Below are 57,671 nucleotides of genomic sequence, written 5' to 3'. Positions count from 1 at the left end.
AGAGTAGCGATACCTGTAGAAATAATTACTGGTTTCCCTTTTGAAGCGATGTATTCTATGAGAGGTATGTCAGTAATTTCAAAAGAAGCGACCTTGTATGCAGGGACATTCATTTTTTCCAAAAAATCAACGGCAGTTTTGTCAAAAGGAGAGGAGAAACATAATAGTCCTAGATCTTCTGCTATCTTTTTCAGCTCTGGCTGCCATTCCCAGGGAGTATAAGCTTCCTGGTAAAGTTGGTAGAACGTTTTATTGTCCCAGATAGTGTTCTGCTTGATCTGGAAATATTCATTATCAACATCTATAGTAATTGTATCGGCTGTATATGTCTGTAACTTAACTGCATCAGCACCTGCTTCTTTCATAGCTTTTATTGTCTTTACCGCAAGTTCAAAGTTCTGAAGGTGGTTGGCAGAAAGTTCTGCAATTATGAAAACTTTTGTTTTTTCCTCAACAAACACGTTTTCAATTTTAAACTCCATTATGATTACCGTCCCCGTCTACAATTCCCATAATTATTACATCGTGCCAGTTTCCAGATTTAAAAACAAAATCTCTTAATTTCCCTTCCTCGATGAAACCCTGTTTCTCGTAGAATTGTATTGCTTTTTTATTGTTATCCAAGACTTCAAGTTTTAATGTGTGAAGTGTTCCAATTTTGAAAGCAATATATTTCAAAAAAATGATGAGTTGGCTTCCCGCACCTTTAATTTCAGTATCAGGATTGGTATATATTCCAAGATAAGCATTCTTATTTTTAAAATCCAACCTATTAATATAAATAACACCTAAGTATTTTTTTTCATCTTCTACGAGCCAGTAAAAGTTGTTATTATTATTCTCCAAAGATTCTATAAATGCCTCATGTTCCTCTTGAGATATTATTTCGTCAGAATACATCCACTTTCTAACCATTTCATTGTTTCGCCAGTTCCTTACAAGTTCTTTTTCCTCTTGAGAGAGAGATATAAAATTTTTGATGTAAACTCCATTTAATTGGAAGTTATTTTTTAGATTCATCATTTTAAGACTCTCACTGTTTTGAATGCTTCAGCGTAACCAAGTCCCGTTTTCATGCCCCAATTTTTCGCAGAGAGTTTTATTCCTTCTGACGACCTTGGGTGGGGGTACTCCCTAATTTCCGACTCATAAGCTTCCATTGCTTTGATCTTATTTTCCAGGGTACTGCTTATGTCTACAAAGGTATCAGGAGAAAACTCAAGAGGATAGTTCCATTCAGTTGAAGAAAGCACTTCAAAGGAATATATTTCCTTTACAGATTCTCCAGGTAACGGACGGGAAGCCGTAATTAGAGCAGTGTAAGTAATTCGGTGATCAAGATTCAAATCTTTTTCATAATGAGTAAATACTATTTCTGGTTGAACTTCCGATTTCACCTTTTCGATAACTTTGATAATATCAAGCAGAGGCAATGAATCAAATCTGTTGTCTGGAAAATCGTATATGAAGACGTCTTCAACCCCAACAAGTTTGTTTGCTTTATGAGCCTGCTTTTTTAAGAATTCCAGTTCTTTGCTTCTTTTTTCTTGGTTTCGAGTTTCATCCCTGGAAGTAGCGCCCTCCCCCAGAATCAATGTGTAGGCATTGTATCCATTTTCTTCAATCATTTTTTTAATTGTTCCACCACAACCCAGAATTTCATCATCAGGATGGGCAGCAACCACAAGAATATTTTTATTATTCATTTTCAATCTCAAACCTTCCTGAAAGTTTGTCTCCCTTTTTATGCACATCCGAAAAAGTGAGTTTAAATTTCCCCATTTTCAGGAAAGCTTTCGGATAACCTTCCCCATCCAGCATTCGGATAAAATCGTATGTATCATCCATATTGTTGAGTTCCGCAAGACTTATGTCACTTTCCTCGGGGTTTCGGCGTTTAAAGTATACAGCGTCTCCCTGTTGATTCTGTGGAACTAGTTTTTGCTCAACAATGTTTCCAATCATTTTGAATGTGACTTTCGAAGCTTCAATAAAGATTTCTTCTGCACTTCCCAGGCCGATATATAAATCTTTTTTCAGATATATTTTCCCGGCATCAAGTCCTTTTTCCACCCTGATTGCCGAAATCTTCGTGGTGTAAATCTTTCTCAAAATTAAATTTTGAAGAGGACTTCCACCCCTGCCATAGGGCAGGTCGGTCATATGAAACACCACGCATTCAAAATTTTCAAATATCTTTTCCGGAATTATCCAGGACCAGTGAGTAAAAAAAATGTAATCCGGACTGTATTTATTTATATATTCAAAATTGAGATCCTCTTTACGGGTAAGAATTTCTACTTCATATTTTCCCCTATGTTTTTCCTTGAAACTCAAAGCCTGAAATATATTCCAGGATTTTATAGTTGCTATGACAATCCTAACTTTATTCATAGATATAGACCTGCAATTTTCAATTCTCAGCCTTCTCAAGTTGGACAATAATTTCGAATATCTCAAACAGATGGTTCATAAAATATTCATATTGAGTCTTTGGTCTTTTCAACTAAAGTTACATCCACATAATCTCCTCTGCAAAAACTATGCCTCTTCAAAGTTCCAACTTCTTTATATCCTGCTTTTATGAAAGCTTTGTAAGAACCCTTATTCATGATATACATTCCAGCTATCAGTTTATTCAGATTAAGCTCATTGAAAGCGTAGTGTGTAGCCAAATTTATAGCTTCCGTAGCATATCCTTTTCCCCACATTTTTTTATTTCCTATAAGTATACCGAGATCTCCAAATCTATGTATCTGGTTTATTCCTCCGATCTTTATGTTACCTATGTGTTCTGCACTCTCATTTTGAAAAATACCGAATAAATAATTATTCTGTCCATCATTAGTTTCTCTTACATAGGCTTTAAGTTCATCCAAAGTATAGCTTTTCCACCTACTTTCCAAAAATTGAGTGATTTCGGAATCCTGCAACCAATCAACGTAAACCGATGTAACATCATCAACGTTTAATAATTTTAGAAAAACACTGTTTCCTTTTATTATCATTATTCTCCCTCTGCTTTCAGATCCTCCTTCTCAGGTTAACCTTTTGAACCCGGCAGTTACAATGGGCCCATTTAACAAATCGTGAACACTGTTCTCTTCTATTGCTTTTTTTATTTTTCCGAAGACTTCATCCACATTTTCCATATATCTCCCTACACAATCTTCATCGTGGCAGTATGAGACATACACAGCCTTTGAGGCCAGATATCCTCTCTCTAGCATTTCCTGGGTGAATAAAGTATGAAGGGCAGGAGATTCTTCACAATCAAAACCAAAATGTGTAAGTGGGAGAATACCTTCAATATTTATTGTCAAATTATGTTCTTTAGCAATTTTATTCCATCCCTCATTGATGAGATTTCCAATACGAGACAGATGAGCTGGAACATCATTATCCTCCATTTTATGGATTGTGACTAGAGAAGCAGCCGGTCCAACCCTGTCTGTCCAGTAAGTACTGCTAATGAATGTATCCTGGGCTACGTTCATTACCTCATGCCTTCCAACGATTGCGGCCATCGGAAAACCATTGCTCATCGCTTTTCCATATACGGCAATGTCAGGCTGGACATTGTAAACAGAATGGGCCCCTCCTACATTTAAACGCCATCCTGCGGTTATTTCATCAAATATGAGCACGGCACCTATTTCATCCGCAATCTTTCTGACCCTCCCTAAAAAATCGTCTTCTGGTTCATGGTTGCGGATAGGTTCCATTACGATAACACCTACATCATTTTTTTCAATGATATCTTCCAGCTCATTTATGTGGTTGTAATTAAAAGGCAGTGCAGTACCTTTCAGACCTCTGGGCACTCCCGCAGGCTGCAAACCGGGCAACAGGTGCCCGTCAAGATTTGCATCATCGGCAAGATTTGCTGCAAGGTACCAGTCCTGCCATCCGTGGTATCCGCAAAAAGCGATTTTTTCTTTTCCGGTGTATGCACGGGCAATTCTTACGGCAATGGCCATTGCTTCTCCCCCGGTCTTTGCATACCTTACCATCTCGGCCCAGGGGTTAAGTTTCAATAACAGTTCCGCAAGTTCGACTTCCTCGGCACAGTTTAAAGTTGACATAGATCCGAGATCAACGGCTTTTTTAACCGCTTCATTAACATCGTCATCCGCATAGCCAAGAATACAGGTTCCAATCCCCATGATAGACATATCAACAAATCTGTTCCCATCGAGGTCCCAGACTTCAACCCCTTTTGCTTTTTTGTAATATGAGGGCCATTGCTCCGGTAAAAATTGATCCGGACGCTTCGAGAGCAGTTGAGTGCCGCCAGGAATGATTTCTTTTGCTTTATGCCATAAATTTATTCCATTTTGAGTGTTCATAACTTTTTCACTTTGTCCTTATTAAGTGATTTTATGTACCCTGCATTTCTTTTGATATCGGAGTTGATGCTTACCAATTCAGGATATTCATCTAGCAGTTTAAGAATATCTGTCATATAAAACATTTCAGAATCTAATTCCTTAAAAGCTCCATATATTTGTTTAATAAGTTCGAAGTCTTCTACCTGATCCAGGGTCCATCTATGAGCGGATAGATCTTTTACATTTTCCACGTTTCCAACTTTGAACAGGTCTTTATGTTTCCTTATATAGGGGGTTACATGCTCCCTTTCAGAAACCAGTGAGGCATTACTCCAAGCTTTTTCAAGAGCCTCAAATGAAAAGATTTCCACGTCAATTCCATCCGGGTAGGTAGGAGGATCGATATTGCTGATGTAATCATAATTTCCCCTGCGGTATTTTTCTATAACCAGATCTATGACTGAAGGATCATGCAGAGGACAATCTGCGGTAATTCTAATGATATTTTCTATATTGAATTTTTTAGCACACAGATAATAGCGATCCAGAACATCATCTTCCGAACCTCTAAAAACTGAAATGCCATTTTCCTTGCAAAATTTTTCAATATCATTGTCTTCATGGTTTGTGGTTGTAGCTACAACAAACCCATCAATCAATTGTGATTTAGAAACTCGATTCGCTACATGCCACAGTATAGGTTTTCCTGAGATCTCCAGCATAACTTTCCCGGGCAACCTCGTAGACCCCATTCGGGCTTGGATAACGGCAACTGTATGCAAGGCTTTACCTCCAGTTCATGGGCAGGATTATCTTTTCATCATCTTCTCTAAAAGATAGGAGTTCAGGCATGATCGGCTTAATTTTATCAGTGTGTTCCGATGATGTAAGAAGCTCTTTCAAGTTTTCTATGCTATCAACCCCTACAACAACCCTGTCCACATTATCATTGAGAACCGCAAAATTAAGGAGAAGAGATGCAAGAGAGAAATCCGTTCCTTTTGAGATCTCATTAAGCCTCTTGATTTTATCCTTCACTTTGTCAAAATCCTCCCCTAATTCTGAGGGAGCTTTAAATATCAGTCCCTGCAGGAATACCGACCTGACATAAACCTCAATTTTTTTTTCGTTAAGTATCGAAAAATAGCTTCCGAACCTCTGGTCAAAAATACTGTATGGGATCTGGATGATATCAAATAGTATTTCGTTATCCAGAAGGTAATCGAGTTCAGAGGGATAATAAAGGGAAAAACCTATCTTGCTAATTTTTCCTTCAGATTTCATTCTGACCAGAACATTCCAAATTTCGGGATTATCCATGTAATTCTGGAAACTGTGAATGTAGTAGCCATAAAGTGAGTTCAAAGCAAGCCGATTTATGGAGGTGTCGAATATGTCTCCCACATCCTCCGGCTCACACACCGGCAGTTTGGAGATAATCTTCAGTTCACGACCGGTTGTATTTATAAATTCCCCTATTACTGATTCACTCTCTCCATAGGCATACGCGGTATCCAAAATATCTATTCCGGATTCAAAAGCTGTTTCTAGGATCTTGAATACCTCATTTCGGGGAATTTTACCTCTCTTATTATTGATACCGTAATCCATTCCGAACTGAGCAGTTCCCAGTACCATTTTATTCTTCTTCATACAAAGCCCTTGATCGTTTCAATTACATATTGTAGCTGGGTAAACTCCATTTTCGGAAATATAGGAAGTGTAATTATATTTTTGAACACTTCCTCAGTTATGGGGAACTCCGTACTGCATATGTCGAAATTATTGCGGTAATAAGAGAAATTATATATCGGGATATAGTGAACATTCACGCCAACCCCATTCCCTCTCATATATTTGAAAAACTTGTCGCGGTCAACACCTTTAAGGAGAACCGTATAGAGGTGCCATCCGGAAGTCACAACGCCTTTGATGGATGGAGTTTCAATGAATTCAATATTATCCAAAAGTTCATTATAGAGATTTGCGATCTCTGTCCTCTTCTCAATGAACCCATCTAATTTTTTCAGCTGAGAAATCCCCAGAGCTGCCTGGATATCCGTCATACGATAATTCCTTCCAAGCATTTTCATATCATAGGCCCAGCTCGCATCAGGCCCATATCTCTCAGTTGCACTTTTATCAATACCATGACTATGGAGGAGACGAGCCCTTTCTTCGAGTTCGGAATTATTTGTAACAACGGCGCCTCCTTCTCCAGTGGTAATCGGCTTAACCGGGTGAAAGCTGAAAATCGTGAGGTCGGCAAAACTACCTATCTTTTTCCCGTAATAACTGGCTCCGAGAGCATGGCAAGCGTCTTCAATGAGATAAAGGTTATATTCTTCTGCGATTTCCTTAATTTCCTTGATATCACAAGGGTGCCCTGCATAGTCAACGTAACTTATAGCCCTTGTTTTAGGGGTAATTTTGCGTCGGATATCCTCAGGGTCGATATTCCGGGTATCTTTTTGTATGTCTGCAAATATCGGCTTGAGACGGTTATAGAGAAGTGCGTTGCTGGTAGCTGCGAAGGTAAAAGGTGTGGTAATTACTTCAGATCCTTCTGGAAGATCCAGTGCTCCTACAGCGATATCTAGGGCGCTTGTTCCGCTGTTTACTGCCACAGAGTGCTTGCATCCCACGTATTTACAGAGGGCGTTCTCAAACTCCCCAACCTTCGGACCTGTAGTCAGCCAATCACTACCCAGCACTTTCATAACTTCTTCTTTATCTTCTTCATCAATCCATTGAAGTCCATAGGGAATCATATGGTAACCTCATAGGGAACTGTGTCTTCCTTATCTTCTGGGTTTTTACTGAAAACCATCAAACTTGCCTCATGTTCCCAGTTATTTTTTACTGCATGAGCTACAAAAGGTGGAATGTATATCATCTCGTATTCTTTGGTATGTGTATCCAGAATTAGTTTCTCTTTTTCACCTGAAATAACATTCTTAAGATGTAGCTCGATCTTTCCGGAAGCCGGTGCGATCCATTCTTCTTTATTCTTGTGGTAGTGGTTGGCCCTGACCTTTCCAGGATTCACAGATACCAGATAAGTGTGTATACAGTTGAAAGGCTCATCATCATAATTCATTGAGACCAGTTCAGAGAGCCAACCGTCTTCTCTTGTATGTTTAACTCGTGACAATTTCTTGAAGAGCATCTGATCAGCACATTCTTTTGAGTTCTTCTTTGGTAAGCCATTTATCATTGATATCACTTGAATATCTGTACCCCTGTGGAAGAGATTTACCGTCCATATGGTTTTCTTTATCCCAGAATGCAAACTCCGGCTCAATTATGAAATAATCCGAAAATTCTTTTGCATGCCTTGCTTCATCTTCGGTGATCATAATTTCATGAAGCTTTTCACCGGGCCTTATGCCAACAATTTCTTTCTTTGCTTCAGGAGCAATCGCCTCTGCAAGATCCATCATCCTCATACTGGGTATTTTGGGGACGAAAATTTCTCCGCCTTGCATTCTTTCTATTGAATTAAGGACGAAGTTAACTCCCTGATCTAGAGTTAACCAGAAACGTGTCATTCTCTCATCTGTGATAGTCAAAACACCTTTTTTCTTTTGCTCCTGGAAAAGAGGAATAACACTACCTCGGCTACCAATAACATTCCCATATCTTACGCAGCTGAATCTTGTATTTCTTTTGCCGGTGTACGTGTTCCCCTGAATAAACATCTTTTCAGCCACCATTTTAGTTGCTCCGTAAAGGTTCACGGGGTGTACGGCCTTATCTGTACTAATTGCTATTACTTTCTCTACCGAGTTATCGATAGCAGCGTCAATTATGTTTATGGCGCCGTCAATATTTGTTCTTACAGCTTCAATAGGGTTATACTCACAGGCAGGGACTTGCTTCAAGGCAGCGGCGTGAACTACAATATCTACCCCGTTCATTGCGCGGTAGAGTCTGTCACGATCCCTTACATCGCCTATCAAAAATCTAATATTTTTATCCTTGAACTTTTGATCCATCAGATATTGATTATATTCTCCTCTTGAATAGATTCGAATACTTTTTGGTTTATGTTTAAGGATCATTTCTGTAAATTTATTTCCAAATGATCCAGTTCCTCCAGTCAACAGAATTGTTTTATTTTCAAATAATGACCTTTTTTCATTTTCATCCATATTTTTCACAATCCTAAATAGTGTAATTAGCTAATTTGGATTTCATTCATCTAAATCTTCTCAAGCCAAGCTGTCTCAAAACTCGGTTTAGTTTTACAATTAAGATAAATTAAATTATAACTCGGAATTTACTTAAAAGTAAATTTTCAAATAATATTCATAAATAATATCAGATTGTCTACCTTTCCAACGCTTTCGTTAAATTTTCACACAAAGTACTCCAAATTATGAAATACTTAGGAATGATTCAAATATAACATAAAGGATTTTTGTTGCTAAGAATGATTATTTGGGGAAATGGAACTATAGAGCAATTCCCAAACTGAAAAATTGAAGTTATATTTTGATCATTCCTTAATACAATTCTTAACGTTTTTTAGCAATTACCCACATATGTGAAGATAAACCATTATTTGCTAGAAAATCCTGAAAACTTTCACCGACATTTCCCCATTTTTCGATAAGAATCTGTTTCAAGAATGGGTGGTTTGATACTTCAAAATCGCCACTAAGAATTTTATTCCTTACTAATTCTGCATCAAGCTTGCCTGGTGTTATGATTTCTAGGACTTCAAATCCCGTATTTTCAAGAAGACGAGTTATAGAATCTGGATGAAAATAGTTGACGTGGTTTGGCCCTCCAATGTTTTCAGACAGTTTGCTTAGTACCTGCAAATCAAATCCTCTAATGTTAGGTGTTGTGAATATGAAAAGTCCTTTTGGACGGAGGATTCTTCTGCACGTTAGAAGGAAATCTTTGGGCCAGAATAGATGTTCAATGAGTTCAAAATTTGTAACCACGTCTGCTTTTTCTAGTTCGTCATCTCTAATTTCTTCAATTGATTTTGCTATGACGTTTAAATCTTTTTGGAGACATGATTTAGCGAGATCTGTAGATGGCTCGATGACTATTACCTCATTGAACATATTTAATTTTTTAATCTCTTGGCCGAAAGTGCCGAATCCTGCGCCAACATCAATAAGAACTTTAGTTCTGATTTCATATTTCCTGCATAATTCTACAATTTTTTTTGCCCGCGGGGCGAAAATTTGATTTCTTCTATGTTCTTCAGATTGGGGAAATATATAATCATTCCAATGTTTTATACTGTTAGAGCATTTGTAAAAATTTACCAACATTTCTAAAGTGGGTCTTGGATTAATAAATACGGTACCACATTCTACACAAGAAACAAATGTAAATCCGTTTTTGTCAAAAATAAATTTATTTTTAGTACATTCGCACGCAGGGCATGGAATTTGTACAAAATCTTTTCTTTGGGTTAATAGTTCATGAACGTCTTTTATGTGTAATTCATGATTATCACGCATTAATACCTCTGGCCTAATGTTTTCTTCTTTCATATCACAAATCTCCCATTTTTCACACGGAGCATGTCCTAAAACTATTTCATTGGTCATCAGTTAAGGAATTTTCATGCCTTTATGTATCGATTTTGGAACCGAAATTAGTTCATAATTTTGGACTCCAAACCTAAAATCAATACCTTGTTCCACCCCTCTAAGAAGTCTAAATTATAGAGAACTGTTTAGAAGATGGGGGCAATTTATCATGATTCCTCACTTAGAGCCTATCCGAAAAGTGGTTACCTGCTATAACTTTTACAATATCAATATGCAAAACCGGAACGGATACTCTGATATTATAGACCTACTGTGACTTTTCAATATACAGTACTGACTTTTCGGATAGGCTCTTAACAGAAGACACATGCTCACCAATCTGTTTAATCTGCCATTGTAAAGGCATAACTAAGAGGCCATCGCACCGTGACTTAAAAGGACATAATGCAAAACTTCCTCCATTTGCCTCAACAATTTCAAAATAAATATTACGCTGTAAATCAAATGCTCTAACTCTAAGTGTCGACAATCCTATTACCAATTCAAAATAACAAATCTGGGTGAGTATAGTTCTCAGAAATTTCCTTTTCCATAGGTTTTAATTTGATACTGCCTTCATTTCCCAGCAACTCTTTGAAATAGTTAATTGTCTTTTTTAAACCTTCTTCTAATTTTTCATCTGGCCTCCAGTCAAGTTCTTTGATTGCCAGATCAATATTCGGTTTGCGTTTTAGTGGATCATCTTCCGGCAAAGGTTTATAGATAAGTTTACTATTTGAATCAGTTAGCTCAATTACTTTCTGTGCAAGTTCTAAAATTGTGAATTCCTCAGGGTTTCCAATATTTACCGGCCCCGTTAAACCTTCACGAGAGTTCATCATACGGATTATGCCTTCAATTAAGTCGTCAACATAGCAAAAACTTCGGGTCTGTGTACCTTCTCCGTAAATGGTTATGTTTTCGTCCTTAAGTGCCTGCACAATGAAATTACTCACCACTCTCCCATCGTTTGGGTGCATCCTGGGGCCATAGGTATTAAAAATTCGCACCACTTTTATATTCAAGTCATATTGGCGTCTGTAATCGAAAAAAAGTGTTTCAGCGCATCTTTTCCCTTCGTCATAGCATGCCCGTGGGCCAATGGAATTTACGTTACCTCGATATTCTTCTGACTGGGGATGGACCTGTGGGTCACCATAAACTTCTGAAGTTGAAGCCTGCAAAATCTTTGCATTCAATCTCTTTGCAAGATCCAGCATATTGATTGCGCCCATTACTGAGGTTTTTGTTGTTTGAACCGGATCAAACTGATAATGGACAGGACTAGCTGGACAGGCGAGATTATAAATTTCATCTACTTCCACGGAAAGTGGGAAATTAATGTCATGGCGAATAACCTCAAAATAAGGATTGTTCATGAGGTGAACAATATTTCTTTTTTTGCCAGTGAAGAAATTATCTACACATATAACTTCATGCCCTTCACTTAATAGGCGTTCACATAGATGTGAACCTAAAAATCCAGCTCCTCCTGTGACTAAAATTTGTTTCCTCATATAAAATTCCTTCTTATTGCTTTATAATTTCGACTGAATATACCACTCATAAGTTCGTTCAATCCCTTTCTTCAAAGAAATCCTGGCTTTCCACCCAAGGCCATTCAGTTTTGTAACGTCCATCAGTTTTCGAGGAGTGCCATCGGGTTTTGAAGTCTCATACTTAATCTTCCCTTCAAACCCTACAACCTCTTTTATCAGTTCCACGAGTTCATTGATTGTAACATCCTCTCCAACCCCGATATTCACAAACTCGCCTATTTCAGAAAAATCATAATTTTCCATCAAATACACACATGCATCCGCCATATCGTCCACATGCATGAACTCTCTAAGTGGCTTTCCTGTACCCCAAACAACCACTTCTGGTTTGTTATTCACCTTGGCTTCATGGAATTTCCTGATCAGAGCAGGCATCACATGTGAAGTTTCCAGATCAAAATTATCATTTGGTCCGTAGAGGTTGGTCGGCATTACCGAGATGAAGTTGGCACCATACTGCTGGTTGTAGTGTTTGCAGAGCCTGATTCCTGCTATCTTGGCTATTGCATAGGCTTCGTTGGTTTCTTCGAGGGTTCCGGTTAATAGATATTCTTCTTTGAGAGGCTGTGGAGCTAACTTTGGATAGATACAGGAAGAACCAAGGAAAAGTAGCTTTTTTACTCCGTACTTATAGGAGGCATGGATGATGTTTGATTCGATCATCAAATTCTCATAGATGAATTGAGCTGGGTAGGTGCTGTTGGCAAGGATTCCGCCCACTTTTGCTGCGGCTAAGAAGACGTATTCGGGTTTTTCCTGTTCGAAGAATTCGTTTACTGCCTGCTGGTTGGTGAGGTCGAGTTCTTTGTGGGTGCGGAAGAGCAGGTTGGTGTAACCTTTTGATTCAAGTTTTCTTTTCAGGGCTGAACCTACAAGGCCGCGGTGGCCGGCTACATATATTTTTGATCCTTTTTCCATCTGATCGCCTTTGGGGGTTAAAGGAGAAATTTTAGGAGAGGGGTTTGCTGTCTGTCCCAGCAACTTTTATAAGCTCTTCAAATTTAACGGGTTTTCAGCTATGTTTTCTTTAAGTTCCTGACAGGCTGATAGTTTTTCAGAGGGGTAATTTTTCAGGACTTCTTCCTCATCGGATTTTATCATTATTTTTACCAGTTCTCCCATTTTGACTTTTGATTGCCAGCCAAGTTTTTCTCTGGCTTTTGAGGGGTCTCCGATGAGGAGTTCTACTTCAGTTGGCCTGTAATATCCAGGATCTATTTCAACTATGATTTTGCCTGTACTGGCATCGATTCCTACTTCTTCTATCCCTTCTCCCTGCCAGATGACCTCTATTCCTAACTCTTTGAATGTAAGTTCCGTAAATTCCCTCACCGAGTGGGTTTCGCCTGTTGCTATAACGTAATCGTCGGGGGTTTCCTGCTGGAGCATGAGCCACATGGCTTCTACATAGTCTTTTGCAAAGCCCCAGTCCCTTTTTGCATCAAGGTTTCCAAGGTAAAGCCTTTCCTGCATGCCGTATTTTATCTTTGCAGCAGCCATCGTGATTTTTCTTGTGACGAAAGTTTCGCCGCGGACCGGGGATTCGTGGTTGAAGAGGATACCATTACATGCGAAAATTCCGTAGGCTTCCCGGTAGTTGATTGTGATCCAGTAGGCGTACAGCTTGGCTGCCGCATAGGGGCTTCTTGGGTAAAATGGAGTTGTTTCTTTCTGGGGGATTTCCTGGACTTTTCCGTAAAGTTCGCTGGTTGAAGCCTGGTAGAATTTTGTTTTATTTTCAAGGCCGAGGATGCGGATTGCTTCAAGGAGCCTGAGGGTTCCAAGGCCGTCGGAATTTGCGGTATATTCCGGGGTCTCAAAAGAAACCTGGACGTGGCTCTGGGCGGCAAGGTTATAGATCTCGTCAGGCTTGACTTCCTGAATAATACGGATAAGGTTGGTTGAATCGGTCAGGTCGCCGTAGTGCATGAAAAAATTCACATTTCTCTCATGAGGGTCTTTGTAAAGATGATCTATTCTTGCAGTGTTGAAAGAAGAGGATCTCCGCTTAATTCCATGCACAATATATCCTTTATTCAAAAGAAACTCAGCCAGGTATGCACCGTCCTGACCTGTAATCCCGGTGATTAAGGCGACTTTTTCCATATTATTACCCTGGTTTACTTAGTAACAATTAGTAGGGGGATCAAAGCTTTATAAATATTTTGCTAAACTACTGTCTGGATATCTGTCGGGACATTCATCTTCTCCCATATCCGTCAAACCTTCCATATCCCTTCTTCCATAAGCTCTCCGAACTGCACCTCTATAATCTTCATGGGACACATATCCCGGCTGAAAGGCCAGGTCCCTGCCCCTGAACCACCTGCAAGAATTATTGAATTGAAGCCTGTCATCTCCTGTATGTATATATTTAGAAACGTATTCAATAGAAGTGTATAAAGACTTCTGGAATAAAGGGTTTATATACATGTCAGAAAATATTTTTGTAGCAGGTCAATATATGTGGGAAGTTATTAAATAAGTTTTGCCTGAACTCCCGGACGAGTGTTAACTGAGTTGTTTTACCTGAGTTATTAAGATCGTGAAAAATGAGGGTTCTTGACTACGATAATTCAAATCATGCCAAAAAATTAATTCAGTTGGGGCATTTTATCTGGAATATACTTATCAAGTTGGTGACAAATTGGTGACAAGTTGAAGACAAGTTGATGACAAGTTGAAGCTTCGTAAAATCAATATTTTTTTTACTAAGATCTCGAAGAGTCATGCTTATTTTGACCATTTCATTCGGGGAAGCGTTTCCGGTTATTTTTGCCCCCTTTACTTATTCGAAAATATTGACATAATCTAATCCGCCTGGGCACATTATCTACGAAATGCACATAATACATTTGTATATATACGGCTCCATTTATGGGTGATACCCAAGCCGCATGGACGAGGTTCATCGCATAGAACTTGCCGGTGTCATTTTTACATAGGAAAAAAGCATAGCGGACAGCAGATTCTTCCGGGGGTGGATTGCTTCAAGGAATGAAGTAGCTTCTTCTTCTGACCGGACTGTGAAGAAAGTTCATCTAAAACCCAAAAAACTTTGGAATTGGGATAAATGGCATGTCTCCCCATAACATTTCAAGCTTATTTATATTCATTTAATATGTTTATATAATACTTGAACAATTACCTTTCATTTCTTTATGCGGCAACCAGGCAGTAAGGAACCATTAATGCGCCAGCGGGATGTGAGGTTGAACCGGACTGGAAAAAAGTAATCAGGGGAATGGAGCCGGAAGTCTTTAATGTTTTAACATCAGGTAGTTCGCTGCAGCATGAGATCTCTGTGCAAATATTAAAAATGACTAATATAAATAAGAAAGAATAATATAGGTACTGTTCCAAATTTAATTCTTATATTGAAAAATGTAGAAAATTGAAAGGAAATCCCATGAAAATTCTTGTGATACCTACTACTGATTGGATCAGGCACCCTTTTCCGAATCGACTTAACTTCATATTTGATATTCTTGCAGAAAAACATGAAGTGTATGTACTGCATTTCAACCTGGAGAATTTCAGAAATAACAGACCAAGAAAAACAGCTTGCAAACTTGTAGATACAAAATTTATAGATGTGGGAGATCCTTCTTTATATTACTTATTAAACTGGCCAGAGCATTTATTGGAAATGAGAAAAGTAATAAAAAAAGAAGGCATAGATGTTGTTCTCTCTGCAAACATCCTTCCATCATTTATAATTAATTTTTTAAATGTGCCTGTTGTTTTTGACTATCTGGACCACTTAGAGGAATCTGCTTCAATATATTACCCAGACTCATTTTTTGGAAAAATTGTTAAGAATGGGGTAAGGCAAATTACAAGGTATAATTTAAGACATGCAACTTCCGTTATAACCGTAACCCGGGAACTCAAAAATTTTCTGGAAGGTATAAGGGTCAAAAATATAGAAGTAATTCCTAATGGAGTAAATTGTAACCTTTTAAGACCTCTCCCAAAAGAGGAGGCAAAAAAGGAATTGGGCTTAAAAGGTGCTGTCATAGGATATGTAGGGTCACTTGAGCACTGGGTAGATCTTGAAATGGTTGTAGAATCACTCCCTGATCTGGAAGTAAGCCTTCTGGTTGTGGGTCCGGGGCTGTTTACAGATTACGGTGATAAGATCAAAGAGCTGGCAAACAAGCTGGGAGTTTCGGAAAAAATCACATTTACAGGAGCAGTGCCCTACGAGGATTTAGGCCCTTATATTTCAGCTATGGATATAGGGCTCAATACACTGAAAAAAATGGATAAAAACGAATACGCAGCTGGAGGAAAGGTGTTTAATTACCTGGCTTGCGGAAGACCCGTGTTATCCAGCAGGACAATTTCCCTTGTAAGAATGCTCGGAGATGACTTATATTACTACGATGATAAAGATGGATTCATCCGTGAGGTAAAAAGGATTCTGGAGACTCCGACTAATGAGGATAGATATAGAGAAATTGCAAAGACTTTTGACTGGGAAGTCCTTGCCAGAAAATATGAAGAGGTCTTGAGGAAATCCATATGAGAATTTTATTGCTTGCTAACCAGCCCGAACATACCATAAGGCTCAAGATGTTCCAGAGTACCCTTGAAGAACTGGGATATGACACGCTCATCCCCAAATTTAATACCAGAAACTGGATACAGATCTCAGGCCTTGCCAAACAATTCATAAAAAAAGAAAAACCAGATGTAATTCACATTTTTAATGTGCCGGATATAATATATCACGATTTGTCTAAATTAAAAGGAACTTACTACAAAAAGATGATCTATGACTACAGGTCTCCCTGGGGTATTGAACTTGAAATGAATTTAGGGGCTCCCAGCAGGGTGATGGCTGAATATTTTGAAAAAAAAATGGCAACAAGTGCGGACCTTATAACCACGGTAAACGGGCCTCTGGGAGAAAAAGTAAAAACATATACCGAAAACGAAAAACAAGAGGTATATGAGGTCCCGAATTACCCCAAAAATAGTTTTTTGACGGGAGAGGATCTGGCAGAAGATGGAGCCATAACATTTCTGGGGAGGGTTTGCGAGCAGGAAGGGATAGGAAATTTCCTGAATCTGGCAAAAAAGTATCCTGATGAAAAATTCAGGATCGTGGGAGACGGCCCCTTTTCAAAGTGGCATTTGGCAAAAAAATCCCCTAATGTAGAATTTCTGGGATGGCAACCTCATGAGAAGGTAGCAGGGATAGTCAAAAAAGCCAGAATATGTATGATACCCAGAAAAGAAAATAATTTGACCCCTTATTCGACGGATAAAAGCATCTGGAAACTAAACGAATACCTGAACCTTGGGAAACTGGTAATAGCCTCGGGGATCACGAAGGAAGAGGACAGAAAAAACCTGCTGATTGTAAAAAGTTCTGAACTCGAAAATGCTGTCCGAGAGTATCTTGACAAAAAACCAGAGAAATTGAACTCTGAAGATTATCGTTTCTGGGAGTCAAACACCAGGAAAATAAAAGAAGTTTATGAAAAAATCCAGTCAACTACCCACCAATAAATTGGCAGGCATGTAATAGTGCTTCGGTTGACCAGCTTAAGTATTAATTTACTACGTTGGATTTGTCATAACACCTACAGGTGCTTCCTCAGCTTGTAGCTCTGTTGTATAATATTAAAAGTTCTGTCGGGTAGGAACGGTGTATTATGCTTAACAAGCATTTCCAACATTAGCGAGAGGAGACACGAAAGTGCGTTACCGGAAGCAGGATTCATCTTACTTCTGAGATAGGAGAAATTCAATTATGATCTTTGTATTAAACAAAAACAAACAACCGTTAAGCCCCTGTCATTCAGCAGTTGCCAGAAAATTGCTGAAAACAGGAAAAGCGGTTATTCATAAAAAATATCCATTCACAATTCGACTAAAAGAGTTGAAAACCTCTATAAATAAAGTTGAATTCCGATTAAAAATAGACTATGGAAGCCGACATACAGGTTTAGCTATCTTAAATGGTTCTAAAGTAATTGGGCTTGCTCACATCCATCACAAAACCAGTATTAAAAGCAATATGGATAACCGCAGAGCAATGCGGAGAACTCGACGAAATAGAACAACCAGGTATAGAAAACCCAGATTCAACAACAGAAAACGAAAAGAACATTGGCTTCCCCCATCCCTGCAAAGCAGGGTAGACAACATCCAAAATTGGGTTAATAGACTGCAAAAACTGTGTCCTTTGACTCATATTTCATATGAAAATGTTAAGTTTGACACTCAGATAATGCAAAATCCTGAAATTTCAGGTATTGAATATCAGCAAGGAGAACTTCAGGGGTATGAAGTCCGAGAGTATCTCCTTGAAAAATGGAATAGAAAATGTGCATATTGCGGAGCAGAAAATGTTCCGCTTGAAATAGAGCATATCATACCAAAAGCGAGACATGGAACGAGCAGAGTTTCCAATTTGACATTAGCTTGCAGAACCTGCAATGAAGCAAAAGGGACTAAGACAGCAGAAGAATTTGGGTATCCTGAGATTCAAAAACAAGCAAGGAAAACACTAAAAGACGCTGCACTTGTCACAGCTACAAGATGGAAAGTATATAATGTTCTTTCCAAACCTGCACTCAATATCGAGTGTGGCACAGGTGCAAGGACGAAGATGAATAGAATACGGTTGAATCTACCCAAAGATCATCATTTTGATGCAATTTGTGTTGGTGCTTCAACACCAAATAAAATAATATTCAAAACAAACCAGGTTCTACACATAAAAGCAAAAGGTAGAGGATCACATTGCAGAACCAATCTTGATAAGTACGGATTTCCGAGAGGGTATCTGAGTAGACAAAAGAGTTTCTTTGGATTCCAGACAGGAGATATTGTTAAAGCAGTTGTGCCGAAAGGAAAATACAAAGGAATTCATTTTGGTGCTGTAGCTTGTAGAAAAACAGGTTATTTTGATATTAAAAATAAAGAAGGTGTTAGAATAGTGCAGGGAATCAATCATAAATATTGCAATATTTTGAGTAGAGCAGATGGATACGAATATGCCACAGAGCATTTGGAAGTTGACGGAATTCCTCCTATGACTAAAGTCATAGGCGTCCTTCCTTAATTTATCGTGAAGATTGGAAATTTAAATAAAAATTAGAGATTATATACTTCGCTGGCAATGGTAATTAAAGTCAACTACCCACTAAATCTAAAGATTTAATGGGTTTCCTGTTGAGGTTTTATGAAGATTGTATCAGTAGTCGGTGCCCGCCCTCAATTTATAAAATGTGCTCCTGTGTCCCGTACCATCCGAAAGCACCATGAAGAAATACTTGTCCACACAGGCCAGCATTATGACCCTGAAATGTCCGAGGTCTTTTTTGAAGAACTCGATATCCCAAAGCCGGACTACAACCTTGGTATAGGCTCGGGTACCCAGGGGGAACAAACCGGCAAGATGATTCTAGAAATAGAAAAAGTACTTTTGAAAGAGAAACCAGACATCATGCTTGTCTATGGAGATACAAATTCTACACTTGCAGGCGCACTTGCTGCTACCAAGCTGCACATCAGGGTGGCACATGTGGAAGCTGGACTGAGGTCTTTTGATCGGGCCATGCCTGAAGAGATTAACAGAGTCATAACCGATCACATATCGAATATACTATTCTGCCCGACTGATACTGCAGTGATGAACCTGAAAAATGAAGGCATTACTGAAGGTGTATACAATGTTGGGGATGTAATGGTGGATGCCCTTAAGTATAACCAGAAAATTGCAGAAGAAAAATCAACGATTTTACAGGATCTTAATCTCAATCCAAAAGAGTTCCTTTTAGCAACCGTACACCGTGCCTCCAATACGGACAATATAAAAAACCTCTCATCAATTGTCGAAGCCTTTTCTGATGTAGAAACGACAATAGTGTTTCCAATGCATCCAAGGACCAGAAAATACCTGAAAGAATACAATTTGTGGGAAAAAATCCTTAAGAACACAAAAGTAATCCCCCCTGTTGGCTATCTTGACATGTTAAAACTCGAGTCAAATGCCAGAAAAATACTCACCGATTCCGGAGGGGTACAGAAAGAAGCCTATATGCTGGGAGTGCCCTGCATAACCTTAAGGGATAATACGGAATGGGTAGAAACAGTTGAAGAAGGCTGGAATATACTTACAGGAGCAGATTACGAGAAAATCAAACATGCTATTGAAAATTTTGAGGGCACCAAGAGAAGAAATGAAGTATTTGGGGACGGGAACGCAAGTGGTAAAATCTCTCAAAAAATGAACTCTGGGAAAACATGAAGATACTGCACATAAGGAATATTGCAAATGTAGCATATAATCTGTCTCTTCAACAAAAAAAAATGGGCCATGAGGTACGTTTATTTGAGATAACTGAAAATTATACCAGCGAAAATACCGATATCTCTCTAAATCTCCCGTTAAAATATTCAAAAAAAGATATTCCTCGCCGTTTCCAGATCATATCGAAAAACCTTGTAGAAATCACATTGAAAGAGAAATTTGATATATTTCATCTTCACGATGCAGGAATATTTCCCCAGGATATAGACATACCGCTTTTTTTTAAACGTTTCGGCAAAGTTGTTGTCCACTGGCACGGCAGTAAATTAAGAAATAATGGCAGAACTTTTGGATCAAAATTCGCAGATGTTGAAATAGTTTCGACCCCGGATTTACTTGACTATTCACCGGATGCTATATGGATTCCAAACTGTATCCCCTGGCACGGGTTAAGTAAAGTCAATCGAAATGATGATAAAATCATAATCGGGCATGCTCCAACAAACAGATTCTACAAAGGTACAGAATATTTTCTGGAAGCCATGGCCCAGCTCAAAAAGGAATATCCAAATGTTGACTGCTTATTGATTGAAAATAAACCCCATAAGGAAGTAATGCAATTGCTTCAGACCTGTGATATAGTTGTTGATTCTGTTGGTTTTTATGATAAAAGACAGGTCGGATGGTATGGTGTTCTCACCAATGAAGCCCAACAGATGGGAATTCCATGCTGTACATGGATTAAGCCTGGATTAGAACCTTATCTGGAAGAGCCCAGTGGAATAGTAAATGTTACAAAAGACAATCTAAAGCAAAGATTGGAAGAATTAATACGTGATGAAAATTTAAGGGAAAATCTTGGAAGAAGCGGAAGAAAATACGTAGAGAAAGTTCATAATAACAAGGTGTTATATCAGAAATTTCTCACATTATATAAAGGAACAATCTTAAAATAAATGACTCTTTTGTGCCCTCTGCTGAATGCAGGACATATTAAAGAGAATTTAAAGAGAATTTAAAGAGAATTTAAAGAGAATTTGATGATAACAGTTAATAGGTTAAATCTTGACAAACCTGCAAAGCTCTTGATTCCCAGGTATGTAAAGGCAAGATTTCAATGATTTTGTTCCTTTTTTCTTCTAACTCTTTGCGATCATTTAGAAGTTTGTTCAGCAATATGAGAAGACTTTTTTCGTCATAGGGAATTGCCCATCCAATTCCATTTATTTCTACAAAATCTCCTGCTGCAGTTCCCTTTGTTACAATTAGAGGTTTACAATGAGAAATATATTCAAAAAGTTTTATTGGCATTGCAAAATCCCGATACTCCACATTTTCAAAAAACATGCTTGCTACATCAGCCTTTTCGTAGAGGGAAAACAAATCATCCCCACTTAGATGTACGATGTTAATGTTGGGTTTTAATAGATTTTCATAATCATTAAGACTATTCTGCCATTCATTTTCCCTGCAACAAATAGTTAAAGATATTATGGGAATTTCCCCAATAACCTTTACTAACTTACGGAGATCGTAAAGGTTGCCTATCCCCCCAACGTACAGAACATTAAAAATAAAAGTATTTTTATTATTATTTTTATTATTATTAGTATTATTATTAGTAGTAGTAACAGGTCTGCTCGAAGGATACATAAAGGCACCCGGCGGAAGAGGCTTAATCACAGGAAAGTGAAAAGCCAGGTATTTAGCCATTTTATCAGAAGGTAAATACAATACATCAAGATATTTTTGATAAACAACTAAATCGAGTCGATACATTATATTGAGAACCAATTTTTTTGCAAAGGGTCTATCTAAAAGTTCTGGAAATCTCCAATAGATATCCCTGTAAAACAGACCTATTGGGATATTGTTCTTTTTACAAAAAACAAAAAATCTGAAATCCAGAAATGGATATTTCACGGCGTCTTTTACACCATAAGCTAGCGATGTGGGATAGCTGGAACTTTCCGAATAAACAAAATCATATTTTTTACCTTTTTTAACATTTTGTTTAATCAGATTTATCTGTCTGAGTCGCTCAGCTCCGGACCCCATAATCACGTCAACTTTGCAACCTAGCGACTTAAATGCTTCCAACATCCTCAAGGGACGAATTTGACTTCCAGAAGGGGCTGAGGTAATTAATTTCCAGGGGATATGGAAAATAACATTTAAATTTTTGAGATTTATATCGCCTTTATTATCCATATGATTCCTTAATAATTCAGGTCCTAGCTTAAAACAATAAGGTTCTAGCTTAAAACAATAATACGCATATATGAAAAAAGTTGTGGTATATAAGAATTACAAAAATGAATACAGTTGACGGCTGTATCCCACTATTGATATAAAGGGGATCAACCTTCAACGCTCCAAATCAGTTATATATATTGAACCTGCAAGTAAACAGAAATCCTTCGACTATTAAAAAGAATGGTGTGGTTAAGTGTCCGAACTTAAAAAATTCATCTCTGATATAGGAGTGACATTTTTTGCTTCTGCCGTATCTATGCTTTTAGGATTTCCACTATCAATCCTTATTGGCAGGTATCTGGGGGCTGGAGATCTTGGACTTTATAGAATGGTAAACACCATTTTCGGGATATTAATCTTATTTGGTACGGTTGGACTGCCTGCAGCTGCAATCAAATACGTAGCTGAATTTTCTGGAAACCGCCGAAAACAAGAGGAATTCATCTCTTCGAGTATTATAAATAGTTTGGTTCTAGGTATTCTGGCTCTTAGCTTAATGTATTTGAGTGCTGGCTTTTTAGCAGACTTTTTCAATATGCCAGGATTGGATGATTTACTAAAAATCCTGGCCTTTTCGTTACCTTTTGCGATCCTGAACAGTGTACTTTTCGGACTCCTCACAGGCTTTAGGGAGATGAAAAAGCAAGCTGCAGTAACTATTGCAAACGGGATTTTTCTGCTACTTGGTACATTCCTACTCTTTTTTAGATATGAAGTGAAAGGCACAGTTGCTGCCATAGTAATTTCTTCCTTTATTACAACAATAACCCTGTTATATGTACATAAATGGGGTAAACTTAGTCCAGCTAACTATCTAGCTACAAGCCGAGAGCTGTTTTCATTTGGGTCCAAAACATTTATTTCAAATGCGATCAACATTGTAAATTATCAGGCTGACGTGCTCATGATAGGTTATTTCCTATCAGCAACAGATGTTGGGGTTTATAGTGTGGCTGTAATCCTGGGAAAGATCCTCTGGATGCTTCCCGATACTATCCAGAAAATTACCTATCCGATGATTTCGGAATACTACGCAAAAGGAAAAAAGAAAGAAATTGAAATGCTTGTAGACAAGTGCATGAAATACAGCTATCTTTTTTTGATATTCTCCAGTACATTCCTTGTATTTTTTGGGAAGGAAATTTTGACCTTAATCTATGGAAACGAATTTGGAAAAGCGTATTTCCCCCTGATTATATTACTGATTGGAATCTTATTTTACGGGACGACAAAATCCATAGGCTCCATTTTTGCAGGTATCGGTAAGGTTCAGTTAGTGTACAGAATCCCCCTTGTCTCAGCAATCATAAATATTATCTTAAACGCTCTCTTAATTCCAGTTTATGGCATTGCAGGCGCTGCTTTTGCCACAAGTTTTTCTCTGATCATTAGCATGGGACTGATGATTCACTATATGAAAATGCTACTGGGAATAAGCTTTGATACCCAATGGTACTTTGGAATCTTTGGAATCTCAAGCTTATTGAGTATAATATATCTGATGAGTTCCTCTAATCTTCTTTTGGGGCTTATTTCGATGATACTGCAAGCAGTAATATTTTTCAAATATTATATCCATTCGGAAGACAAACAAAAAATAGTTTTATTTTGCAAGCAAACATTATAAAAAAATCTCACATTATTTCATTCACTCGCCGCGCAAGGCTTGAGCCCACCGGCGTACAGTAGATAAAAACAAACTCTATGACCAGTGCTGGGAGCTCTAATACCAAAATATCAACCATGTAGCAGGGGACGACCAGAAAATGAGTTCACATAAATATTTTCACGGAATTTTAAAAAGAAGGTTATTGATGCGGTTTTGTCCTGACCGAATTGTCACTTATTTTTAAAACATGAGACACGATCTGTATACGTTTAGAATTTTGAAACTTAGATCATAGCTTTTTTAAATCCTGGACAAAAATTTCAAAATTTTTATTAGAATTATATTTATTTTCCCAGTTATCTCTACTATTTATCCTTTTAACCATGGCTTCAGCTTCATTTTCCATCATGCTGCATATCGCTTCAGCAATCTCTCTCGGGAACGGGTTTTCACTTAACAATACCCCAACCTCATTGGATACTATTTCAGGTGTACCCCCAACTGCCGTAGCAATAACTGGAATTCCACAACTTTGGGCTTCCATTATTGAAACGGGAATCCCTTCGGAAGCACTTACATTGACAAAAACATCCACACAATTATTTTGATAATATGCGATTACTTCTTTATTAGGCAAGTGGCCTATAAATTTAGGAATTACGTTTTTGGGCAAAAGAGAATCTGCAAGATTTTGTAAATCCTTTTGAAGAATTCCATATCCTATATGTGTCCATTCAAATGTTCGGGAACTTTTGATTTTACCAAGCTCTGCAAGAGCCTGAATCAACAGGTCTACTCTCTTTACAGGAACAAGGTAGGAGCAAGATACAATTCTAAAAATACCATCAGAGGATGCCTCTGTTAGGAAACCCAGGTCATTCACCCCTAACCTGTAGACTTTACAGATATCTTCAAACATTGGATATTTATCTAAAACATATTTTCTCCCGTGGTCCGAGATTAAATAAAGCCTGTTCAAATACTGAAATACCTCTGGGCGATGAGGAATGTAAGGTGGGACGTGTCTTTCACTATAAAGATCAAGACCATGAGCTCTTGAGACGATTTTGAGAGATGGAATCTTCTTTTTTACCATCGAAACTCCAGAAGTTGGCAGAGACAGCCAATAAGTATAAAAGACTGTAGTTGAAAAGTCGAAGTTATGGGTTTCAATGTACTTTTGAAGCCACCTTTTTATAATTACAGCGTTGCCGAAAAAAATAACAGAACTTTTGAACAAAGAGATCTGGAAAAGAATTTCTGGCTTGCTAAGAATTTCTCTGTAAAAGTCGGTTGAAATAAAAGCATTTAATGCCAGTGAAATTTTATTTCGCACGCCCTTCAGAGGCAATTGTTCATTTAATAATGAATCTTCAATTTCAATGTTCTCTGGAAGCTTCCTATTTACTCTTTCAAGTAAACTTGGAAGGGACTGTGGAATCAATATGACTTTATCGAATGATCTACTCAGAAAGAGGATTTCAGAATCTAAAAAAGATTCCGCCACATCTCCATATGGATAGGAGGAAGTAAATAATAACAAAAGATTATTCTCTTTTTGATCCTTCTCTTTTTGATCCTTCTCTTTTTGATTCACAGTTTAGCCACCATTATAAGATCTGCTAGCAGTGTGCCTGATTTCTTAAAAATTGTCTCTATACACATTCATCTTTTTTTGATTAAAGCTCTATCACTATTACCCTTTTCCTGTGATCCACTCTGATAACAGGACTGGGGGTGAGGTGTTACCGCATTTTAGTACCCATATCAAGCGTATGGCTCACACTAATCCCAATATAATAATGGGTGCTATTTTGTACGTTCTCCTGCTCTTAAAACTTGACCCCAATATCCGCAGTGAAGTTATAAAGATAGGGAAGCAGATGGAATTACAGTAACCCCGAAAAAATAAAAAATCCTGAACACATCCGCCATCCTCGGAGTAAAACTTCCAAAAAGAACAAAAATATCTCAAAAAATTATATCCTTGTTAAAAGTTTATTGGAAGGACGAATCACATGATTCCCGGATCTTGTGATGCCTTCACCTTTGAGGGGCCGTCTCCCCGACCCTGACATCTTAAACGTTGAACCAATAGCCTTTCCCTCACTTCCTCCCATAAACATCATCAAACCTGACAATGTCCCCTTCGTTCACAAGCTCTCCTAACTGTACCTCAATAATCTCAAGAGGGATTTTTCCGGGATTCGACAGCCTGTGCTTTTGTCCTGCTCTGATGAATGTGCTTTCCCCGGGTCTAAGGAAAAACTGCTTTCCATCCACTTCCACGCAGGCCATGCCTTTTACAACCACCCAGTGTTCACTCCTGTGGTAGTGCAGTTGCAGGCTTAACTTATGGTCAGAGAGCACAGTAATATTCTTGATCTTATGACCGGGGGAAGCGTCGAGCAGTGTGTATGAACCCCAGGGCCGGTAGACAGTTTGCCCGACAAATGCTCTTTCGTCTTTCCTGCCCTTGAGGTCGGAGACTATTTCCTTTACTTTCTGACTGCTGGATTTAGGACATATTAACAGGGCATCGCTCGTGTCAACAATAACCATGTCCTTAATATCGATAAGGGAAACGATTTTACCGCATTTCGAATACACCAGATTCCCATCGGAATTAAGAAGCATGGGATCGCATTCATGGATCACGTTTCCTACTGAATCCTTTTCCAGTTCATCATAAATTGCCTCAAAGTTTCCAAGGTCGCTCCATTTCTGGCCCAGCTTTACAACAGCGACTCTATCTGACTTTTCCATTATGCCATAATCAATGGAAACCTTATCCACACCCGCATAAATATCATTAATATTGCCCCCTTTCTCAAAGCAGGCAAAAACCGAAGGCGAGTGCTTTTTTACTTCTTCAAAGAAGAGCCGTGTCTCAAAGAGGAACATCCCGCTATTCCAGAGGCAGCCTTCATCAATGTATTTTTGTGCGGTTTCTAAATCAGGCTTTTCTCTGAATTCCGAAACCCTGTAACCAGGCTCGCAGGACTCTGAGGCTTTAATGTAGCCGTATCCTGTATGAGGGAATGTAGGAATAACTCCAAAAGTGACCAGATAATCCGAAGCCAGCTTTTCAGCTGAAGAAATCGTTGCCATTGCAGCTCTGTCAAGCACATGGTCGGAGGAAAATACCCCTACGATTGAATTCCCGAATTTTAATTCAATCTCCTTCATTCCAAGGAAAATTGCAGGAAGGGTATTCCTGCCCTCAGGCTCGATCAGGACATTCTCGGGAGGAATTGAGTATCCTATTTCTTTCATCTGTCCAATCACGAAAAATTTCTGGGCTTCGTTCGTTACAACAAAAATCTCAGAAATATCCGAAACCTCAAGACATCGAAGAACTGTCTCCTGAAAAAGTGAGGTGTCACCAAATTTTAAAAATTGTTTGGGATACATTTCCCGGCTGAGAGGCCAGAGCCGGGTCCCTGAGCCGCCTGCAAGAATTATTGACTTTATGCTTGTCATCTCCCTGGGAAATTGATTTGAAAAATATTCAATAAGAGAATAAAAACTGTCAAAACTGTCTTGACAGAAAGGAATTATAGATATACTGTGGAATAAGGTTATTTTTAGGACATAATTATTTTCAGAATATAAATATTTATAGAATAGATTACTTGCAGAATAGATTACTTTTGGAATAAATTACTTTTGGAATAAATTACTTTTGGAATAAATGAAATCTGAAATAGGATTTTTAGAATAGGATTATTTTTGAAGTTCGATTATTTTTTTAGCAGTATATGATAAGAAGTCAATATATAACCTTTGGCTTTGAGATCATCGAAACAAAATTAGGACTTACGCACTTGATAAATGAAATCAAGTGCATACGGCCTTATCAATATTATTGTGATTTATACCGTTAAGTGCTTTACGCTTTTATTTTTCAGTTCAACTGCGTAAGTCCTACAAAATAAGTAAATCAAACTATCAAACCGGAAGGGGGAGAATGAATTGTCCATTAATTATAAAAAATATAGATATGATAAAACTCAAATCAATTGATGAAAAGTCAAATGATGGGCTTCCTCGCGCTCATTCTACGTCATCATCTCTTGTAAGCTCGTCCCTACCCCAACCCATTACCCTTTTTACGATAAATATTGCAAGTGCAAATACAAGTAAAACAAATCCCAAAAGAGATAACGTAAGGGAACGACCACTGCTTTGAAAGGCCTGAGGGCGCCGGATAAGAGGCATGTAATCGATATTTCCTTCCCCCAGGTCATAGGAAGCATCGCAGAAGCCATTGTCATCCATATCTTCAATAACGCACAGTGCCGTACTTTCAGGGCCAGTCCAGTAATTTCCGCCGAGATATGAACCCCCTACAATATTAATCTCCCTCTTAAGAGTCATATTCCAGGCATTTTCTAAGTTGACCCCTTTATAACCAACATTTTCGGAGTTCTGAAAATAGTTATCGTAAATGAGGTTTTTACTGCTGTTTGAGAGCATAAGACCATACTCTGTGTTAAAATGCAAAAGATTTCCCTTTAAGCGGTTTTCATCAGAAGCTTCGAGAAAAATTCCTTCCAGACGGTTCATTTTTACCTTGTTATTGATAATCCAGTTGTCCTGTGAAGCATTGAGAAAAATACCCACCTCATTCTCAGAAACATCATTTAAATTCAACATATTAGTAGTAGAAGATTCGAGATAGATTCCCAGGCGATTACTGGAAAGATTATTATTGCTTATCAGAATTCCCTGCGCATTCTCCAGATAAATGCCAGCTTTTTGAGTATCATTAGCGCCATTTATGGAGAAACCACTTATAGTTACGTTATTTGCAATTACATGAAATACATGATCATGAGAATTTTTTGCCGTAACAATGTTTGTTTCAGGCCTTCCGGAGATTGAACGAACAGAAATTTCTTTGTCAAGATATATGTTCTCCATGTAAAGCCCATTATACACATAAACCGTATCTCCAGCCTCTGCTGCATTCACAGCCTCCTGAATTGAAGGAAAGTCCTTATTGTCATCACTCCCCACAGTGATCCTTCTGGCAGCCGCAGAGCCTGAGCTGAGCAACAAAAGTGCAAAACCTATTGCAAAACAGATTTTTACGGATCTTATGGTTTTCAGTAATATCACCTCAAAGAGACCGCCCCTATCACCCTGTTCCCCGTATTCAGAAGGGAGCTGCCTTCAGAAAATCAAGCCTGGAGTATGCAGATCATAAAAAATAATAATTGAATAGTAATGTGAAATACCCGTTAAATCTAAAGATTTAACGAAAGATTTAACGGGCTTTCTGAGTCATTCTTCCGGATAATTGCCAGAAATCATACAGGCTCATTCCCATGTTCCGTGGGTGTCAGCGTTTTGCTTGAGCTACTTTTCGGTTTTCCGATTTCTCAGGCACTACCTCAGACCCTCTAAATGCAGTATTAACTGGTGTAATTCCTTTAACCTTGTTCTCGCAGTAAGAAATTAATATATAATTGGTCGGAGAAGATATTAATGGTTGCAGATAACGAAAACGGAGGGAGTTGACGCTGATATTCCCTCTGCTAAACATATAGGGGTTTTACGCTTCGTTATATAAATTCTTCTCATACCCAGGCTTTTAATTTCAGGCTTTCAACTGGCAGACCTCCGTACTGCCTTTTACTTATATCCGAATCTTCAGCCAGGATTTTAACCGAAAACCCTGCATTTATTAAAAGCTTTAGATACTCCTCTTTTAATACAGCACCAGCGACACAGCCTGCAAGCAGTTCTTTGTCATTTTTAAGATCTTCGGGAAGCTCAGCCAGGAGGACCATATCCGAAACATACATCCTGCCTTCTGGCTTCAGCACCCGGAAGGCCTCCCTGAAAACCTTTTCTTTATCCGGTGCCAGGTTAATCACGCAATTGCTGATAATAACATCCACCGAACTATCATCAACCGGAAGAGCTTCAATATCCCCATGGCGGAACTCAACATTTAAATATCCATATTTTTGGGCATTAGCCTGTGCTTTTTCAATCATTTCAGGAGTCATATCGACTCCAATAACCTTTCCTGAGCTTCCGACTCTCTGTGCAGCAAGGAAACAATCAAATCCCGCACCTGAACCCAGATCAAGGACAATATCGCCGGGTTTCAGTTCCGCAAAAGCTGTAGGGTTGCCACAGCCAAGACCCAGGTTTGCATCCGGAACAACCTGAACATCAGCTTCCGAATAGCCAAAAGATTTAGAAAGGTCTGCTGAGCTCGAATCACCGCAGCACCCACCGCCAGAACAGCAAGAGCCCCCTAAAGTTACAATTTCCTGATACTTCTTTTTGATAACTTCTTTTTTTTCAGTGGCATCCATTCTTTTACCCCATTCCTTATTTTTCAGATATTCCTTTTTTATCTTGAGATTTATTTTCGATTGGTTTTTTATCTTGAGATTTATTTTCGATTGGTTTTTTATCTTGAGGTTTATTTTCGATTGGTTTTTTATCTTGAGATTTATTTTCAGTTGGTTTATCCGTAGTTTTGTTTTCAGCTAGATAATTAGTTCTCACGTTAATGATATTGGTGATTCGGTTTTCAGTTTTATCCGTAGAACAAAATCTGGAAACCTGCTGCCCATTACAACAGGGCTTTATATCCCTGATTCCAAGAGATTCAAGCAAACGCCCGATCTCCTCGTTTTTAATGCTGTAGATGATGTTTCGTCCCTTTCTTTCGTACTTTAAAATTCCAGCTTCGACAAGAACCTTCAGGTGCTTTGAAACCGTTGTCTGGTCCTTTTTTGTAAGGGAAGAAAAATCACAGGCACAGTAACTGTGCTCCAGCAAGTAAGAAAGAATAGTAAGCCGTGTCTCATCTCCGAGAGCTTTAAAGAACTTTACTTTGCTATCAAGCATGATTATATGAGTATATGCGCATATGACCATATATATTTAATGAAAAGATGGGTAGTAGGATTTAAAGATACATGAAAAACAGGTGCAGGATGAGACCAGTAGGACACACTGATGCTGAATGGGACCAGTATATCCCCTAATATTCACAAATACCCACTAATACCCACTAATAGTCCTTACTATTCCTTAATATTCCTTAATATCCATAACATCCTCTATTAACTTATTTCACCTCAAAAAATGAAAAGGTATTAAGGTTATTTGCAGGTATCAAGAAGCGACCTTTTCTTGCCGCCCCGCGCTTCGGTTGGATGAATAGGATCGACGTCTGCGACCTCTTCTCCTTCTCTCTTCTCCAGTTTTTCTCCCTTTTCCCCTTCTCTTCGTTCTTCCGGCATATACCCAACTCCTTTTATAATTTATTTATTCATTTATTTATTCATTTATATATTCATTTATTTATTCATTTATTTATGGAAAGATTCTTTTCAGCAATTTCGTAACTTCATGCTGTCTTTTTATTTTGCCTTCAAAAAAGAAAAAGATCCCATTCTGCCAGTACACCATCAGAATAGACTTTTCCTTTCTTCAGGATGTTAGAATCTACAGCTTCAGCTATGGCCATAGTTTGCAGTACCTTTTTGATTACCCCTCCTTTCTACCAATCCAACCCACGGATCAGCCGAGTTTGGGAATTTTCCCTTAATTTCATTACACCCGCCAGATTTATTAAATTTTTGTGAAAAGGATAAAAGAACCTGAAAAAGTGGTCGTTCTTTTTCAAAAAAGATGTCAAAAAGGCAGGCATTTATAATTTAACTAAAAAGATAGTGCAAAACAGGTAGAATTATTAAAATTATTTGGGAGAATATATGACTCAGTACCAAAATCCAGTGATGAATGTAAAATTGAAAATCACTGGATTTTATGATTGGTTACAATTCTCGTGAGAAGAATTTTGGATTGAAGTCTTTAGATCTCGAATATTGATTTTGATTAAAGACCTGATTCTTCTTGCGAATTTAGAATTTAAATCCAGAAATATAAAAATCACTAGATTTTGGAACAGAGTCGAATATATATCCCATTAATCATTATAAGGAGAACGTCCAAGCGGGAAGCCACATAGCTGAAAAACCTTTGTGAAGCTCCGTTATAGTTAAATTTATCGATTCATTTGTTCAGAAAATATGCTTTTACTCAGGAAAATGTGATCTCATGGCATATAGAATACTGGAAAAGGAAGAAATCGCCCCGTCGGTGCACAGAATGGTTATTGATGCCCCTGACGTGGCAAAAGCTGCAAAAGCCGGACAGTTCATAATCCTCAGGATTGATGAAAGGGGGGAAAGAGTTCCTCTTACAATTGCGGATTTTGAGAGCGAAACAGGCACAGTTACTGTAATTTATCAGGAAATGGGCAAGACAACAAAACAGCTTGCAAAGCTTTCTGCAGGCGATTCCCTTGAGGATTTTGTCGGCCCCCTCGGAACCCCTGCCGACGTAAGAAAACTTGGCACTGTAATTCTTGTAGGAGGAGGAGTAGGAGTTGCCCCTATCTACCCCCAGGCAAAGGCTTATACAAATGCAGGCAACAAGGTAATTTCAATTATCGGAGCCCGGAACAAGGACCTCCTGATCCTTGAAGACGAACTGGAGAAAGCCAGTTCCGAACTGTACATAGCAACCGATGACGGGTCAAAAGGGCACCACGGGTTTGTGACCGATATCATGAAAAGGATCCTGGACAGCGGCGAAAAGGTTGCAAGGGTTGTAATTATAGGCCCGCCAATCATGATGAAAGTGGGAGCAGGGGTTGCTTTCCCCTATGATGTGGAAGTCCTTGTCAGCCTTAATGCCATAATGGTAGACGGGACAGGAATGTGCGGAGGATGCAGGGTTACGGTCGACGGAGAAACGAAGTTTACGTGCGTTGACGGACCTGAATTTGATGCCCGGAAGGTCGATTTTGTCCAGCTCATGAACAGGCTTGCAATGTACCGCGGCGAAGAGGCAAAAGCTGTGGAAAACTACGAAGAGAAATGCAAGTGCGGACTGCACTGAGAAGGAGGGGAGGAAAAATGCAAGAACTACACGGAGAAAAAACAGGAAACGCAAAGAAAGAAAGAACCCCAATGCCAGAGCAGCCTGCAGAAGAGCGCAGAAAGAACTTTAATGAAGTAACTCTTGGCTACACGAAAGAAGATGCCCTTGCCGAAGCTTCTCGCTGCCTCACCTGCAAGGACCCAAAATGTGTTGAGGGGTGCCCTGTGAATGTGGACATTCCTGGCTTTATTAAAATGGTCTGTGAGGAAAACTTCGAAGGGGCAATCGAGAGAATCAAAGCCACAAACGCTCTCCCTGCAATCTGCGGCCGCGTCTGTCCCCAGGAAACTCAGTGCGAAGCCCGCTGCGTACTCGGAAAGAAGGGGCAGCCTGTTGCAATCGGAAGGCTGGAGCGCTTCTGCGCGGACTATGAGCACGAAAAAGGCGTGAAGGCTCCTGAAGCTATGCCTCCAACCGGCAAGAAGGTAGCAGTTGTGGGTTCCGGCCCTGCCGGCCTTACTGCCGCGGCAGACCTTGCAAAGCTCGGCCACAAAGTAACAATCTTTGAATCCCTGCACAAAGCCGGAGGAGTCCTGAGTTACGGCATCCCCGAGTTCAGGCTGCCAAAAGAAATTGTACGGCAGGAAGTAGAGTACATCGAAAAACTCGGTGTAGAGGTTAAGCCCAATTATATCATAGGCAGGATCAAGACCTTAGATGAACTCTGTGACGATTTCGATGCCGTATTTCTGGGTACGGGCGCCGGGCTCCCTAACTTCATGGGAATAGAAGGCGAAAACTTCAACGGCGTATATTCCGCAAACGAATTCCTGACCCGCGTAAACCTCATGAAAGCCTATGACCCCGAATATGACACAATGGTCAGGCTTGGGAAAAATGTGGTTGTAGTCGGAGGCGGAAACGTGGCAATGGACGCAGCCCGCTCTGCTCTCCGCCTGGGTGCAGAAGAGGTAAGCATAGTCTACCGCCGCGGAGAAGACGAGATGCCCGCCCGCCGGGAAGAAGTCGAGCACGCTAAAGAAGAAGGCATAACCTTCAGGCTCCTGACAAACCCTGTCCGCATCCTCGGCGACGAGAAGTTCAATGTTACAGGCGTCGAATGCATCAAAATGGAACTTGGCGAACCTGACAAGTCAGGTAGAAGAAGCCCTGTCCCTGTTGACGGCTCGGAGTTCCTTGTGCCTGCGGATGTTGTAGTTATTGCCATAGGCACCTCCCCCAACCCGATCATTTTCAAAGGCTCGGAAGGCCTTGAACAGAACAGGCGGGGAACTGTCGTTGCTGACGAGGAAACCGGTGCAACCTCCAAATGCGGAGTCTTTGCCGGCGGAGATATAGTAACAGGCGCAGCAACCGTAATCAGTGCAATGGGTGCGGGGAAGAAAGCTGCAAAGGCAATTGATGAGTTTTTGAAAAGAAATTAAGGTCAAAAAAGGAAAAAACAGAGAGCTGAAAAATATATTCAGTATCTCTTTCTTCCCATATTTTTTTCAACATAAAAAGTAGCTTACATCAGAACATTCCTTTTTTACCAAATTTGTAAATTCACCGTTAAAAACTCTAGATTGGCTTGAAATCAAAGGCTTTCCACAACTATCTTCAAAAGGACAATCAAAGCTACAATTAAAAAGAGCGTCCACACAAGTGGAAGCAGAGCTTTGAGCAGGAAATACAGTATTATTGCTATGAAGAGTAACTGAATTAAGGACAGTTTCCTTCTCCCCACACGCAGAAAACGACGATTAAATCCATGAGCCATGCTGTAAACCTTCCAGAGTTCTCTTTTTGTTATATGTATACTTCAATTCTTGTATTATATTTTTTGCCCGTAGATGATAATATATCCTGAAAAGCTTCCAGAATATTAACCCTAAATGAAATCAAAATTATTAAGTCGAGAACACAAAAAGTAAGATAGGAATTAAAACCCGGATGTTTTTCAAAAAAATTCCAGTCTAAATGTTTGGAAGTTCAGCAAGAAAATTAATTAACAGGTCTGCTGGGAATCGAACCCAGGTACGAAGCTCCGGAGGCTCCAATGATATCCGCTACACCACAGACCTTCATTGTGAAAAAGTTATGCTCGGTTAACTGACATATAAAGCGATGATCAGTTAACTGGCTATAGTGCCAAATAGCTTATAAATTTAATCCTCAATCAAATTATAAATATTTTTTTAAAGAAAGTTTATCAGAATAAACTTCCGGCAGGTTAACTTAAAACTCCCGAATTCGGTATTGAATTCAGGATCTTTGAATTCAGGATCTTATTCTGCCCATTTTTGCCCGTACTTTTCTTCAAACACGATTTCAGAAAGGGCCTTGCGTGTTGAAGTCCTCTCTTTTGAGACCGGTTCCCCGATAGCCAGCACGGCCATGAGTTCGAGTTTAGAGGGACACTCGATAATTGAATTGACCTTCTCGCTCTGGTTTAAGATCTCCCCGAGCCAGACCGCGCCCAGGCCAAGTTCACAGCAGGCAAGGAGCATGTTCTGGATAGAAGCCCCTATTGCCTGGATATCTTTAGTCCTGTTGTACGAATGTTCGGTATCCAGGAAAGCGGCAATAAGCAGGGGAGCTCCTGCAATAATACTGGAATAATGAGTGCATTCCGAGAGCTTATGGATGGTTTCAGGGTTCCTGACAACTATAAAGCGCCAGGGCTGGTTATTCAATCCGGAAGGAGCCCAACGACCTGCATTCAGGATTGTGTTGATTTCTTCCTTGCTGATGGGCCTGTCTGTAAACTCCCGGACACTCCGTCTGTTGAGGATCGTGTCAATGACTTTGCTTTCTCCTGTTACTGGCATATTTACTCTCCGGATTGAAGTTTCAATTTCAAATTTATGAACTTTCTGTTAAAAGATTAAAATCAAGTTATTAAACGTTACCGGCAAACAGTAAGGAATCACCCTCATGAAACCGAAAAAAGATAGAAAAAACACTAATCTGAAAAACAAATCCAGAAAAAAGAAGTCGGCCAGACCACCTAAATGGCCGGGCCTAAAAATGAAAAACGAAACTTAAGGCTCAGTCGTCATCAATTTTCTTGTTGAGCCAGGGGATATTTGCCCTGATTTCCTTGCCGACAACCTCAAGCGGGTGTTCCTTTTCCTGGTTTTCCATGGCTTTGAGCACAGGGTGGTTGACCATGCCTTCGAGGATGAATTCTTTTGCAAATTCCCCGTTCTGGATCCTTTCAAGGGCTACGTACATGGCTTCGCGGGATTCTTCGTTGATGACCCTCGGGCCAACGGTCATGCCGCCGTATTCTGCGGTGTTGGAGACAGAGTGCCACATTCTCTCAAGCCCGCCTTCGTAGATAAGGTCCACAATGAGTTTGACTTCATGGCAGGTTTCGAAATATGCCATTTCAGGCTGGTACCCGGCTTCCACAAGCACCTCAAAAGCTGTCTTGATAAGCGAGGAAATCCCTCCGCAGAGGTCAACCTGTTCTCCGAAAAGGTCGGTTTCGGTTTCTTCACGGAAGGTAGTCTCGTAAACTCCTGCCCTGGTTGCACCGATACCCTTGGCGTAGGAGATAGCAAGTTCCCTTGCCTTTCCGGTTGCGTCCTGGTAGACTGCAATCAGGCCCGGCACTCCGATGCCTTCTGTGTAAGTTCTCCTGACAATGTGCCCGGGACCTTTGGGGGCGACCATGAAGACGTCCACATCTTTTGGAGGCACTATCTGGTTGTAGTGGATATTGAAGCCGTGAGCAAAAACAAGGGCGTTGCCGGCTTTCAGGTTGGGCTCAATCTGAGAATAGTAAACAGAGGACTGCTTTTCGTCCGGAAGGAGGATCATGATAACGTCTGCAGCTTTTGCAGCGTCTTCAACAGTCATAACCTTCAGGCCATCAGACTCAGCTTTTGCCCAGCTGGAACTGCCTTTCCTGAGCCCCACAACGACATTGAGCCCCGATTCATGGAGGTTCCTTGCGTGTGCGTGGCCCTGGCTTCCGTAGCCCATTATTGCGATTGTTTTATCTTTAAGTGCATCAAAGGTAGTTTCATTATCATAAATTATCGTTGCCATTACTAAATTCTCCTGATTGATTTTACGGATTAATTTTTCTGATTGATTTTACGGATTAATTTTTCTGATTGATTTTACAGATTAATTTTTCTGATTGATTTTTCTGATTGATTTTTCTGATTGATTTTTCTGATTGATTTTTCTGATTGATTTTTCTGATTGATTCTTTAATTATGTAATGAGAATTCCCTGCATTATTCGGGGAAGTGTTCAAATTTCGAACACACATACTTCCCTGAAATTAAACAAACTGATTTTCGAAAAGTTATTGTCTCTGGGTCTGAGCAGCCTTCTGAGATGTAGAGAGAGGCCGGAAACCCGGAAAGTTTCTAAGAAGACCTTTTGAATTTGAAAAGGCTTCCGGCTGCCCCAATCTGTAGAAAATAATTGAGCAGTTACCTCTCTTTACCTGCCCTTAATATTTAAACCTTCTTTGACCCGCGCACCAGTGCAATCTTGCCTGTCCTGACCAGTTCCTTGATCCCGAACTGGCGGAGAAGTTTTTCAATTGCCTGGATCTTGCCTTCGTCCCCTGTTATCTCAACAGTCATGGACTTCGGGGCAACATCCACGATCCTGGCTCTGAAGATATTTGCAATCTGAATAATCTCTGCTCTTGTGTTCACATCGGCTGCGACCTTAATAAGGACAAGTTCCCGCTCAACCGCATCGTCACCTCCGATATCCGTGACCTTGATAACGTCTATGAGCTTGTTGAGCTGTTTTGTTACCTGTTCGACCACATGGTCATCCCCCTGAACCACAATAGTTATTCTCGAAATATCAGGGTCTTCAGTAACTCCCACAGCCAGGCTGTCGATATTATATCCACGCCTTGAGAACAGCGAAGCCACTCTGGAGAGCACACCGGACTTATTTTCCACAAGAACTGCAAGTGTGTGTTTCATCAGTGTTCCTCCATGTCAATGATCTCGTTAATTGCAGCTCCTGCCGGCACCATGGGGTAGACATTTGCTTCGCATTCAACAATCACGTCGACAACAGCAGGTCTGCCGGACCTTATAGCCTCTTCGATTGCAGGCCTGACTTCGGACGGCTTTTCTGCGCGCAGCCCGAGAGCTCCGTAGGCTTCAGCAAGCTTTACGAAATCAACACTGCCCTTGATAAAGGTGTAGGAATACCTCTTATCGTAGAAGAGTTCCTGCCACTGCCTGACCATGCCAAGATAGCCGTTGTTCAGGATCACGGTAACAACCGGGATATCGTTCTGGACCACAGTTGCGAGCTCCTGAGAGTTCATCTGGAAAGAACCGTCACCTGAAATATTGATAACGGTTTTATCCGGCCTGCCGACCTTGGCGCCCATGGCTGCAGGGAACCCGTATCCCATTGTGCCAAGCCCGCCTGAAGTAAGGAAGGTACGAGGCGTGCTGTATTTGAAGAACTGAGCTGCCCACATCTGGTGCTGTCCAACTTCCGTAACTATGATTGCATCCTTGCAGGCTTCGGATATCTGCTCGATAACAAACTGAGGCATTATTACATCCGTAGACACCTGACTGTAGCCGAGAGGATATTCCTTTTTCCAATGATTTATCTTTTCAATCCACTCCGCGGAGTTGCAGCGCTGGATATATTTAATCAGGGATTTAAGTACCTGTTTTGCGTCCCCGACAATAGGGACATGCACCTTTACATTCTTGGAAATCTCGGCAGGATCAACATCAATATGGATAATCCTGGCGTTGGGGGCAAAAGACTCGAGTTTACCGGTCACGCGGTCGTCAAACCTTGCTCCCACGGCAATGATAAGATCGGACTCCTGAATTGCATAGTTTGCATATTTGCACCCGTGCATCCCCAGCATTCCGACATAGAGAGGATGTTCAGTCGGGATAGAGCTTATACCCATGAGAGTGGTAGTAACCGGAGCCATGATAGTCTCGGCAAGCTCAATGAGTTCTGCACTCGCGTTCGAACTTATTACGCCCCCTCCTGCGTAGATTATAGGCCTGCAGGAGTTTGCAATTTCTTCGGCGGCTCGTTTTATCTGCTGAGTATTACCCTTGTAAGTGGGCTTATAGCCTCTAAGCTCTACCTTGTCAGGATATTGTAAGTCAATCTCTATATTCTGTACATCCTTTGGAAGGTCAATTAATACCGGGCCAGGCCTTCCGGTGGATGCTATGTGGAAGGCTTCTTTCACAATCCTCGGGATTTCCTGTGGATCCTGTACGAGATAATTGTGCTTGGTAATTGGCTGAGTAATGCCCGTAATATCTGCTTCCTGGAAAGCATCATTTCCGATAAGGGATCTTGGTACCTGGCCGGTTAAGGCTACAATTGGCACTGAGTCCATATATGCAGTAGCAATACCTGTTACCAGGTTGGTTGCTCCAGGGCCTGAAGTAGAAACACAGACCCCGGTCTTTCCAGTAGCACGAGCATACCCGTCCGCAGCATGAGCCGCTGCCTGTTCGTGGCGTACGAGTATGTGGCGCAGATCTGAATCATAGAGTTCGTTGTAGAAAGGAATGATCTGCCCTCCGGGGTATCCGAAGAGAGTGTCAACTCCTTCCTTTTCGAGGCACTTTATAAGAGCCTTTGCGCCGTTGACTTTTTCTGTTGACCCGGTTGTCATTATTTATCTCCGTATTTATTTCTTGAGATTTGGTCTAACTGGACACTCACATTTCAGGTGAGCACCTTTCCAGTTAGGGTGTGTTTATAAGAAATACTTTTTTATCTACCTTATCTCTCACACTCACACTTTTTTTATTGCGAATTCTGCAAATACATCATAATCAATCATGTTATATATGGTTGAGGGTTTCTCCGGGCATCAAGAGTGTCAGAGATCCCCAATTTCAAAAATTTCTTCAAACAGGAAAAAGAAGAGAGGACAGAAAAGTCCTCCTGAGAACCCTTTGAAGTTCCGCATCCTTTTATGATTTACTCTACCCGGATAAGGCGATTCATCCCGTTCATTACGGCTTCTACAGAGGCCATGATAATGTCCGTTCTTGCTCCGCTTGCGGTAATTACCTTTCCGTTTTTGGAAAGTTTTACCCTTACCTCTACAAGGGCGTCAGTTCCGCCGGTAATTGAGTCTACATGGTACTCTTCAAGGATAATGTCTTCAGCACAGGAACTTACAGCTACTCGGATAGCATTGATCACAGCATCCACAGGTCCGTTTCCGATTCCAGCCTGTACGATAATTTTGTCTTTTACATTGAGCTTTATGGAAGCGGTTGGAGTTACCCGGTTTCCGGATACAATGGTGAACTCTTCTAATTTTACCAGAGGTTCCTTGTAAATATCAAGCACGGTTTCTGCGATGGTCTGCAGGTCAGCATCGGTTATATGTTTACCCTGATCACCCATCTGCTTGACTCTGTTGAAGATTTCTTCAGTCTGAGCCTCATCAGCCTCAAGCCCCGTTTCCTTTAAGGCAAGAGTAATAGAGCTCCGTCCGGCATGTTTACCAAGTACGATCTGGCGCTGCCGTCCGATATATTCGGGACTCATCGGCTCATAGGTTGCTTTGTCAGCCAGAAGCCCGTGCACATGAATTCCTGCTTCATGAGTGAACGCATTTCCCCCCACAAGGGCTTTGTTAGGGGACACGGGAATTCCGGTCAGCCGGCTTACAAGCCTCGAAGTCCGGTATATCTGCTCATGCTTGATACCGGTGTCATATTTATAGAGCCACTCCAGGTTCATTACAACTTCTTCAAGAGCAGCATTTCCGGCTCTTTCCCCTAAACCATTAATTGTCACATGTGCCTGCTTTGCTCCTGCAGCCAACGCAGCAATTGTATTTGCAGTTGCTAAACCGAAGTCGTTGTGGCAGTGAATGCTTATAGGAGCTTTCAGGGAGGAAGACAGGTCCCGGAAAATCTCGGTGGTCTTTTCAGGCACCAGAAGCCCTACAGTATCACAGAAGCATAACCTGTCAGCTCCGGCGTCGATTCCGTCAGCATAAATGGCTTTTAAGAACTCAGGGTCTGCCCGCGAGGCATCTTCTCCACTCAGCTCCACAATCAGGCCGTGGTCTTTAGCATACTCAGTGACCTCGGCTGCGATCTGCCTTACTGCATCCCGGTCCTTTTTGATTTTCGTCCTGATATGCAGGTCCGAAACCGGAGCTACAAGGTGGATTGAATCGACGTCGCATTCAAGAGCATGGTCAACATCCATTTTTACAATCCGGCAGTAGCTGCAGATTTCGGCATTGAGCCCTGCGTTCGCTACAGCCTTGATGGATTCCCTTTCACCTTCGGAAGTAATTGCAGAGCCTGCCTCGATTACAGAGACTTTCATCTCATCAAGGGCCCGGGCAATTAAGAGTTTCTTCTCTTTGGTCAGGGCTACGCCAGGTGTTTGTTCACCATCTCTCAAAGTAGTATCAAGAAAGCGAATATTTTCGAATAATACAATCCCTCAGTTTTGGTGTTTATTGCAATAGATTAGTTCTGCACGACAGAATATAATATAACCATTTAATATAACCACAATTATATAATATTTTATAATATGTTATATTATTTTTATATTATTTTATCCCATATTGCAAAACCCATTTTATTATATTACAGATATTTTAGCTCAGAATCCCCGTTCTATCCGGGAATCTCCCCGAATTTATTCCCGGGCTCTCTGAAACTTCTCTTCAATAGGTAGACCATAGTATTTTTAGTTTCCAGTTAACAATACCCCTTACTTATAAAAAAAGTAAAGGCCAGCACAGGTCAGAAGCTTTGCAGTCCGAAAACTGAAAAGAGAGATAAATGGGATCCTGAGGGTTTCTCGCAAATCTGCAGGAACAGCCAATAGCAGTTGCTCCTGCGGAAACACCTTTGAAGATTACCCTTAAGAAAACTGTCCGTACAAGTTGCACTGCAGGAAAATGGTCCTGCTGTGCTCCTGGCAATTATCCTTAAAAAATTGAGAATGAGGATTTAGAAATATTTTTGGACATTTTCGATTGCCTTCACAATGAGGGAAACGCAAGCTTCTATATCTGCCGTATCCAGAACTTCCACTGGAGAGTGAATATAGCGTGTGGCTATACTAACCGTACCTGTAGGAATGCCTTCCTTTGTGAGGTGTATTGACGTAGCATCGGTGGTGCCGCCAGAACCTACGCCCAGCTGATAGGGTATCTCATTTGTATCAGCGGTTTCCCGGAGCCATCTGAGAATCTGGGGATGAGCTATAAGACCCCTTCCCGAAGCGTCTGCTACAGTTATTACGGGTCCTTTTCCCAATTCAAGAGCTGAATCGGTCTTGCTGATACCCGGATGATCTCCCGGAATAGTTGTATCAAGGGCAAGGGCAACATTCGGACAGAGCCCGAAAGCACAGGTTTTTGCTCCTTTGAGCCCTACTTCTTCCTGAACCGTGCCCACGGCATAAACATTTGCTTCAATTTTACGTTTGTGGAGCTGTTTCATGACCTCAAGGAGAATTACAACTCCTGCGCGATTATCAAAAGCCTTGGAGGTAACCTTCCCGTTTGCCAGGGGTACGAATGCCCTGTCAATTGAAGCTGCGGTGCCTATCTCGATTCCCAGATTGCCGGCATCCTCTCTGTCTTTTGCCCCTATGTCGATAAACATATCCTCAAGTTTCACGGGTTTTTTCCGGTCCTCATCTTTCATTACATGAGGAGGTTTGGAACCTATAACTCCAGGGATGGCACCCTTTTTGCCATGAACCACTACTCTCTGGTTCAGAAGAGTCTGGTCAAACCATCCCCCTATCCCGACAAAGCGCAGGAATCCGTTATCATCGATATATCTGACCATTAACCCTATTTCGTCCATATGGGCAGCCAGCATTACAGAAGGCCCTTTTCCCTCTTTAACGGCAATGAGGTTCCCCATGACATCTTCCCGCATACTTTCAACATAGGGTTCGAGCTCTTTTTTAAACAGTTTCCGGACGTCACCTTCAAAACCGGAAATTCCGTGGGCGTTTGTGAACATTTCGAGAAGAGATTTTATTTCGTCAAGGTTTCCGCCTTTTTCCATATTTGCTTCCATATAAGAAAATCTCCTGAATATTGGTTTAATCTGGAGTGTTAGTCTGAGTGCGCACATCTTAATTCTGGTGGATGCTTATTCAGTTTGAAGTGCACTCAATTGATTTGCTAAATAATCTGTTTAATATAACATATTATAAATGCCCATTTATGATTATCCTTTGCTGAAAGACTTTTGAGGCTTTTTAGTCCCCGTAGGTTTAACACATGTTTCGTGGCCGCGACCATGTTCGGCCCATAACTTTTCCACAGGATCTTTTCTATATTAATTTAATTGTTCGGATGTCTTTATTTAAGTTTAACTTGTTGTTGAAGTTTTTGGCAGGAGCTTTTAAGCTACTTTCTGAGGGGGGATTATTTTCGGAAGCTGTAAGGACAGAAACATTAAAATCATTTCAGGTTTATTGAGGACTCAGGTGAAAATTATATGACTTCAGAATTACCTCCTCAAATCCAGAACCAGATAGCACAGCTTCAGCAGGTCCAGCAGCAAGTTCAGGCTCTGACCATGCAGAAATCTCAGATTGAAGCTATGCAGAAAGAGTCCAAAATGGCTCTTGACGAATTAGAACGACTGGCTGACGATGCGGTTATCTACCGTAATGTCGGAGAACTGGTAATAAAAACAAGCAAAGAGGAGTCCGTTTCAAAACTTAAAGACAGGGAAGAAACCCTCTCACTCAGGCTTCAATCTATTTCCAGACAGGAAGAAAGGCTCACTACCCGCTTCAAACAGCTTCAGGAGCAGATCCAGCAGGCTCTTGGACCCAGAGCACAATAACCTTTTATTTTTCTTTTGCGTAAATAGAATGCAGGACATAACTATAGCCATAATGGCTATAGTTATAAGGTCTATAGCTCTAACGGCTATAGATAGAAATGGAGATTGTGCCGAAATCCCGGAACTCCGGGAATTTTGATACCTATAAAAAACGGTAGCCAGAGTGGACAATGCAAGTTGATGAAGCGGAGTTTTACAACCGGCTCCTTGACTATCGAAACATTTTATATTTGTGTCATCGGAATGCAGATCCTGATGCTGTTAGCAGTGCTTTTGCCCTTTCTGAGGCACTGGGAGGTACAGTAGGGCTCGTAGACGGTTGCAACCGTGTAGCTACCGTACTGATAGACAGGCTCGGAATAGAGGTAGTGGATAAGCCAGACCCTGCAAATTATGGTTTTGTTGTCGTGGTTGACACTTCGACAAAAGCGCAGCTAAACGATATCGAGCTGACCAGTTACTGCGTAATTGACCACCATACAACCACCGCCCTTACCGAGAATGCAGAATTTTACCTGCACCGGAACACGACCTCGACTGTAGAGATAGTATATGATATTTTGAAAGCAATGGGAGCCCCGATTAACCGAAGGGTAGGAATCGGTATGCTCACAGGAATCGTAACAGACACCGGGCATTTCAAGCACGCATCTGTTGATACTTTCCGAACAGTGGCGAAAATCATTGAGGCTAGCGGAGTTGAATACGGGGAAGTGCTTGACCTGATGGCTGCCACCCCACAGGATATCTCGATGCGCATAGCTATCCTGAAAGCAGCAAGCAGGGTTGAACTCGAGAGGGTAGGAAATATGCTTATAGCTACTTCTCACGTGAGTTCTTTCGGAGGCTCGGCATCTTCCATGCTTATTAACATCGGAGCTGATGTGGCTTTTGTTGGCACTACCAAAGGAGAAAGTGTCAGGGTAAGTGCAAGGGCAAAACGCGATGCTGTAAATGTCGGGGTTAACCTTGGCCAGCTGATGGAAGATATCAGTAATGAATATAATGGCACAGGAGGCGGACATTCAGGAGCTGCTGGAATAGATATAATCGCTAATATGGAAGAAGTGCTGCACAAATGCAGGGAAATGACAAAGAAAATCCTTGAAAATTCCCTTGGAACAACCTCAACAGAGATTTCTGAGGATGAAGTTGAAGTCAATGAAGATGAATAGATAAAAAAAGTGGTTAGAATAACTATAATTGTTCCCAATGCCTGAAAAATATTATTTTTCGGCATATGTTTCCAATTAAGTATATTTTCCCAATTAAGTATATGTATCCAATTAAGTATATTTTCCCAATTCAGTATATTTTCCCAATTCAGTATATTTTCCCAATTCAGTATATTTTTCCAATTCAGTATATTTTTCCAATTCAGCACATTTTTCCAATTCAGCATATTTTTCCAAGTATCTTTTTTAATTTAATCTGAAAAATATATTTTTTTAGATTTGATAACAACAACTATTATTAATATGAGAATCCAACTTAATCTTCACATTATCATATCTACCGGAAGGTCGTATCCGCCCGGAAGTACCTCGATTTTCCGGAATGAAAAACCAGCGTCAACTACCCGCTAAATCTAAAGATTTAACGGGTTTCCTGCTGTGGGTTTATGAAATGAGAGATATCGTCGTTAAAGCATGACCTTAAAGGGGCATGAAATGAAAAATATACGCACGAGAAGGTCGAAAGAGACGCGACCTGAAAATGAAAGGTCTCAATATAAAGAACACAGAGCGTGAAAAAAATGCCAGAATACTGGGATCCTGAAATCGAGACGATGCCTGTAGATGATTTGAAAAAGTTGCAGGAAGAAAAACTGAAAAAACTCGTACATTATGTGTATGAGAACTCTCCATTTTACAGAAAAAGATTTGACGAACACGGCGTTCGCCCGGAAGACATCCGGACTCTCGAAGATATTAGAAAGTTACCTTTTACTTTTAAGCAGGATCTCAGAGATACATACCCTACCGGAATGTTTTGCGTCCCGAACTCAAAGCTCACCCGCTTCCACGCTTCCTCGGGCACAACAGGCAAACCGACGGTAGTCGGGTACACCCGCAAGGATATTGAGGACTGGGCAGAGTCCCTGGCCAGGGCGTTCACATCCGTCGGAGTGGGGAAAGACGACATCCTCCAGGTAAGTTACGGGTACGGACTTTTTACAGGCGGACTCGGTGCCCACTATGGAAGTGAAAAAGTTGGAGCAACCGTCCTCCCTGCAAGTTCGGGAAACACCGAACGCCAGCTTGAACTCATAAAAGACCTTGGTACGACAGCTATAGCCTGCACTCCTTCTTACTTTTTATACATGATTGAAACTGCAAGGAAAGAAGGCATCAGTATCAGGAACGATACAAAATTAAAGAAGGGATTTTTCGGGGCTGAACCCTGGTCTGAGGAACTCAAGAAACGAATCGAAGATGAATCAGGGATTAAAGCCTACGACATCTATGGAACTTCAGAACTCAGCGGCCCCCTCTTTACAGAATGTAAGGAACAGTGCGGCATCCATATCTGGGCAGACCTGTTCCTGGTAGAGATACTGAATCCCGAAACAGGAGAACCTGTTCCTGATGGAGAAACAGGGGAACTCGTAATCACCACCCTTGCAAAAGAAGCAAATCCCCTTATTCGCTACAAGATAAGGGACCTTACCAGAAAACTTTCGGAGCCCTGCAAATGTGGCAGGACCCACCCAAGGATCACACGTATCAGCGGGCGCTCAGACGATATGATTATCGTGCGCGGCATTAATGTATTCCCCGGACAGGTCGAGTCGGTTTTGATGAATATCCCTGAAGTAGGGAACCATTTCATGATTATCGTAGACAGGATAGGACCCCTCGACTCAATGAAGGTCCAGATCGAAATGCATGAGTCTGCCTTCAGCGACCGGATGTCGGACATGATGGCACTCAAAAAGAAAATCGCAGGCGCTTTAAAGAGCGTGCTGAACCTTGCAGTAGAGGTAGAGCTTGTGGAACATGGTTCTCTGCCGCGTTCGGAAGGGAAATCAAAGAAAGTCATCGATAAACGAAAGATCTGAAGTTTGAAATCTGAAAATTAAAAGGTCAAGAAATTTAAAATTCCAGAAAAAGGAATGCCCGGGAAAAACTATAGAGTAATGCTTCCCTCCGGGGATTCCTAATTTCGGTTCCTTTTTTAAGCCCCTCTTTTAAATCCGGAGCGGGTCTTTATACTGTTAAAACAATACATATGTAAACTTAAAATATACACAGAAACTTATATTATATTCAGAGGAAAATATTGAGAAAAGAAGTACGAGATTAAAAGAAGGAACTGAAAAAGAAGGAACTGAAAAAGAAGGAACTGAAAAAGAAGGGACGGAGAATAAAATTAAAGAATCTTAATTAATTCGATAGAAAAAAGAATAAAAGATGTAACAGAATACGGGATAAAAGGTATGGGTGCTGGAATGGAAGACAAAATTATAAAACAAATTTCCCTTTTTGCGGAAAACAAACCTGGCAGACTTGCAAGTGTGGCAAATAAATTGAAAAGCGCCGGCATAAATATAAGGGCATTTACCATTGCCGAGTCCGGAGACTTCGGGATCATTCGCATGGTTGTGGACAGGTCAGACTATGCTCACAGTATACTCCATGATGCCGGGTTCACAGTTTCAGAAACCAGCGTTCTTGGAATCGAAATGGAAGACGTCCCCGGCAGCATGTCCCGGATTGCTGAAGTTTTCGGAGAAGCCAATATCAACCTTGATTATGCCTATGCTTTTGTCACCAGGGAACAGAAAGCCCTTCTTATAGTCCGGGTAAACGAGATTGAAAAGGCGGTAAAAACGCTGGAAGAGAACAATATAAAACTAATCGGCAAGAAGGAACTTGAAAAGATCTGATTTTGATCGTGCACCGGATTTTCCGGGAAGACAACTTTAAAGAAAAAACCAGGAAATAATCCAGAGCCCGACACATTATATTGATGTGCCGGAGCAATCTGGAAGTTCTCTTTTTACAGATTCTTGCCTGAATGGCAATTGATATATAGAAGATTTTGTAGCCAGGAGAGACTTGTATCCGTAAGTATTTATAAGAGATTTTCTGAGCCTCTCCTGTGTAAATAAATATACATACAATAGATATACATCCAATACTCGGAATAGATATACGTCCAATATTCGACAGGTCGATATAAAAAGTAAAACATTTTTCCGGATACTGTTTTTGAAACTATAAGATCTACTTTAAAACTTTTGAGAATGTTTACATATATTCGAGATCTCGGTTCAGAGATCAGTAAGATATCGTGTATGGAATAACAGATATTGGAGATTGGTTCAAAAATATGGCAAAAAACGGCATCGGAAAAATATTCCAAAAATATAAAACACCTGCTGAATGCAGGATACCATTATAAATATAAAAAGAGCAAACAGAAAAAGACTTTTTTGAGAATAAAAAAGGCAATCCATACAACAGTAAACAGGGATTTGACCGACAAAAAAGTAAAGTCAGCCGGTTTGACTAAAATGACAGAGAATAAAAATAGCTTACAGGAAAATACTCAAAACCTTTCAAAGAATAAACTTGGCGGATCTCATACTACAATTATTGGAGGGAGAGCTGGAAAAAAACTCATAAAGCTTGTAAGCCAGCACCCCGAAATAAAAAAAGTAATTCCGTCAGTAATTTCCGTAAAAGGTGTTGCAGGAGGAAAACTGGCTGGAAAAGTCCTGCGTACTGACGCCAGAGGGAACCTGAGGCTATTGCTATCAGAAGGGAGAAGTTTCCAGGAAGTCAGGCTGGTGACAACAGTTGGTACCGCTGATGAAGGGGACAGAATCATGAACGAATTAAATGAGATATTAAAAAATGCCCTCTGAGGCGTTGAGGGAGAGGTTATTGCTTGGCATTCATAGGGGTTGACCACGGAACAACAGCGATGCGTTTTGCACTTATTGAGGATGAAAAGGTTCTGACCTTTGAACTCGGAAGGGCTGAAGCGGCTGCAATGTCAGAAAACGAAATTCTGGAATCCATTGAAAAAGAGTTTGGAATCAAGATTGGAGACATCGACCTGATCGCTCTGACCTATTCTATGGGAGACGGCTTTTCTGCAATCAAGGACGTAAGGAAACTTGAAGGGAGAGGGCTTCAGAGTACCGAAGGTGCAGGAAAAAAGACCGGAGGAGGCACACGAGTATTTGATGCCGTCAGAAACTCCGGAATTCCGGCAATAGCAATTCCTGGCCTTCACGTGGGAAGTAAAGTAGATCCGAGAATGAAGGTCTTTTCCCATCTCACAAGCCCGGAAAAGCTTGGGATTGCATATCATATCCGGTGTCTTGGCTATGAAGACTTTGTAGTTTCCGATATAAGTTCTAACACTGTGACCCTTGCAGTTGCTTCAGGAAAAGTAATTGGTGCAATTGACGCCTGTATTTTTGCTCCGGGAGTTCACCACGGACCTCTGGACCTGCAGGCGATCAGGAACGTTGACGACGGGCGCCAGACAGCAAACCAGGCTTTTATAGAAGCAGGGACCCTGAAGATGACTCCATATAAAGACAGGGAAGAACTGCTCAATGCAGCCGAAAAAGGAGAAAAACCTGCCCTGCTTGCCCTTGATACGATAGCCCTTTTTGCAGCCATGGAAATCGCTTCGATGCAGCTTCTCATGAAAGACTATGGGGTTACCGGAGCAGTCTTTCTGGCAGGCTCGGTCGGGGAAGTAGAGTACGTACAGAAAAAGATCTGCACACACCTGGACCAGGAGTGCCGGAGCCTCGGGAAGTGGCACGCTGCAATCGGCTGTGCCGAGATAGCAAGGGACGTTTCTGCCGGAAAAAAACAGATCCTCGGGGTAGATGTCGATTATCCTTAAAGAGTGGAGAAAGGCTATCCTTAAAGAGAAGAATCAGGTCTTTTCCACAGATTCTTCATACTCGTCTTCATTATATTCTTCGAACTCCGAGGCTTCAAGTTTTCCCTCTTTGACTTCATCATCATAACCACTCATGCGATTTTTGCCCATGAGAATGACATAATCCGCAGAGTTCTTGAGCGCGGTGGAAAATCCGGGCTCAACCCCAAAGATAATGGTCTCTTTCCCATGCTCGTTTGCTTTGTTCAGGAGCGGTTTGAAATCCGCATCTCGGGTCACGATTGCAAGGGTATCGATATTGGGGTTGTAGACCAGTTCCATGCCCTCCACTGCGAGGCGCACATCCACATCACTGGAACAGATGATGGGCTCAAGGCCATGGTTTTCAATAGCCTCGACAAGCTTGTCAGAGGCGTACTGGTTCAGGAAAACACGTCCGATCTTAATATTCCCGTAATCTTTCAGAACGTCCCTTATTTCCTCAAGATTTACATCAAACTCTTTTCTGAGGATATTCGGCCCATCCACCAGAAGTCCTATTTTCCTCCTGCCGACTTCTTTCTTAGTACGGAGGTATCTAGAAATGGAATCAAGTCCGCTTTTTACAGGCTTCATTATTAATGTCCTCTGTGATCCTTACAGTTTTACTCGACCTGCATCTTTTTACTTTTAATGCTCCCGATCATCGGGGAGAATTGATCTGAGGGCAGTAGAGTTTCCAGCAGCCCTCTCATGTCAATCGGTACTGAGATTTTGCTTTAACCTTCGAAAGACCGCAGTTTTAGTGTTCATAGCCATGAGTTTACAACTATGGTTTATCAGGTTTAAAGCTTGATACCCGGCAGTTCGGGTAATAATCTGTTATATCTAAATATTTGCTTTTCTGTAGTAAAACATTTGCATACTTTGACAATTAAAGGTCTTAATTTTGCCTGATCTGAGAGATTGGACTAAAAACCTGATCTGCCCTGGAAAAGGTAAGGTATGAGATATAATTGTATGAGATATAATTAAACCTCTCAAAATTAAACGATCTAACTATAAAACACGATATATATTTTATATAATTATAATTTATCGGAAAAGGGGCCTTTTTTAACTTCCCGAAGGATGTAAGGTGACTCCAGAAGTTCAAAGAGATTTTCAGTTTTTCTTCCCTTCTTCTGCCTGCTATACCGGATTTCTCCTGACTGCCGGAGGAAAACTTCATAGATCCTCATAAACTGCTCGAACTCCGACTCCGTAAGCTCTATTAACCCTTCTCTCCCCGCTAACCAGTCATAGACCTGCAGAAGGACAATTTCTCTTACTCTTTTTAGACCTTCTTCTTCAGGCTCTTCAGGTGCTTTTTCAAAGTAGAGAGTGTTTTTCAGCTTCGGAGACCAGGCTGCAAAAACCCGCCTGAAATTTAAAACCTGTATTGGAACTTTTTCCCCGAGGTCGGGCCTAGTATAATAATACCTGTCCTGAGAAAAAATCTCTCCTTCCAGACTCACCACCTGCCGGTATACCTCGATTTCAGATATTTTTCATGGATTTTCTTCATACGAAAACCCATGTAAAGCCCTACGAAGAGTCCGCTCAGGTGAGCTGTGTGGGCTATCATGTCCGACGAATTGACCATTAGAAAATCAAAAGCAGCAAACAGCAATAAGGCATGCTTTAAACGCATAGGGATAAAATACACATATACCCTTATATTTGGCTCAAGTACGGTAAGGGCTGCAAAAACCCCATAAATCGCTCCGCTAGCCCCAATCATAGGACCAGGGTAAATGTTGAAAATAGGCTGGCTTAAGAAAGTGTACCCTATTGCAGATAGAATTCCTGCAGTGAAAAAGATCCCCAGGAGTTGTTTATTCCCTACCCTTCTCTCGAGTGCAGTCCCGAAGAAATACAGGACGAGCATATTAAAAAAAAGATGCCATAATCCGTTGTGCAGGAAAATGTATGTGACAAGCGTCCATGGCCTTGCCAGTATAGAACCGGGATCAAACTGAAAAGCACTTATATAGAGAGACCCCATGCCCGGAACCATTTCCAGAAAAAAAGAAATTACGCACAGGGCAATAATTGCCATCGATGGGCTTGTAGAAACAGAACTTTTGATTCTGTCGGTTGTTCCGCCTCGAGACTCGTATGGTGTATCACGGTTAAACATGTTCCAGTTACTCTCTATTTTAATCCAGTATAAAAGTATTGAATAAAATCACCTGAATAATAAGGCAAGTTTTAAAAGGCAACTTAGAATGTCTCAAAGTGGATCAGGAAATGTTATTCAGATACAAGATGTTGTCCAAACACAAGAATATTATCCAAACATAAGCTCAGGAACAAATAACAGGTACGTAAATTGATCCATAGCAAGGTTCATAGCCTGAAAAAGCTGCCGTAAGAGAATCTCATACTTTAAGCCGATCCCAAAAATTTATGTTATAAATTTCGAAGTTCTTACATTTGGAATCCTGTACTTTAAATCTCAAATATTGAAAACCCCGATAAGCAAAGTGATTAACTGCAAATTTCAGATAATCAAATTGATTGGTTTTGACCCCCAACTTTGGAAACAAGCAATCTCGAATCTCGAACTTTTTTAATGTAATAATGTAATGGTATGATTCCATGATATTAATAGTATCAGGCTTCCAGAAGCAAGTCCAGAACTATTTTTAAATAAGAATGAGTATTATTTAAATCAAAGAATTTATTGATAAATATTCAAATGTGAGAATCATATTTATTCCTTTCCTGAAAAAAATCATGAAAACGGTTTACAGCGTTTACTGTGTAAATTGGTTTAGGGAACGTACCGATATAAATAAGTTTTGATATTTTCATAAGAAAAAAAAGTATAATAAATATAATTATTATTATGAATATTAGATTAAAGATGGTATGGAATAATTTGAATTTTATTTTTGCGAAATTAGATATTCAAGTAAGAAGAATCTTTAAAATTATTTGTTGCTAGTATGAAAAAAAGAAATAAATAATAACAAATATTAAAATCAATGGAAAAAAATATTGAAGCTCAAGAATATTAAATAAAAAAACCAATATCAGAAGGCATTGAATACTTTTTTTACATTACAGATCTTCTGGCGTTTTATTTGAAAGTGTGCGTCTCTTCATTCCATTTTACCCTACTCGAAATAGGGTGTTACAAATTAGAAAATGTTATATAGATTTGGTACATTTAGACTTTTAATTAGTGTTCATTATCCATCGGTAGCGACCTCTGCTCAAGATTTAGGTCTAAATCGTTGGTAAAAACGGTTTTTTTGAGATATAGGGCGTAAAAAGGGATTTGGAAGAGAGATTAGGCCCTAAAAACGACTTTTACAAGAAAATATTCCCTATAAAAACGTTTTTATTTGAAAAAACGTTGGTAAAGCAATAAATGCTCGAATATAGAGCTAAGAACGTTTTACCAGAGAACGTCATTTAAATGGTTGTAACTTTAAAGCATACGGCAAGATATATAATGTATAATCATTAAGAATGTGCCGTATAATGAATTACAATCGTCTTGGCGAAGTCGACTTTAAACAAATTTAGGAGGTAAAGCTCAGATGAGCAAACTAACTACCGGGAGTTTTTCTATAGAAGATCTGGAATCCGTTCAGATCACTATTAACAACATTGTAGGGGCAGCAAAGGAGGCTGCTGAAGAAGCAAAAGAACTCGGTCCGATGGGTCCGACTCCGTTTCCTGGGATCGCAACTTTAAGGGACTGGAGTTTTACGCTATTCGACCGTTACGAACCAGTGTACACCCCTATGTGTGACCAGTGCTGCTACTGTACCTTTGGACCGTGCAACCTGGAAGGAAACAAGAGAGGTGCCTGTGGTATCGACATGAAAGGACAGGCTGCAAGGGAATTCTTCCTCCGCTGCATCACCGGGTGTGCCTGTCACAGCGCCCACGGCCGTCACCTACTCAACCACATCATCGAGCTCTTTGGGGAAGAAATGCCCATCAACATGGGTGCATCAAACGTCATTGCCCCCAACATCCAGCTTGTTACAGGAAGGCAGCCCAAGACCCTTGGAGACCTCAAACCCATAATGGAATATGTTGAAGAAGAACTGGGCCAGCTGCTTGCAACCATCCACGCAGGCCAGGAAGGAGCAGCAATCGACTACGACAACAAGTCAATGCTTGCAGGTGTTCTGGACCACGTGGGAATGGAAGTTTCCGATATCGCTCAGGTCACAGCCCTTGGTTTCCCGAAGTCCGACCCTGATGCCCCCCTCGTGCAGGTAGGTATGGGAACAATTGACCCCAAGAAGCCCGTTATCATTGCAATCGGGCACAATGTTGCCGGGGTTACCTACATCATGGACTACATGGAAGACAACGACCTGACCGACAAGATGGAAATCGGAGGTCTCTGCTGTACCGCATTCGACATGACCAGGTACAAGAGAGAAGACCGCCAGGCCCCCTATGCAAAGATTGTCGGTTCCCTTGCAAAGGAACTCAAAATCGTCCGTTCCGGAATTCCTGATGTAATCGTCCTTGACGAACAGTGTGTAAGAGCTGACCTCGTCCAGGAAGGCCAGAAACTTAAGATCCCCGTCATTGCATCCAACGACAAGATCATGTACGGCCTACCTGACAGGACTAACGATGATGTTGATGCGATCATCGAGGACATCAAGTCAGGAGCAATCCCGGGTTGTGTGATGCTGGACTATGAGAAGCTCGGAGAGCTCGTACCCAGGATTGCCATGGAAATGGCCCCGATCCGCGATGCCGAAGGCTTAACCGCTATCCCCTCCGACGAAGAAATGAAAGCACTTGTCGGCAAGTGTGTGGAGTGTGGCGAATGTAAGATCGCATGTCCTGAGGAACTGGACATTCCGGAAGCAATGGCAGCAGCCAAGGAAGGGGACCTCAATGCACTTGAAGCCCTGCACGACATCTGTGTTGGATGCCGCAGGTGTGAACAGGTCTGCAATAAGGACATCCCGATACTTGATGTGATCGAGAAAGCCGCCATGAAGGCCATCTCTGAAGAGAAAGGTCTGGTAAGAGCCGGAAGAGGTCAGGTAAGTGACGCAGAAATCAGGGCAGAAGGCCTGAACCTGGTTATGGGTACCACCCCTGGTGTCATCGCAATCATCGGCTGTGCCAACTATCCGGCAGGTTCCAAAGACGTCTACAACATCGCAGAAGAATTCCTCAAGAGGAACTACCTCCTTGTAGTGTCCGGATGTTCAGCAATGGATATTGGTATGTACAAGGATGAGGACGGAAAGACTCTCTATGAGAGGTACCCCGGCAGGTTCGAAAAAGGAAACATCCTTAACACCGGATCCTGTGTTTCGAACTCTCACATCTCAGGTACAGTCCACAAGGTCGCTGCAATATTCGCAGGCAGGAACCTTTCAGGCAACCTGGCAGAAATTGCTGACTACTCCCTGACCCGTGTAGGTGCAGTCGGGCTTGCATGGGGTGCATACTCCCAGAAAGCAGCCGCTATCGGCACCGGGTGCAACATGTATGGTATCCCGGCAGTGCTCGGCCCGCACAGCTCCAAGTACAGGAGAGCCCTGATTGCCAAGAACTACGACGAGTCCAAGTGGAAAGTCTACGACGGTAGGAACGGACAGGAAATGGCAATCCCGCCAGCACCCGAATTCCTTATAACCACCGCAGAGACCTGGCAGGAAACCTGCGTAATACTGGCAAAGAACTGCATCCGCCCGTCCGACAACAACATGGGCAGGTCCATCAAGTTGACCCACTGGATGGAACTCAGCGAGAAGTACCTCGGTGTCATGCCCGAAGACTGGTGGAAGTATGTCAGGCACGAAGCCGACCTCCCGCTCTCCAAGCGTGAAGAGCTCCTCAAGAAGCTCGAAGCCGAGCACGGATGGGAGATCGACTGGAAGAAGAAGAAAATCATTTCCGGCCCGGCAATCAAGTTCGATGTCTCCGCACAGCCAACTAACCTCAAGAGACTTTGCAAGGAGGCCTGAAAATGGTAGACACTACAAAGAACACAAAGCTGTTTACCACCTACGGTGTAAAGACCTCAAAAGCCATCACCACTGAAATTGCAGCCAAGTTGATTTCAAAGGCAAAGAGGCCACTATTCGTAATCGGGACCGCAGGCCTCACCCCCGAAGTCCTGGATCGCGCAGTTAAGATCGCAAAGGCAGCCAACCTGCCCATAGCCGCAACCGGCAGCTCAATGCTTGGATTTGTGGGCAAGGACGTGGATGCCAAGTACATCAACGTGCACCAGCTTGGTTTCTACTTAACGGACCCCAACTGGCCCGGACTCGACGGCAAAGGGAACTATGACACAATCATTACTCTGGGCCACTACAAGTACTACATCAACCAGGTACTGACTGCAACCAAGAATTTTACCAACGTAAAATCAATTTCAATCGACAAAAACTACATCCAGAACGCAACAATGTCCTTTGGGAACCTGAGCAGGGAAGACCACATTGCCGCACTGGACGAGGTAATTGACCTTTTATAAATTTGAATTAGGAGGCAACATATAATGGCAGAAGAATTCCCATTTGAGATCTCCCCAATGTTCGAAGGAGAAAGAGTAAGAAAAGAAGGCATGTTTGTTGAACTCGGAGGCCCGAAGTCCGTCGGTCTGGAACTTGTCCGAGCAGCGCCCATGGATGAAATTGAGGACGACAAAGTAACAATTATCGGTCCCGACCTCAAGCAGCTGGAAGAAGGCAAGACCTATCCCTGGGCAATGATCTTTAACATTGGCGGAGAACTTGTCGAGCCTGACCTCGAATCTGTCGTAGAAAGGCGTGTCCACGACTTCATCAACTACTGCCAGGGCATTATGCACCTGAACCAGAGATATGATGTCTGGATGAGAGTTTCCAAGGACACAGCCGGGAAGATGGACTCCTTTGAGCCCTTCGGAAAAGCTGTAATGATGCTCTTCAAGAGCGAACTGCCCTTTATTGAGAAGATGCAGGTGACCTTCTACACCGACCAGGCCGAAGTCGAGAAGAAACTCGTAGAAGCAAAGGATATCTTCAAGGCAAGAGACGCAAGGACAAAAGACCTGCACGATGAAGATGTGGATGTCTTCTACGGATGCACCCTCTGTCAGTCCTTTGCTCCGACCAACGTCTGTGTGGTTTCCCCGGACAGAGTTTCCCTCTGCGGTGCAATCAACTGGTTCGATGGCCGTGCAGCAGCAAAGGTAGACCCCGAAGGCCCACAGTTCTCAATTGACAAGGGCGAGGTCCTTGATGCCAAGACAGGAGAATACTCCGGAGTTAACGACATTGCCAAGAAGCTTTCCAGCGGCGAATTCGACAAAATCAAACTCCACTCCTTCTTTGACTCCCCGCACACATCCTGTGGCTGCTTCGAAGTAGTTGGGTTCTATATCCCTGAAGTCGATGGTATTGGCTGGGTAGACAGAGAATACCAGGGAATGGCCCCTAACGGTATCGGATTCTCCACAATGGCCGGTCAGACTGGCGGCGGAAAGCAGATCGTTGGTTTCCTCGGTGTAGGTATCAATTACTTCTACTCCCCCAAGTTCATCCAGGCCGATGGCGGATGGAACAGAGTAGTGTGGCTACCTGCCAAATTCAAAGACAAAATCACCGATTCAATCCCTGCTGACATAAAGGACAAGATCGCAACAGAGAACGATGCAACTGACATTCAGTCTCTGAAAGCCTTCCTGCAGGATAAGAGTCACCCGGTTGTTGCCACCTGGGTAGCAGCTGAAGAAGAGGAAGAAGAAGAGGAAGAAGAAGAGGAAGTAGCAGTCGCAGCCGCTCCAATGATGATGCCTGCAGCTGGCTTCCAGATGCCTGCAATGCCAATGATGTCCGGCGGTTCAGGTAGCGGAATAAAGCTGACCTTCAAGAACGCAAAGATCACCATTGACAGGATGATCATCAGCGAGAAGAAGGAAAAGAAATAACTGAGTGACGACAGGCTATTGCCTAAAACAGAAAAACAATCCAAAAGGGGTATGCTGTGACTAAAGTAATTGCAATAACGGGAAAAGGCGGAACTGGTAAAACAGCGGTAGCGGCTCTTCTGATCCGCTACCTTTCCAAAAACGGGAAGTTTACACTGGCAGTTGATGCAGACGCAGATACTAACCTGCCTGAGACCCTTGGCTGTGAAAACGTAAAAACAATCGGGGATGCAAAGGAATTCCTGCAGGCTGAAATCACAAAACCGAGGCCTGATAACCCCGATATGAACAAGGAATCGGTACTCAAAAGTAAAGTATATGAGATCATTGAAGAAATGCCGGGATACGACCTGCTGGTAATGGGCAGGCCCGAAGGTTCAGGCTGCTACTGCTATGTAAACAACCTCCTCCGTGGCATCATGGACAAACTGATCGTGAATTATGATGTAGTTGTCATTGATGCGGAAGCCGGGCTTGAGCATTTCAGCCGGAAAATAATCC

Annotated in this window: 52 protein-coding genes, 1 tRNA gene and 1 pseudogene (1 of these 54 running past the window's edge); 18 read left to right on the top strand and 36 right to left on the bottom strand. The window is 41.2% G+C overall.

Annotation, left to right across the window (positions count from 1 at the left end; genetic code table 11):
* The 16 genes from pseI to EO92_RS18020 all read right to left on the bottom strand — a co-directional run.
* On the bottom strand, positions 1-482 hold the start of the coding sequence (pseI, locus tag EO92_RS16335) for a pseudaminic acid synthase (RefSeq protein WP_048173282.1). 565 nt of this gene lie to the left of the window's left edge; only the first 482 of its 1,047 coding nucleotides appear in the window; its start codon is at positions 480-482; the stop codon falls past the left edge of the window.
* On the bottom strand, positions 472-1,023 hold the full coding sequence (pseH, locus tag EO92_RS16330) for a UDP-4-amino-4,6-dideoxy-N-acetyl-beta-L-altrosamine N-acetyltransferase (protein ID WP_048173279.1): 552 nt from the start codon (positions 1,021-1,023) through the stop codon (positions 472-474). Before pseH ends, pseI begins: the two co-directional genes overlap by 11 nt.
* Complete coding sequence (locus tag EO92_RS16325; RefSeq protein WP_048173356.1) at positions 1,020-1,706, bottom strand: PIG-L deacetylase family protein; 687 nt, start codon at positions 1,704-1,706, stop codon at positions 1,020-1,022. The genes pseH and EO92_RS16325 overlap by 4 nt, the downstream gene beginning before the upstream one ends.
* Positions 1,699-2,394, bottom strand: a complete 696-nt coding sequence (locus EO92_RS16320) for a methionyl-tRNA formyltransferase (protein WP_048173277.1) — start codon at positions 2,392-2,394, stop codon at positions 1,699-1,701. The genes EO92_RS16325 and EO92_RS16320 overlap by 8 nt, the downstream gene beginning before the upstream one ends.
* 86 nt (positions 2,395-2,480) lie before the next feature.
* Positions 2,481-3,008, bottom strand: coding sequence for a GNAT family N-acetyltransferase (locus EO92_RS16315; protein WP_048173275.1), 528 nt, complete (start codon positions 3,006-3,008; stop codon positions 2,481-2,483).
* 30 nt (positions 3,009-3,038) lie between these two features.
* Positions 3,039-4,349, bottom strand: coding sequence for an aminotransferase class III-fold pyridoxal phosphate-dependent enzyme (locus EO92_RS18345; RefSeq protein ID WP_048173273.1), 1,311 nt, complete (start codon positions 4,347-4,349; stop codon positions 3,039-3,041).
* A complete protein-coding gene (locus EO92_RS18340) occupies positions 4,346-5,113 on the bottom strand; it encodes a cytidylyltransferase domain-containing protein (RefSeq protein ID WP_200896793.1) in 768 nt (255 codons plus the stop codon). The genes EO92_RS18345 and EO92_RS18340 overlap by 4 nt, the downstream gene beginning before the upstream one ends.
* Positions 5,114-5,117: 4 nt before the next feature.
* Positions 5,118-5,984, bottom strand: coding sequence for an aldo/keto reductase (locus EO92_RS16300; protein WP_048173271.1), 867 nt, complete (start codon positions 5,982-5,984; stop codon positions 5,118-5,120).
* Positions 5,981-7,102, bottom strand: a complete 1,122-nt coding sequence (gene pseC, locus EO92_RS16295; protein WP_048173268.1) for a UDP-4-amino-4,6-dideoxy-N-acetyl-beta-L-altrosamine transaminase — start codon at positions 7,100-7,102, stop codon at positions 5,981-5,983. Before pseC ends, EO92_RS16300 begins: the two co-directional genes overlap by 4 nt.
* Positions 7,099-7,548, bottom strand: coding sequence for a WxcM-like domain-containing protein (locus EO92_RS16290; protein WP_048173265.1), 450 nt, complete (start codon positions 7,546-7,548; stop codon positions 7,099-7,101). The genes pseC and EO92_RS16290 overlap by 4 nt, the downstream gene beginning before the upstream one ends.
* Positions 7,505-8,485, bottom strand: coding sequence for a UDP-N-acetylglucosamine 4,6-dehydratase (inverting) (gene pseB / locus EO92_RS16285; RefSeq protein ID WP_048173262.1), 981 nt, complete (start codon positions 8,483-8,485; stop codon positions 7,505-7,507). The genes EO92_RS16290 and pseB overlap by 44 nt, the downstream gene beginning before the upstream one ends.
* A gap of 366 nt (positions 8,486-8,851) precedes the next feature.
* Positions 8,852-9,907 (bottom strand): bifunctional 2-polyprenyl-6-hydroxyphenol methylase/3-demethylubiquinol 3-O-methyltransferase UbiG, encoded by a 1,056-nt coding sequence (locus tag EO92_RS16280; RefSeq protein ID WP_052734389.1) that lies wholly within the window; start codon positions 9,905-9,907, stop codon positions 8,852-8,854.
* Between the two features lie 485 nt (positions 9,908-10,392).
* Positions 10,393-11,406, bottom strand: a complete 1,014-nt coding sequence (locus tag EO92_RS16275; RefSeq protein ID WP_082108244.1) for a UDP-glucuronic acid decarboxylase family protein — start codon at positions 11,404-11,406, stop codon at positions 10,393-10,395.
* A gap of 21 nt (positions 11,407-11,427) precedes the next feature.
* A complete protein-coding gene (locus EO92_RS16270; protein WP_048173348.1) occupies positions 11,428-12,366 on the bottom strand; it encodes a GDP-L-fucose synthase in 939 nt (312 codons plus the stop codon).
* 66 nt (positions 12,367-12,432) lie between these two features.
* Positions 12,433-13,554 (bottom strand): GDP-mannose 4,6-dehydratase, encoded by a 1,122-nt coding sequence (gene gmd / locus EO92_RS16265; protein WP_048173260.1) that lies wholly within the window; start codon positions 13,552-13,554, stop codon positions 12,433-12,435.
* A 113-nt stretch (positions 13,555-13,667) separates the two neighbouring features.
* Positions 13,668-13,838 carry a hypothetical protein gene (locus EO92_RS18020; protein ID WP_156165866.1) on the bottom strand — a complete coding sequence of 57 codons (171 nt, stop codon included), beginning with the start codon at positions 13,836-13,838 and terminating at the stop codon, positions 13,668-13,670.
* A 1,019-nt stretch (positions 13,839-14,857) separates the two neighbouring features.
* Here EO92_RS18020 and EO92_RS16260 point away from each other — a divergent pair.
* From EO92_RS16260 to EO92_RS16240, 5 genes are all read left to right on the top strand, one after another.
* Positions 14,858-15,979 carry a glycosyltransferase gene (locus EO92_RS16260; RefSeq protein WP_048162283.1) on the top strand — a complete coding sequence of 374 codons (1,122 nt, stop codon included), beginning with the start codon at positions 14,858-14,860 and terminating at the stop codon, positions 15,977-15,979.
* Complete coding sequence (locus EO92_RS16255) at positions 15,976-16,968, top strand: glycosyltransferase (protein WP_048173257.1); 993 nt, start codon at positions 15,976-15,978, stop codon at positions 16,966-16,968. The genes EO92_RS16260 and EO92_RS16255 overlap by 4 nt, the downstream gene beginning before the upstream one ends.
* A gap of 244 nt (positions 16,969-17,212) precedes the next feature.
* Positions 17,213-18,529 (top strand): RNA-guided endonuclease IscB, encoded by a 1,317-nt coding sequence (gene iscB, locus EO92_RS16250; protein WP_082108242.1) that lies wholly within the window; start codon positions 17,213-17,215, stop codon positions 18,527-18,529.
* A 120-nt stretch (positions 18,530-18,649) separates the two neighbouring features.
* Positions 18,650-19,717: a non-hydrolyzing UDP-N-acetylglucosamine 2-epimerase gene (gene wecB / locus EO92_RS16245; RefSeq protein WP_048162278.1), complete on the top strand. Its 1,068-nt coding sequence runs from the start codon at positions 18,650-18,652 to the stop codon at positions 19,715-19,717.
* Positions 19,714-20,676, top strand: a complete 963-nt coding sequence (locus EO92_RS16240) for a glycosyltransferase family 4 protein (protein WP_048173252.1) — start codon at positions 19,714-19,716, stop codon at positions 20,674-20,676. The genes wecB and EO92_RS16240 overlap by 4 nt, the downstream gene beginning before the upstream one ends.
* Positions 20,677-20,770: 94 nt before the next feature.
* Here the strand turns inward: EO92_RS16240 and EO92_RS16235 are convergent, their stop codons facing one another.
* Positions 20,771-21,931: a hypothetical protein gene (locus EO92_RS16235; protein WP_048173249.1), complete on the bottom strand. Its 1,161-nt coding sequence runs from the start codon at positions 21,929-21,931 to the stop codon at positions 20,771-20,773.
* Positions 21,932-22,169: 238 nt separating this feature from the next.
* Here EO92_RS16235 and EO92_RS16230 point away from each other — a divergent pair, with 238 nt between their 5' ends.
* Positions 22,170-23,603, top strand: coding sequence for a flippase (locus tag EO92_RS16230; protein ID WP_048173246.1), 1,434 nt, complete (start codon positions 22,170-22,172; stop codon positions 23,601-23,603).
* 271 nt (positions 23,604-23,874) lie between these two features.
* Here EO92_RS16230 and EO92_RS16225 read toward each other — a convergent pair whose 3' ends face one another.
* The 7 genes and pseudogenes from EO92_RS16225 to EO92_RS18010 all read right to left on the bottom strand — a co-directional run bounded on the left by EO92_RS16225 (position 23,875) and on the right by EO92_RS18010 (position 30,859).
* Complete coding sequence (locus EO92_RS16225; protein WP_048173244.1) at positions 23,875-25,182, bottom strand: glycosyltransferase; 1,308 nt, start codon at positions 25,180-25,182, stop codon at positions 23,875-23,877.
* 509 nt (positions 25,183-25,691) lie between these two features.
* Positions 25,692-27,068: a mannose-1-phosphate guanylyltransferase/mannose-6-phosphate isomerase gene (locus EO92_RS16220; RefSeq protein ID WP_048173241.1), complete on the bottom strand. Its 1,377-nt coding sequence runs from the start codon at positions 27,066-27,068 to the stop codon at positions 25,692-25,694.
* Between the two features lie 573 nt (positions 27,069-27,641).
* On the bottom strand, positions 27,642-28,709 hold the full coding sequence (locus EO92_RS16215) for a NosD domain-containing protein (RefSeq protein ID WP_082108239.1): 1,068 nt from the start codon (positions 28,707-28,709) through the stop codon (positions 27,642-27,644).
* A 461-nt stretch (positions 28,710-29,170) separates the two neighbouring features.
* Positions 29,171-29,920, bottom strand: a complete 750-nt coding sequence (locus EO92_RS16210) for an arsenite methyltransferase (protein ID WP_048173239.1) — start codon at positions 29,918-29,920, stop codon at positions 29,171-29,173.
* Between the two features lie 16 nt (positions 29,921-29,936).
* Positions 29,937-30,227, bottom strand: coding sequence for a hypothetical protein (locus EO92_RS18700; RefSeq protein ID WP_235283382.1), 291 nt, complete (start codon positions 30,225-30,227; stop codon positions 29,937-29,939).
* Between the two features lie 9 nt (positions 30,228-30,236).
* Positions 30,237-30,461: pseudogene (locus EO92_RS18695) on the bottom strand (ArsR/SmtB family transcription factor); the annotation flags it as partial.
* A gap of 257 nt (positions 30,462-30,718) precedes the next feature.
* On the bottom strand, positions 30,719-30,859 hold the full coding sequence (locus tag EO92_RS18010; RefSeq protein WP_156164040.1) for a hypothetical protein: 141 nt from the start codon (positions 30,857-30,859) through the stop codon (positions 30,719-30,721).
* An 820-nt stretch (positions 30,860-31,679) separates the two neighbouring features.
* Between EO92_RS18010 and EO92_RS16200 the strand changes: the two genes are divergently transcribed.
* Together EO92_RS16200 and gltA are read left to right on the top strand one after the other, a co-directional pair.
* Positions 31,680-32,525, top strand: coding sequence for a sulfide/dihydroorotate dehydrogenase-like FAD/NAD-binding protein (locus tag EO92_RS16200; RefSeq protein ID WP_048173236.1), 846 nt, complete (start codon positions 31,680-31,682; stop codon positions 32,523-32,525).
* Between the two features lie 17 nt (positions 32,526-32,542).
* Positions 32,543-33,952: an NADPH-dependent glutamate synthase gene (gene gltA / locus EO92_RS16195; RefSeq protein ID WP_048162262.1), complete on the top strand. Its 1,410-nt coding sequence runs from the start codon at positions 32,543-32,545 to the stop codon at positions 33,950-33,952.
* 152 nt (positions 33,953-34,104) lie between these two features.
* Here gltA and EO92_RS16190 read toward each other — a convergent pair whose 3' ends face one another.
* The 8 genes from EO92_RS16190 to EO92_RS16150 all read right to left on the bottom strand — a co-directional run bounded on the left by EO92_RS16190 (position 34,105) and on the right by EO92_RS16150 (position 42,577).
* A complete protein-coding gene (locus tag EO92_RS16190; RefSeq protein WP_048162260.1) occupies positions 34,105-34,287 on the bottom strand; it encodes a hypothetical protein in 183 nt (60 codons plus the stop codon).
* Between the two features lie 232 nt (positions 34,288-34,519).
* Positions 34,520-34,591, bottom strand: a tRNA-Arg gene (locus EO92_RS16185).
* Positions 34,592-34,795: 204 nt separating this feature from the next.
* On the bottom strand, positions 34,796-35,338 hold the full coding sequence (locus tag EO92_RS16180) for a nitroreductase (RefSeq protein ID WP_048173234.1): 543 nt from the start codon (positions 35,336-35,338) through the stop codon (positions 34,796-34,798).
* Positions 35,339-35,558: 220 nt separating this feature from the next.
* Positions 35,559-36,587, bottom strand: a complete 1,029-nt coding sequence (gene ilvC, locus EO92_RS16175) for a ketol-acid reductoisomerase (protein ID WP_369793164.1) — start codon at positions 36,585-36,587, stop codon at positions 35,559-35,561.
* A 401-nt stretch (positions 36,588-36,988) separates the two neighbouring features.
* A complete protein-coding gene (ilvN, locus tag EO92_RS16170; protein WP_048173231.1) occupies positions 36,989-37,474 on the bottom strand; it encodes an acetolactate synthase small subunit in 486 nt (161 codons plus the stop codon).
* Entirely contained in the window at positions 37,474-39,168 is a 1,695-nt protein-coding gene (locus tag EO92_RS16165; protein WP_048173228.1) for an acetolactate synthase large subunit, read from the bottom strand. The genes ilvN and EO92_RS16165 overlap by 1 nt, the downstream gene beginning before the upstream one ends.
* A gap of 311 nt (positions 39,169-39,479) precedes the next feature.
* Positions 39,480-40,970 (bottom strand): (R)-citramalate synthase, encoded by a 1,491-nt coding sequence (locus EO92_RS16160; RefSeq protein WP_200896795.1) that lies wholly within the window; start codon positions 40,968-40,970, stop codon positions 39,480-39,482.
* 521 nt (positions 40,971-41,491) lie between these two features.
* Positions 41,492-42,577 (bottom strand): M42 family metallopeptidase, encoded by a 1,086-nt coding sequence (locus EO92_RS16150; protein ID WP_048162251.1) that lies wholly within the window; start codon positions 42,575-42,577, stop codon positions 41,492-41,494.
* 426 nt (positions 42,578-43,003) lie between these two features.
* On the opposite strand from EO92_RS16150, the gene EO92_RS16145 reads away from it, so the two are divergent.
* Positions 43,004-43,357, top strand: coding sequence for a prefoldin subunit beta (locus EO92_RS16145; protein ID WP_048173221.1), 354 nt, complete (start codon positions 43,004-43,006; stop codon positions 43,355-43,357).
* Between the two features lie 170 nt (positions 43,358-43,527).
* Positions 43,528-44,532 carry a bifunctional oligoribonuclease/PAP phosphatase NrnA gene (locus EO92_RS16140; RefSeq protein ID WP_048134600.1) on the top strand — a complete coding sequence of 335 codons (1,005 nt, stop codon included), beginning with the start codon at positions 43,528-43,530 and terminating at the stop codon, positions 44,530-44,532.
* A gap of 111 nt (positions 44,533-44,643) precedes the next feature.
* On the opposite strand, the gene EO92_RS18870 is transcribed toward EO92_RS16140, so the two are convergent.
* The gene (locus EO92_RS18870; protein ID WP_255350357.1) at positions 44,644-44,769 is read right to left on the bottom strand and encodes a hypothetical protein; all 126 of its coding nucleotides are present in this window, start codon (positions 44,767-44,769) and stop codon (positions 44,644-44,646) included.
* A 344-nt stretch (positions 44,770-45,113) separates the two neighbouring features.
* On the opposite strand from EO92_RS18870, the gene EO92_RS16135 reads away from it, so the two are divergent.
* The 4 genes from EO92_RS16135 (at position 45,114) to EO92_RS16120 (ending at position 49,231) form a co-directional block, all read left to right on the top strand.
* The gene (locus EO92_RS16135) at positions 45,114-46,418 is read left to right on the top strand and encodes a phenylacetate--CoA ligase family protein (protein WP_048173219.1); all 1,305 of its coding nucleotides are present in this window, start codon (positions 45,114-45,116) and stop codon (positions 46,416-46,418) included.
* 390 nt (positions 46,419-46,808) lie between these two features.
* The gene (locus EO92_RS16130) at positions 46,809-47,246 is read left to right on the top strand and encodes an ACT domain-containing protein (protein WP_048134675.1); all 438 of its coding nucleotides are present in this window, start codon (positions 46,809-46,811) and stop codon (positions 47,244-47,246) included.
* 630 nt (positions 47,247-47,876) lie between these two features.
* Positions 47,877-48,230 carry a DUF2103 domain-containing protein gene (locus EO92_RS16125; protein ID WP_048134673.1) on the top strand — a complete coding sequence of 118 codons (354 nt, stop codon included), beginning with the start codon at positions 47,877-47,879 and terminating at the stop codon, positions 48,228-48,230.
* Between the two features lie 23 nt (positions 48,231-48,253).
* Positions 48,254-49,231: a methanogenesis marker 12 protein gene (locus tag EO92_RS16120; protein WP_048173216.1), complete on the top strand. Its 978-nt coding sequence runs from the start codon at positions 48,254-48,256 to the stop codon at positions 49,229-49,231.
* Between the two features lie 33 nt (positions 49,232-49,264).
* Here EO92_RS16120 and EO92_RS16115 read toward each other — a convergent pair whose 3' ends face one another.
* The 3 genes from EO92_RS16115 to EO92_RS16105 form a co-directional block, all read right to left on the bottom strand.
* A complete protein-coding gene (locus EO92_RS16115) occupies positions 49,265-49,846 on the bottom strand; it encodes a TIGR00288 family NYN domain-containing protein (protein ID WP_048173213.1) in 582 nt (193 codons plus the stop codon).
* A 452-nt stretch (positions 49,847-50,298) separates the two neighbouring features.
* The gene (locus EO92_RS16110) at positions 50,299-50,727 is read right to left on the bottom strand and encodes a hypothetical protein (RefSeq protein ID WP_235283378.1); all 429 of its coding nucleotides are present in this window, start codon (positions 50,725-50,727) and stop codon (positions 50,299-50,301) included.
* Positions 50,724-51,392: a rhomboid family intramembrane serine protease gene (locus EO92_RS16105; protein ID WP_048173208.1), complete on the bottom strand. Its 669-nt coding sequence runs from the start codon at positions 51,390-51,392 to the stop codon at positions 50,724-50,726. Before EO92_RS16105 ends, EO92_RS16110 begins: the two co-directional genes overlap by 4 nt.
* A 1,411-nt stretch (positions 51,393-52,803) precedes the next feature.
* Between EO92_RS16105 and cdhA the strand changes: the two genes are divergently transcribed.
* From cdhA to EO92_RS16080, 4 genes are all read left to right on the top strand, one after another.
* Positions 52,804-55,218, top strand: a complete 2,415-nt coding sequence (gene cdhA / locus EO92_RS16095) for a CO dehydrogenase/acetyl-CoA synthase complex subunit alpha (protein ID WP_048173202.1) — start codon at positions 52,804-52,806, stop codon at positions 55,216-55,218.
* Positions 55,219-55,220: 2 nt separating this feature from the next.
* A complete protein-coding gene (gene cdhB / locus EO92_RS16090) occupies positions 55,221-55,733 on the top strand; it encodes a CO dehydrogenase/acetyl-CoA synthase complex subunit epsilon (RefSeq protein ID WP_048134584.1) in 513 nt (170 codons plus the stop codon).
* Positions 55,734-55,757: 24 nt separating this feature from the next.
* On the top strand, positions 55,758-57,170 hold the full coding sequence (gene cdhC / locus EO92_RS16085; RefSeq protein WP_048173200.1) for a CO dehydrogenase/CO-methylating acetyl-CoA synthase complex subunit beta: 1,413 nt from the start codon (positions 55,758-55,760) through the stop codon (positions 57,168-57,170).
* 56 nt (positions 57,171-57,226) lie between these two features.
* Positions 57,227-57,671 (top strand): AAA family ATPase (locus tag EO92_RS16080; protein ID WP_048173197.1); only part of this gene is annotated, 445 nt, incomplete at its 3' end.

Origin of the sequence: Methanosarcina sp. 2.H.A.1B.4 (assembly GCF_000979385.1) — an archaeon.
GTDB lineage: Archaea > Halobacteriota > Methanosarcinia > Methanosarcinales > Methanosarcinaceae > Methanosarcina.
The sequence above is the reverse complement of the archived record's forward strand: the minus strand, read 5'-3'. Positions and strand labels throughout refer to the sequence as shown.

Coding starts and splice junctions, on each gene's coding strand:
- pseH (WP_048173279.1), bottom strand. CDS start 1,023: ATGATGAATCTAAAAAATAACTTCCAATTAAATGGAGTTTACATCAAA.
- EO92_RS16325 (WP_048173356.1), bottom strand. CDS start 1,706: ATGAATAATAAAAATATTCTTGTGGTTGCTGCCCATCCTGATGATGAA.
- EO92_RS16320 (WP_048173277.1), bottom strand. CDS start 2,394: ATGAATAAAGTTAGGATTGTCATAGCAACTATAAAATCCTGGAATATA.
- EO92_RS16315 (WP_048173275.1), bottom strand. CDS start 3,008: ATGATAATAAAAGGAAACAGTGTTTTTCTAAAATTATTAAACGTTGAT.
- EO92_RS18345 (WP_048173273.1), bottom strand. CDS start 4,349: ATGAACACTCAAAATGGAATAAATTTATGGCATAAAGCAAAAGAAATC.
- EO92_RS16300 (WP_048173271.1), bottom strand. CDS start 5,984: ATGAAGAAGAATAAAATGGTACTGGGAACTGCTCAGTTCGGAATGGAT.
- pseC (WP_048173268.1), bottom strand. CDS start 7,102: ATGATTCCCTATGGACTTCAATGGATTGATGAAGAAGATAAAGAAGAA.
- EO92_RS16290 (WP_048173265.1), bottom strand. CDS start 7,548: ATGATAAATGGCTTACCAAAGAAGAACTCAAAAGAATGTGCTGATCAG.
- pseB (WP_048173262.1), bottom strand. CDS start 8,485: ATGGATGAAAATGAAAAAAGGTCATTATTTGAAAATAAAACAATTCTG.
- EO92_RS16280 (WP_052734389.1), bottom strand. CDS start 9,907: ATGACCAATGAAATAGTTTTAGGACATGCTCCGTGTGAAAAATGGGAG.
- EO92_RS16275 (WP_082108244.1), bottom strand. CDS start 11,406: ATGAGGAAACAAATTTTAGTCACAGGAGGAGCTGGATTTTTAGGTTCA.
- EO92_RS16270 (WP_048173348.1), bottom strand. CDS start 12,366: ATGGAAAAAGGATCAAAAATATATGTAGCCGGCCACCGCGGCCTTGTA.
- gmd (WP_048173260.1), bottom strand. CDS start 13,554: ATGGAAAAAGTCGCCTTAATCACCGGGATTACAGGTCAGGACGGTGCA.
- EO92_RS16260 (WP_048162283.1), top strand. CDS start 14,858: ATGAAAATTCTTGTGATACCTACTACTGATTGGATCAGGCACCCTTTT.
- EO92_RS16255 (WP_048173257.1), top strand. CDS start 15,976: ATGAGAATTTTATTGCTTGCTAACCAGCCCGAACATACCATAAGGCTC.
- iscB (WP_082108242.1), top strand. CDS start 17,213: ATGATCTTTGTATTAAACAAAAACAAACAACCGTTAAGCCCCTGTCAT.
- wecB (WP_048162278.1), top strand. CDS start 18,650: ATGAAGATTGTATCAGTAGTCGGTGCCCGCCCTCAATTTATAAAATGT.
- EO92_RS16240 (WP_048173252.1), top strand. CDS start 19,714: ATGAAGATACTGCACATAAGGAATATTGCAAATGTAGCATATAATCTG.
- EO92_RS16235 (WP_048173249.1), bottom strand. CDS start 21,931: ATGGATAATAAAGGCGATATAAATCTCAAAAATTTAAATGTTATTTTC.
- EO92_RS16220 (WP_048173241.1), bottom strand. CDS start 27,068: ATGACAAGCATAAAGTCAATAATTCTTGCAGGCGGCTCAGGGACCCGG.
- EO92_RS16210 (WP_048173239.1), bottom strand. CDS start 29,920: ATGGATGCCACTGAAAAAAAAGAAGTTATCAAAAAGAAGTATCAGGAA.
- EO92_RS18010 (WP_156164040.1), bottom strand. CDS start 30,859: ATGCCGGAAGAACGAAGAGAAGGGGAAAAGGGAGAAAAACTGGAGAAG.
- EO92_RS16200 (WP_048173236.1), top strand. CDS start 31,680: ATGGCATATAGAATACTGGAAAAGGAAGAAATCGCCCCGTCGGTGCAC.
- gltA (WP_048162262.1), top strand. CDS start 32,543: ATGCAAGAACTACACGGAGAAAAAACAGGAAACGCAAAGAAAGAAAGA.
- EO92_RS16190 (WP_048162260.1), bottom strand. CDS start 34,287: ATGGCTCATGGATTTAATCGTCGTTTTCTGCGTGTGGGGAGAAGGAAA.
- EO92_RS16180 (WP_048173234.1), bottom strand. CDS start 35,338: ATGCCAGTAACAGGAGAAAGCAAAGTCATTGACACGATCCTCAACAGA.
- ilvN (WP_048173231.1), bottom strand. CDS start 37,474: ATGAAACACACACTTGCAGTTCTTGTGGAAAATAAGTCCGGTGTGCTC.
- EO92_RS16165 (WP_048173228.1), bottom strand. CDS start 39,168: ATGACAACCGGGTCAACAGAAAAAGTCAACGGCGCAAAGGCTCTTATA.
- EO92_RS16150 (WP_048162251.1), bottom strand. CDS start 42,577: ATGGAAGCAAATATGGAAAAAGGCGGAAACCTTGACGAAATAAAATCT.
- EO92_RS16145 (WP_048173221.1), top strand. CDS start 43,004: ATGACTTCAGAATTACCTCCTCAAATCCAGAACCAGATAGCACAGCTT.
- EO92_RS16140 (WP_048134600.1), top strand. CDS start 43,528: ATGCAAGTTGATGAAGCGGAGTTTTACAACCGGCTCCTTGACTATCGA.
- EO92_RS16135 (WP_048173219.1), top strand. CDS start 45,114: ATGCCAGAATACTGGGATCCTGAAATCGAGACGATGCCTGTAGATGAT.
- EO92_RS16130 (WP_048134675.1), top strand. CDS start 46,809: ATGGAAGACAAAATTATAAAACAAATTTCCCTTTTTGCGGAAAACAAA.
- EO92_RS16125 (WP_048134673.1), top strand. CDS start 47,877: ATGACAGAGAATAAAAATAGCTTACAGGAAAATACTCAAAACCTTTCA.
- EO92_RS16115 (WP_048173213.1), bottom strand. CDS start 49,846: ATGAAGCCTGTAAAAAGCGGACTTGATTCCATTTCTAGATACCTCCGT.
- EO92_RS16105 (WP_048173208.1), bottom strand. CDS start 51,392: ATGTTTAACCGTGATACACCATACGAGTCTCGAGGCGGAACAACCGAC.
- cdhA (WP_048173202.1), top strand. CDS start 52,804: ATGAGCAAACTAACTACCGGGAGTTTTTCTATAGAAGATCTGGAATCC.
- cdhB (WP_048134584.1), top strand. CDS start 55,221: ATGGTAGACACTACAAAGAACACAAAGCTGTTTACCACCTACGGTGTA.
- cdhC (WP_048173200.1), top strand. CDS start 55,758: ATGGCAGAAGAATTCCCATTTGAGATCTCCCCAATGTTCGAAGGAGAA.